Here is a 57,671-nt window from a genome sequence, read left to right as displayed (position 1 = left end):
GGCGCGGGCCGCCGCCCAGCCCAGCCCGCCGTCGTAGACGACGACCTCACGGTCCCGGCTCACCCCGGCCCGCCGCATCGCCGCACCGAACGCGGCGATGTCCGGCAGCGGATGACGGCCCCGCTCCCCCGGTGCCCCGGCGAGCTCGGTGTCCAGGTCCACATAGACGGCGCCGGGCAGGTGCCCGGCCTCGTACTCCGGGCGGCCGGAGGGCCGGCCGTGCTGCCAGCGGATGTCCAAGAGGGTCGGCGGCCGGTCTCCGGCCACTGCGCTCACGAGTTGGTCTGCGGTGATGATGGCGTCCATGACCGCCATTCTGGCGTAGTCGGCATTGCGCCGAATGGCCCTCTGGCCAGACCGCGCAAAGCTGATCGATACTGGACGCCCCTGACGCCGAAACGGATGCGCGGCGCGAAATCGGGCATTCTCCTGCGGGAACCCGGGGAATCCGGCGCGGCCGGGGGGTACGTCACCACAGGTGGTGCAAGCATCTGGTCGGGCCCCGTCCCATCCAGAGCGCCACCGACCGGCGCGGGCGCGCGGCCACCACGATGGTCCGAGGAGAGAGTGACGATGACCGAGGTATGGGGGTCCCCCCAGCAGAGCAAGGGGGAGGCTCGGCACACCCCAGGCACCCCTTGCTGGACAAGCCTCCTGGTGCACGATCTGGAGGCTATCCAGGACTTCTACAGTGGTCTGTTCGGCTGGAGCTACTACAGCCCCGGGCCACGCCAACTGGGCCCGTACGTCCGTGCGACGATCGACGGCCGCGACGTGGCCGGGATCGGCGAACTGCTGCCCGACCGCCGGCTGTCGACCACCTGGACGACCTATCTCGCGAGCGACGACGCGGACGCGACCGGGGAGTGGATCCGCTGTTCCGGCGGCACGGTGGGCGTGGGCCCGCTGACCGCGGAGGACGCGGGGCGGCTGGTGCTCGCCTCCGACCCGGCGGGCGCGCCCTTCGGCGTCTGGCAGGGCCAGGAGCTGGTGGGCCCCGCGCTGGTGGGCGTGCCGGGCACACCGGTCTGGCATGAGCTGATCACCTATGAGACCGGCGCCGTGGTGAAGTTCTACCAGGCCCTGTTCGGCTACGAGACGGTGTCGGCCGACCCGTTGGACACCGACTACCTCACCCTGCTCGTGGACGGCCGTCCGGTCGCCGCGATCCACGGCGTGGGGGCGGCGCTGCCCCGCCGCCGGGGCCCGCACTGGATGACGTACTTCGAGGTGGCGGACACCGATGCCGCCGCCCGGCGGGCGAGCGAGCTCGGCGGCCGGGTGCTGCTGCCGCCTCGGGAGGGGCGGACCGGCCGGGTGGCCACGGTCGCGGACCCGGAGGGGGCCGTCTTCACACTCCTACGGACGACGCGTTAGCGGTCGCGTCCACGGGGTCCACCGGCAGGACGTCGGGCGACAGGGCCGCGGCGCGGGCCGCGGCGGCCGTCAGCCGACGGCGGTGGTGACGGCGGCACAGCACCTCGTAAGCCACCACGGCCTCCGGCTGGTTGACGTCGCCCACGACCACCTGCGCGCCCTCGACGACCATCTGTCCGCCGACCGTACGGGCGTTGTGGGTGGCGCGCGCGCCGCACCAGCAGAGCGCCTCGACCTGGAGGACCTCTATCCGGTCGGCGAGTTCGACCAGGCGCTGGGAGCCGGGAAAGAGCCGGGTGCGGAAGTCGGTGGTGATGCCGAAGGCGAAGACGTCGAGTTCGAGGTCGTCGACGATGCGGGCCAGTTGGTCGACCTGCTCCGGGGCGAGGAACTGCGCCTCGTCGGCGATGACGTAGTCCGCGCGGCCGCCGGCGGAGATATGGCCGACGATGTGCGCGTAGAAGTCGAAGCCCTCGCCCGCCTCGACGGAGTCGGTGACCAGACCGAGCCGGGAGGAGAGTTTCCCCTCACCCGCGCGGTCGTTCCTCGTGTAGATCATCCCTTGGAGTCCGCGGGTCGAGCGGTTGTGCTCGATCTGCAGAGCGAGGGTGCTCTTTCCGCAGTCCATGGTTCCGGAGAAGAACACCAGCTCGGGCATGGGAAAGCCAATGCCTTTCATTTTGTCTCGGTCGTCGGCGGGCGGTGCGGCGGGGCGGGCTCGGGGGCGTACGGCTCTCAGGTGCGTACGGCTCAGGTGCGCACTTCGAGGAGCGGCACGAGCTGCTCGACGGGCGTCATGGAACCGTGCAGACCGACCATCGCGGATTCGTTCGGCTCGGTCTCGGAGGCGACGATCGCGATGTCGTCGCGGGCCGCGGCGACGACATCGCCGATCCGGGCGTACACCCGGTCGTCGACGCCCTCCCCGGGCGGTCCGAACCAGCCGGCCTCGATGGTCTCGTCGCGGCCCGCCACCCACATCTGCTCGCCGAGCACCTCGCGCCACACCGCGAGCACATCGTTGGCGGCACCGGGCACGGCGTACACATGGCGGGCCCGGGCCTCGCCGCCGAGCAGGGCGACCCCGGCGCGCAGCTCCCAGTCCTCGTCGAAGTCGATGCGCGACTCCGGGTCGAAGGGGATGTCGATCATGCCGTGGTCGGCGGTGACGTACAGCGCCGAGCGGGGCGGCAGCTGCTCGGCGAGTCGCTGGGCGAGCCGGTCCACGTACATCAACTGGCCGCGCCACTCGTCGGAGTCGACACCGAAGCGATGGCCCTTGCCGTCGACCTCGCTGTAGTAGGTGTAGACGAGCGAGCGGTCGGCGGCGGCGAGCCGGTCGGCCGCGAGGTCCATCCGGTCCTCGCCGGAGAGCCGGCCGTGGAAGGTGCCGCCGCTCAGCGCGATCTTCGTCAGTGGGGTGTGCTGGAAGTCGGGCGCGGAGACCTGGCAGGTGTGCACCCCGGCGGCGTCCGCGAGTTGGAAGACGGTCGGGTACGGCTGCCACACGTGCGGGTCGGTCCACGGCCGCCAGCGCAGCTGGTTCATCAGCTGCCCGGTGGCGGGGTCGGCGACGGTGTAGCCCGGCAGACCGTGGGCGCCGGGCGGCAGACCGGTGCCCACCGAGGCCAGCGAGGTGGCCGTGGTCGACGGGAAGCCCGCGGTCATGGGCTCGCCGGTGCCGTTCATGGACGTGCCGAGCAAGGAGTGCAGGAACGGCGCCTCCGCCGGGTGGGCGCGCAGCAGCTCCCAGCCGAGACCGTCGATGAGGAAGACGCAGACCCGGTCGGCGGACGCGAGGTCCATGCCGGCGGGGAGGCCGGGGACGCCCATGCCGGACGCGATGGTGGGCAGCAGGTCGGCGAGCGAGCCGCTGCCGTAGCGCGGGAGCGGGGCGGAGCGGGGGTCGAGCGGGGCGGGCTCGTGCCAGGCGGAGCCCGCCGTCGTCAGGTGTGTCATCAGCGGGCGGTGGCCGCGGTCGCCTCGGAGAGCGCCTGGGCGAAGGCCAGGGTCTGGCGGACGGTGTCCGGACCGTCGCCCGCCTCGCTGACGCGCAGGCTCAGGTCGTCGGCGGTCGACGAGCCGGTGTAGCCGTGGTCGGCGTCGCAGTTGGGGTCGCCGCAGGCGGCGGGCTCCAGGTCGATCCGGGAGACCGCGCCCCAGCCGATGGTGAGGACGACCTCGCGCGGCAGGGTGCCGGGGGTGTACGACTCGGGGTTGGCGACGACGCGGCTGAGCACGACCGAGGAGATCCGGCCGATCTTCACGGACTCGGTCGAGGTGGTGGCGTACGGGGACGGCGACGTGGCGTCGGCGGCCTGCTCGTCGGTGTGGCTGACGATGAAGCGCGTGCCGGTCAGGACGAGGACCGTGACGTGGCGGCGGACCTCGTTCGAATCGAAGGTCGTCTCCTGGTGGACCAGGTACGAAACGATCGGCTCCCCGCCCACGGCGGCCTCCACCGCCTCGGCCACGAGGGCCGGGTAGTAGCCGCTGCGCTCGATCGCCGCGCGCAGCCCCTGGGTCGTCGTACCGGTCTTCGCCATACGCCCATCCTACGGGGCGTCCGCGGCCTCTCCGCCGCCGATGCCCGCCCGGGCGCACCACCGCTGCGCGGCGGTGTCCTCAAACTCCCCCAGCTATCGCTGGGAGGTGCCCCCAGCGGGCTTGAGGTGGCTGAGCTCAGCCACAACCAGCCCGTCCGGCGTTTGAGGACGCGCCCGCAGGGCGCTCGCCGCCGCAGGCGGCCCAAAGATCCGCCGGACAGGCCCTAGTACGCCGGCAGGCTGCGCGGGCCGAGATCCGTGCGGGCCGGGGGCGGGGCGAGGCGTAGGGACGCGCCGAGCACGTGGACGCCGTGCGGGGCGACGATCACGGGCTCCAGGTCGGCGCCCACGACCTCGGGGTGGTCGTCCACCAGGCGCGAGACGCGCAGCAGCAGTTCCTCGAGGGCTCCGGTGTCCACAGGGGCGGAGCCGCGCCAGCCGAAGAGCAGCGGCGCGGTGCGGATCGAGCGGATCAGTTCGGCGACGTCCCGGTCGGTCGCCGGGACGAGGCGGTGGGCCGTGTCGCCGAGCAGCAGGGACGGCGCCCCCGCCAGCCCGAAGGAGAGCACCGCGCCGGCCGCCGGGTCGATCGCGGCCCGTACGACCGTGTCGACGCCGCGCGGGGCCATCGACTGCACCACCAGCCGGGTCTCCTCGGGCTTGCCGAGCAGCTCGGTCAACTCCGCGTAGGCCCTGCGCAGTTCTCCTTCGCCGCCCAGGTCGAGCCGGACGCCACCGAGGTCGGCGCGGTGGCGCAGGTGCGGGGCGGTGGGCTTGAGGGCCACGGGGAACCCGAGCCGGTGTGCCGCGCGGACGGCGCCGTCGGGGTCGGGCGCGGCCAGGGCGGGCAGCACGGCGATCCCGTACCGGGCGAGCAGCCGCTGGGTGTCGGCGGCGGACAGGGTGACGGCCCGGGCGCCGCCGGGCGGCGAGGAGGCCGCGCCGTGGGCGGTCAGCAGCACGTCGATGTCGGCGGCCGCCCCGGCCTCGTCGATGTCGTCGTACTCGGGCACCCGGCCGGGCTCCGCGAGCTGCCGCCGCCAGCGCGCGTAACGCGCGGCCTCGGCCAGCGCCCGTACGGCGCGCTCGGCCGCGGGGTAGGCGGGTATCCGCACGGCGGGCGCGCTGCCGGCGGCGCCGGGCGACCGCTGCGGGTCGCCGGCGGGCACCGTCGGCTCGGCCGCCAGCGCCTCGGCGAGGCCCTCGATCTCCAGGTGGACGACGGTGACGGGCTTGGCGGCCGGGCAGTCGGCCACCGCTTCGCGCAGGGCGGTCGCGAGGTCGGCGGCGGAGGCGTCGCCCACCCAGGGGATCGCGGTGACCACCACCGCGTCGCTCCCGCCGTCCGCCAGGGCCTCGGCGAGGGCCGCCCGGAAATCGGCGGGCCCCGCGGCCGTGGTGAGGTCGCGCGGGGGCAGCGGGCGCAGGCCCTCCGTGAGACAGGCGTCATAGGTGAGGAGGGCGAGCGACTCGGAATTGCCGAGGATGGCCACGCGCGGACCCGCGGGCAGCGGCTGGGAGGCGAGGAGCAATCCGGCGTCGGCGAGCTCGGTGACCGTGTCGACGCGTATCACGCCCGCCTGCCGCAGCAGGTCGGAGACGGTGGCGTCGGGGATGCGGGTGGTGGGGACGGCGTGCCCGGTGGGGGCCGCGCCGCCGTGGCGGGCGCCCTTCACGACGACGACCGGCTTACGGGCCGCGGTGCGCTTGGCGAGGCGGGTGAACTTCCGGGGATTGCCGATCGATTCCAGATACATGAGGGCGACGTCGGTGTCCGGGTCGTCGTGCCAGTACTGGAGGAAGTCGTTGCCGGAGACGTCGGCGCGGTTTCCCGCGGAGACGAAGGTCGAGACGCCGACCAGTCCGGCGGCGCGCCGGTGCAGCCCGGAGAGCAGGGCGATGCCGATCGCGCCGGACTGGCTGAACAGCCCGAGCCGCCCGGCCGCGGGCAGCTCGGGCGACAGGGAGGCGTTGAGCCGGACGCCCTCGGCGGTGTTGATGAGGCCGAAGGCGTTGGGGCCGACGATGCGCATGCCGTACGAGCGGGCCTGGCGGACCAGTTCGCGCTGGCGGGCGCGGCCGTCGGGGCCGCTCTCGGCGTATCCGGCGGAGAGGACGACAAGGCCCTGCACGCCGTGCTCGCCGCACTCGGCGACGACGGACGGCACCGCGGCGGCGGGCACGGCGACGACGGCGAGGTCGACGGGGTCGGTGATGTCGAGGACCGAGCGGTGGGCGGGAACGCCCTCGGGTTCGAGGACGGAAAGCCCCTCGGGAAAGGCCTGGTTGACCGCGTGCGCGCGTCCCGTGAAGCCGCCCGCCAGGACATTGCGCAGGACGGTGCGGCCCATGCCGCCCGCCTCGCGGCCCGTGCCGATGACGGCGACGGAGCCGGGGGCGAGGAGGCGCTGGACGGAGCGGGCCTCGGCGCGCTGCTCGCGGGCCCGCTGGACGGCGAGCGACCGGTCGGTGGGCTCGAGGTCCAGCTCCAGGCGGACGACGCCGTCCTCGAAGCTGCGCTTCTGGGTGTAGCCCGCGTCCGTGAACACCTTGATCATCTTGGTGTTGGCGGGCAGCACCTCGGCGGCGAAGCGCCGGATGGCGCGCTCGCGGGCGACGGCCGCGATGTGTTCGAGCAGCGCGGAGGCGACACCACGGCCCTGGTGGGCGTCCTGGACGAGGAAGGCGACCTCGGCCTCGTCGGCGGGAGCGGTGGCGGGCATGCCCCGGGCGTCGATGCGGTCGTAGCGGACGGTGGCGATGAACTCGCCCCCGACGGTGGCGGCCAGGCCCACCCGGTCGACGTAGTCGTGGTGGGTGAATCGGTGCACGTCCCGGTCGGAGAGCCGGGGGTAGGGGGCGAAGAAGCGGTAGTACTTCGACTCGTCCGAGACCTGTTCGTAGAAGCTGACCAGGCGGCCCGCGTCGTCGGCGGTGATGGGGCGGACCTGGGCGGTGCCGCCGTCGCGCAGCACGACGTCGGCTTCCCAGTGGGTCGGGTACGCGTGCTCGGACGGCGTCTGCATGGGGCCAGCGTACGGCCGGGGACCGACAACGGTCCCGGCTCACCCCCGGTGGCGCGGGCAGGGTGGGGCCGTTGTCGCCCGGGAGGCGTCGGGGCGTCGTGCGGGAGGCGTCCGGGCGATGTCGGGGGTGTCGTGCGAGGTGTCGGTGCGAGGTGTCGTGGGGAGCACCACACCGGAGCACCGCCGCCCCCGTGAGACACTGGTCTAGACAACCAATAGCGACTTGAAGGGCAACACCATGGTTGAGCGCCGCGTCAACGTCGGCTGGGCCGAGGGCCTGCACGCCCGCCCCGCGTCGATCTTCGTCCGTGCGGCGACGGCCGCCGGCGTCCCCGTGACGATCGCCAAGGCCGACGGCAGCCCCGTCAACGCCGCGTCGATGCTGGCCGTGCTGGGCCTGGGCGCCCAGGGCGGCGAGGAGATCGTCCTCGCCACCGAGGCGGAAGGTGCCGAGGCCGCGCTCGACCGTCTGGCCAAGCTGGTCGCCGAGGGGCTCGAGGAGCTTCCGGAGACCGTCTGATGCACCGCGCTTCGCGCGCGGCGGGGCCGCGGCGGCCGATCGGGGTCGTCGCGGCCCCGCTCTTTTGTTGTGCGGCCCCGTTTGTTCTGCGCGGGCACATGAGGCCGTTTCGCGCGGGCACATGAGGCCTGAATTCGCACCGGGAATACCGGCCCCTCACCCCTCGACGGCGCGTTGAAATAGCGCATCCTTGTTAAGAGCGAGCGCTCACCGTGTTTACGGATTGTTTCGGATTTCGCATTCGCCCGGCCCGACCCACGTGCACCGCACGCCGCAGCCGGTATTCACCCGGCGGCCGGCCGGCCCGCGCCTCGGCCAGCGCCCGGGCCCGCTCGGCGTCGCCCCGGGCGACGGCGTCGACGAGAGCCCCGTGGGCGTCCCAGATCTCGACGGGCCGCAGCGGGGTCTCCGGTGCGTAGACCCAGGCGATCTTGAGTCGTAGCTGGGTGAGCAGGGCGGCGAGGCTGGGGCTGCCGGAGGCCTGGGCGAGCGTCTCGTCGAACCAGTCGCCGAGGGGGCACAGTTCCGCCGTACGACCGCCCCGGGCGCGCTCCCGCCCCAGCCTGACCAGCCCGCGCAGCACCTTCAGATGGGCCTCCGTGCGGCGCTGCGCGGCACGTGCGGCGCCGAGCGGCTCCAGCAGGGCGCGGACGTCGAGCAGATCGGCGGCCTCCCGCTCGGTGGGTTCGGCGACACAGGCCCCGGCGTGCCGACGGGTGGTCACGAACCCCTCGGAGGCGAGGGTGCGCAGGGCCTCGCGCACCGGCACCCGGGAGACGCCGTAACGGCGGGCCAGTAACTCCTCGATGAGCCGACTGCCGGGCGGGTGGGCCCCGGAGACGATGTCGTCGCGGATCGCCGCGCAGACGGCGTGCGCGGAAATGCGGCTGCCTTCTCGCACTGCGTCGCCATTGCCGGTCACGTGGGGCCCCGCATCAGTGAACCTCCGCCTTAATCCCCGCGAAACGCGGCTGATTGACGTCTGTTCGGCGACTCTATTGCAATGCCGTGCGATTTCCGATGGGAGCCGGGAATCCATGGCTATTTTTTGGCCAACGCGCCGGTGGATACTCCCGGTCGACGCGCCCGGCCAACACGAAGGCCCCGGCGGGAGCCGGGGCCTTCGTCAAGCGATGTGCGCGGGACTTCCGTCCCGGACGCGTCGATCAGACGCTGACGCCGTGCGCGCGCAGGTAGGCGACGGGGTCGATGTCGGAGCCGTAGTCGGCACCCGTACGGGCCTCGAAGTGCAGGTGCGGGCCGGTGACGTTGCCCGTGGAGCCGGAGATGCCGATCTGCTGCCCCGCGGTGACCGTCTGACCGGCGCTGACGCTGATCGAGGAGAGGTGGCCGTACTGCGTGTAGGTGCCGTCGTTGTGCTTGATGACGACGTTGTTGCCGTACGCGCCGCCCCAGCCGGCCTCGACGACGGTGCCGGCGCCCACGGACTGCACCGTGGTGCCCTCGGCGGCGTGGAAGTCGACGCCGGTGTGGCTGCCGGAGGACCACAGGCCGCTGGAGGCCTTGTACGAGGTGGAGACGTAACTGCCGTCGATCGGGGAGACGTAGGCGTTGAGGCGCTTGCGCTCCTCGTCGCGGGCGACGCGCTCCTTCTCGGCACGCTCGGCCTCGGCCTTGCGCTTGGCCTCGTCCGCACGCTGCTTGGCGTCCGCGGCCTTCTGCTTCGCGTCGGCCTCCGCCTTCAGCCGCGCCTCGGCCTCGTAGGCGGCACTCTGCTGGGTGTCGGCCTGGGCGTCGATCCGGTCGGCGGTCTCGTCACCCATGACGACGGCCTGGGTGAGGCCCGTGTCCTGGACGCGCGGGGCGTCGTCGGTGGCGGCGAGCGCGGGAGCGGCGAAGCCCGCGACCACACCGGTGGCGGTGAGCGTGGCGATGCCCGCCACGTTCGCGCTGACGCGGACGGCGCGGCTCGGACGACGATGCTTGCCGGTGGCACCTATGAACGCCATGGGTGTGTGGCCATTCCTTTCCTTCCTTCTCGCCTACCGGGTTAGCTGACGGGTTCGGAGCAGGAAGGTCTCCTACGGTTCCCTCCGGAAAGGGACCCGATTCACCCCAGGGACTGTGGGTCCCCGGCTCCCCTGGCTCGCGCCATTGGGGACTCGGCGATGACTGACCGGTGCCGCGGATGCGACTCACATCTGACGGTCAGCCGGACTGACGCTAATCGGGGTGCGTTTCGATCGACAAACAGAACTGAGGTTTTGTGGCGTACACCACACGCCAGACATGCAACCTCTCCTTCAAAACGGACATAAGGGAGGCACGCGAGTCCCGTTGACCTCGCGTGCCTCCCTTATGCGCTTATCTACGGACCAGTTGGCCGCACCACGCGGACGCCGCCGGGTGCCGTCGACCGCGAACCGGCCACGAACCGGCCACGACTGTCCGCGACCGGTCGCTGCTCCGACGTGCCGTCAGCCCTGGACGACCGTCACCGCTCCGATGCCCAGCGCCTTGACCGGCTCCAGGATCTCCGCGGCGTCACCGACGAGGACCGTCACGAGGCGGTCGGCCGGGAACGCGCTCACGACGGCCGCGGTGGCCTCCACGGTCCCCGTCTCCGCGAGGCGCTCGTACAGCCGCGCCTGGAAGTCATCCGGGAGGTACTGCTCGACCTGGTCGGCGAGCGTGCCCGCGACGGCGGCGGCCGTCTCGTACTTGAGCGGGGCGACGCCCACGAGGTTCTGCACGGCGACGTCGCGCTCGGCGTCGGTCAGCCCCTCGGCGGCCAGGGTGCGCAGCACGGTCCACAGGTCGGCCAGCGCCGGGCCGGTGGACGCGGTGTCCACGGAGCCGCTGATGGCGAGCATCGCGGCGCCGGTGCCGTCGGGCGCCGAGCGGAGCACCTGGCCGAAGGAGCGCACGCCGTAGGTGTAGCCCTTCTCCTCGCGCAGGACGCGGTCCAGGCGGGAGGTGAGGGTGCCACCGAGGCAGTACGTGCCGAGCACCTGGGCGGGCCAGACGCGGTCGTGCCGGTCGCCGCCGATCCGGCCGATGAGGAGCTGGGTCTGCACCGCGCCGGGGCGGTCGACGATCACGACGCGGCCGGAGTCGTCCGCGGTGATCGGCGGTACGGGCCGAGGTTCGGCGGCGGAGCCGGTCCACGCGCCGAGGGACTCGGCCAGCGCCTTGTCGAGGTCGACGTCGGTGAAGTCGCCGACGACCACGGCGGTCGCCGTGGCGGGGCGGACGTGCGCCTCGTAGAAGGCGCGGACGGCGGCGGCGTCGATGCGCTCGACGGTCTCCTCGGTGCCCTGGCGGGGGCGGGACATCCGGGACTCCACGGGGAAGAGCTCCTTGGAGAGCGCCACGGCGGCCCGGCGGGCCGGGTTGGCCAGCTCGTGCGGGATCTCGTCCAGCCGGTTGCGGACGAGGCGCTCGACCTCGCCGTCGGGGAACGCGGGGGCGCGCAGGGCGTCGGCGAGCAGGCCGAGCGCCTTGTGCAGCCGGGAGGCCGGGACCTCCAGGGAGACCCGGACGCCGGGGTGGTCGGCGTGCGCGTCGAGGGTGGCCCCGCAGCGCTCCAGCTCGGCCGTGAACTCCTCGGCGGTGTGCTTGTCGGTGCCCTCGGTCAGGGCGCGCGCCATGATCGTGGCGACACCGTCGAGCCCCTGCGGCTCGGCGTCCAGGGGGGCCGCGAGGTTGATCTCGACGGCGACGACCTGCTGGCCGGGGCGGTGGCAGCGCAGCACGGTGAGGCCGTTGGACAGCTCACCGCGCTCGGGGGCCGGGAAGGCCCACGGGGTGGCCTCGCCGGGCTGCGGCCGGGGGTGGAACTCCATCGAAGGGCCTGCGGTCTGCGTGCTGCTCGCGGGTGCGGCGTCGCTCACTGGGCCGTCTCGCTTTCCGTTGCGTTTCCTGCGTTCTCGTCGGCCTCGGGGGCGGTCGGCTCGTACACCAGCACGGCGCGGTTGTCGGGGCGCAGCCGGGCCGCGGCGACCTCCCGCACCTCCTCGGCGGTGATGTCCAGGACCCGGTCGACCGCGCTGAGGGCGAGCTGCGGGTCACCGAACAGGACCGCGTAGCGGCACAGTTCGTCCGCGCGGCCGCTGACCGTGGCGAGCCGGTCCAGCCACTCGCGCTCCAGCTGGGCCTGGGCGCGCTCCATCTCCTCCGGGGTCGGCCCCTCGGCGGCGAAGCGGGCCAGCTCCTCGTCGACGGCGGACTCGATGTCGGGGACCTCGACGCCGCCGGACGTCTTGACGTCCAGCCAGCCGAGCGAGGGGGCGCCGGCGAGCCGCAGCAGGCCGAAGCCGGCGGCGACGGCGGTGCGGTCGTGGCGGACCAGGCGGTTGTGGAGCCGGGAGGACTCGCCGCCGCCGAGGACGGTGAGGGCGAGGTCGGCGGCGTCGGCCTCACGGGTGCCGTCGTGCGGCAGACGGTAGGCGGCCATCAGGGCGCGGGAGGGGACCTCCTCGCGCACGACCTCGCGCAGCTGCTCGCCGATGACGTCGGGAAGGCTGCCGTCGCGCGGCGGCTGCTTGCCGTCGTGGGCGGGGATGGAGCCGAAGTACTTCTCGATCCAGGCGAGCGTCTGCTCGGTGTCGATGTCGCCGACGACCGACAGGACGGCGTTGCCCGGCGCGTAGTACGTGCGGAAGAAGGCGCGCGCGTCCTCCAGGGAGGCGGCGTCCAGGTCGGCCATCGAGCCGATCGGGGTGTGGTGGTACGGGTGGCCGTCGGGGTAGGCCATGGCCGTCAGCTTCTCGAACGCGGTGCCGTAGGGCACGTTGTCGTAGCGCTGGCGGCGCTCGTTCTTGACGACGTCGCGCTGGTTCTCCATCGACTCCTCGTCGAGGGCGGTCAGCAGCGACCCCATCCGGTCGGCCTCGAGCCACAGGGCCAGCTCCACCTGGTGGGCCGGCATGGTCTCGAAATAATTGGTGCGCTCGAAGCTGGTGGTGCCATTGAGCGAGCCGCCCGCGCCCTGCACCAGCTCGAAGTGGCCGTTGCCCTTGACCTGCGCCGAGCCCTGGAACATGAGGTGCTCGAAGAGGTGGGCGAGGCCGGTGCGGCCCTTGACTTCGTGGCGCGAGCCGACGTCGTACCAGAGGCAGACCGCGGCGACCGGGGTCAGATGGTCCTCGGAGAGCACCACCCGCAGGCCGTTGGCCAGGCGGTGCTCGGTCGCTGTCAGGCCGCCGGTACCGGCCTGTTGCGTGGCCGTGTGACCCATGGGCATGTACGTCCCTTCGATCGCTGGAAAAATCCCGCGCCGCCTCACGGCGTCCGCCGCGGCGACTAGCGTGATGAACAGTTCTGTCACTGTATGCAAGCGCGCTGACATCTGGCGAAGTTCCCGTCACGGTGCGCTCTTACGGACGGGTCGCGGTCGGCGTTGTCAGTGGCGCGGTCCACAATGGTCGGCGTCAGACCCCCCACCTCGGCAATCGATCGAAGGAGCCGCAGCCGCGATGGCCCGCCGCAGCACGAAGACCCCGCCGCCGGACGACTTCGAGGAGCGCATCCTCGACATCGACGTCGTCGACGAGATGCAGGGCTCCTTCCTCGAGTACGCCTACTCGGTCATCTACTCGCGCGCTCTGCCCGATGCCCGGGACGGGCTCAAGCCCGTCCAGCGCCGCATCCTGTTCCAGATGAACGACATGGGGCTGCGCCCCGAGCGTTCGTATGTGAAGTGCGCCCGCGTCGTCGGCGAGGTGATGGGAAAGCTCCACCCGCACGGCGACGCGTCCATCTACGACGCCCTGGTCCGCATGGCACAGCCGTTCTCCATGCGGGTGCCGCTGGTCGACGGGCACGGCAACTTCGGTTCGCTGGGCAACGACGACCCGCCCGCCGCGATGCGGTACACCGAGGCCCGCATGGCGGCGACGACGTCGCTGATGACGGAGTCGATCGACGAGGACACCGTCGACTTCACGCCGAATTACGACGGCAGCGAGCAGGAGCCGGTGGCCCTCCCGGCCGCCTATCCGAACCTGCTGGTCAACGGCGCGACCGGCATCGCGGTCGGCATGGCGACGAACATGCCGCCGCACAATCTGGGCGAGGTCGTCGCCGCCGCCCGGCACCTGATCAAGCACCCGGGCGCCGACCTCGACACCCTGATGCGGTTCGTCCCGGGTCCGGACCTGCCCACGGGCGGCCGGATCGTCGGGCTGAGCGGCATCCGGGACGCCTACGAGACCGGCCGCGGCACCTTCAAGATCCGTGCGACCGTCGCCGTGGAGAATGTGACGGCCCGCCGCAAGGGCATCGTCGTGACCGAACTCCCCTTCACGGTGGGTCCGGAAAAGGTGATCGCCAAGATCAAGGACCTGGTCGGTTCGAAGAAGCTCCAGGGCATCGCCGACGTCAAGGACCTCACCGACCGCTCCCACGGTCTGCGCCTGGTCATCGAGGTGAAGAACGGCTTCAACCCGGAGGCCGTCCTCGAGCAGCTCTACAAGCTGACGCCGATGGAGGAGTCCTTCGGCATCAACAACGTCGCGCTGGTGGACGGCCAGCCGTTGACGCTGGGCCTCAAGGAGCTGCTGGAGGTCTATGTCGACCACCGCTTCGAGGTCGTGCGCCGTCGCAGCGAGTTCCGGCGCGGCAAGCGGCAGGACCGGCTGCACCTGGTCGAGGGCCTGCTGGTGGCCCTCATCGACATCGACGAGGTCATCCGAATCATTCGATCGAGTGAGAACGCGGCGCAGGCCAAGGAGTCACTCGTCGCGCGCTTCTCGCTCTCCGAGGTGCAGACCCAGTACATCCTCGACACCCCGCTGCGCCGTCTGACGAAGTTCGACCGCGTCGAGCTGGAGTCGGAGCGCGACCGGCTCACCACCGAGATCGAGGAGCTGACCCGGATCCTGGAGTCCGACGCCGAGCTGCGCAAGCTCGTCTCGGGCGAACTGGCGGACGTGGCGAAGAAGTTCGGCACCGACCGCCGCACGGTGCTGCTGCAGTCGGCGGGCTCGCCGGTCTCCGCGGTGCCGCTGGAGGTCGCGGACGACCCGTGCCGGGTCCTGCTGTCCTCGACCGGGCTGCTGGCCCGCACGGCCAGCGCCGAGCCGTTCGCGCACGAGAGCGACCACGGCGAGGTCAAGCGCGTCAAGCACGATGTGATCGTCTCGGCGGTCCCGGCCACCGCGCGGGCGGACGTGGGCGCGGTCACCTCGGCCGGGCGGCTGCTGCGGCTGCCTGTGATCGATCTGCCGCAGCTCCCGGAGACGGCGTCGGCACCGAATCTGTCGGGCGGCGCACCGGTCTCGGAGTTCCTGTCGCTGGAGGACGGCGAGCGGATCGTCTGCCTCACCACCTTGGACGAGTCCTCACCGGGGCTCGCGATCGGCACGGAGCAGGGCGTCGTCAAGCGCGTGGTCCCGGACTATCCGGCCAACAAGGACGAGCTGGAGGTCATCGGCCTCAAGGACGGTGACCGCGTCGTCGGCGCGGTGGAGCTGCGTACCGGCGAGGAGGACCTGGTCTTCATCACGGACGACGCCCAGTTGCTGCGCTATCCGGCCGGGCAGGTCCGGCCGCAGGGCCGGCCCGCGGGCGGCATGGCGGGGATCAAGCTCTCCGACGGGGCGAAGGTGATCTCCTTCACGGCCATCGACCCGGCGGGCGACGCCGTGGTGTTCACGGTGGCGGGTGCGCGCGGCACGCTGCTCGGCGCCTCGGAGACGACGGCGAAGATGACGCCGTTCGACCAGTACCCCCGCAAGGGGCGGGCCACGGGCGGCGTGCGCTGCCAGCGGTTCCTCAAGGGCGAGGACTGCCTGGTGCTGGCCTGGGCGGGCGCGTCGCCGGCCCGCGCCGCGAACGCGGCGGGAGCCCCCGCCGAGCTGCCGGACCTCGACCCGCGCCGCGACGGCTCCGGCGTGCCGCTGGTGAAGCCGGTGGCCGTCGTGGCGGGGCCGGTGTAGCGGCCGGTTCAGCCCTGCGCGTACCGCAGGACGCCCCACATGCCGTGCTCGTCGGCGGTGGCGGCGTCCTGCGGACCGGTCTCCCGGCAGGTCTCCAGCTCGCGCCGCAACGCCTCGGCATCGATGCCCGAGCCGATCAGCACCAACTGGGTGAGGCGCTGCGCGCCGCGCGCCCAGGGCGCCGGGTAGAAGCGCAGGAAGCGGCCGACGGCGTGCACGGCGTAGCGGTTGCGGGGGTCGGCCGCCCCGAAGTGGACGTAGCCCTTGATCCGGTAGAGCCCGTCGGGCCGGTTGTCGAGGAACGCCATGAGCCGGCGTGGGTTCATGGGTTCCTCGGCGGTGAAGGAGGCGCTGTCGTACGCGGCGTGCAGATGTGCCGCGTGGCGGTGACGGCCGTGGCAGTCGTGCCCGTCGTGGCAGTCGTGCGCGTGGTCCTCGCCGTCGGTGTCGTCACCGCCGTCGTAGAGGTCCTCGAAGGAGAGCTGGCCGATCGTCTCGGTCTTGGGCTTCCGGTCGAAGAACAGCTCCGGATCGACCCTGCCGTGCGAGGCGGGGATCACGGCTGTGCCGTCGCACAGTCCGCCGAGCGTCTCCCGCACCCGGCCCAGCTCCGCCTCGGACACCCGGTCGGCCTTGTTCAGCACGACGAGGTCGGCGAGGGCGACGTGCCGGTCGATCTCGGGATGCCGGTCCCTGGTGGCGTCGAACTCCGCCGCGTCGACGACCTCGACCAGCCCACCGTAGACGATGTGCGGGTTCTCGCTGGCGAGGATCATCCGGACCAGTTCCTGCGGCTCGGCCAGTCCGCTCGCCTCGATGACGATGACGTCCAGCCGGGCCGAGGGCCGGGTGAGCTTCTCCAGGAAGACGTCCAGCTCGCTCGCGTCGACGGCGCAGCACAGGCAGCCGTTGCCGAGGGAGACGGTGGAGTCGACCTGCCCGGCGATCGCCATGGCGTCGATCTCGATGGAGCCGAAGTCGTTGACGATCGCGCCGATCCGGGTGCCGCCGCTGTGCCGCAGCAGATGGTTGAGCAGGGTGGTCTTCCCGGAGCCCAGGAAGCCCGCGAGGACGACCACCGGGATCTGGGGCCCTGCGGGCCGGGCGGGACCACCGGATTCGGGGGACCCGATCGGGTGATCCATGCCGGCGTCGGCCGTGCTCTCGTCGTGGTCGGTGTTCTCGTCGTGGTCCGGGGCGTTCGCCGTGCTGTCCGTACTGGCCGTGCTGTTCAAGGGGGTGGCGCCTCCATCACGCGTAGGGAGCGGCGGTGTCCGGCTCCCGCGCCGGGCGACTGGTCCGTACGCGGTCCGGGCACCGTTCACCCGCCCCAGGATATGAGCGTGCGGGACGGTACGGGCGAGCCGGTCCGGCAGGCCCGTCCCCACCGGCCCTGGCGGCCCGCGGAGCCCTGTCCCGGCCGTGCGCGCGGGACGTCCCGGTGGTCGTATCGCGTCACCATGGGCGGGCCGTCGCGCAACCCCACACCGGGTCAGGTTAGGCTTACCTTTGTGAGCACGTGCGCTACCGCATCCCGCCTCCTGACCGAGCCGCTGGCCGGCACCGCCGCCACGGCGCCGACGTGGCTGCTGGTCGAGCAGCCCGGCCCGTGGGGCACGGACGCCCTCACCTCCAGCCACCTCGACCCCGTCGTCGGCCGGGCGCTCGGCGCCGCCGCCGAGGGCACCGGCGTGCGGATCGCGCTGATCCGCCGCCCCGGGCGCCACGCCGACTGCCACGAGGTGACCACCCAGCGGGTCTTCGTCGCCCACACCGCGCCGGGCCGCTCCTGGATCCGCACGACCGGCGTGATGGACCCCGCGCGGCTGACGGACCTGGACTTCGCCGCCCTCGGGGCGGGTGAGCACGGCGGGCTGTGGAAGCCCTACGCCGGGGACCCCCTCGCGCTGGTGTGCACCAACGGCAAGCGCGACCGCTGCTGCGCCCTGCTCGGCCGCCCCCTCGCCGCCGAGCTGACCGCGTCGGGCGGGCTGGAGGTCTGGGAGGTCACCCACATCGGCGGGCACCGGTTCGCGCCGACCCTCTTCGTCCTGCCCTACGGCTACGCGTACGGCCGGGCGACCGCGCACGGCGTCAAGAACGCCCTCGCGGCGGCCCGGGACGGCCGGATCGCGATCGAGGACTGCCGGGGCCGTTCGACCTGGGGACGCCCCGCCCAGGCGGCCGACCTGGCGGTGCGGGAGCTGACCGGCGAGGAGGGCGCGGACGCGCTGGACGTGGTGCGGACCGAGGGCGCCGCACCGCTGTGGTTCGTGACCGTCGCCCACACCGACGGCCGCGCCTGGCGGGTCACCGTCGAGCAGGGCGCCGCCGAGCCGCCGCGGCCGGAGAGCTGCGGCAGGGCGCTCGCCAGCCCGGCCCGGATGGACGTGCTGTCGATCGACCGGCTGTCCTCGTCCGACGCCGCGCTGTCCCCCGCGGCCCGTGCGGGCTCGCCGCGGACGCTGTCCGTCAGCCGGCCTTCCTGACGAACTCGGTGGTGTAGGTCTTCTCCAGGTCCACCGAGGCGTTCTTCAGACCGGGGTCGAAGGCCTTGAGGACCGTGTGGACGGTCCTCGGCCCGTCGGCGGGCATCACACCGTCCTTGGTGAACATCGGCAGCGTGCTCTCGATCGCGCGGACGTAGAGGTCCTTGCCGCCCTTGGCGTAGTCGGCGGGCATCTTGTCGGCGATCTCCTCGGGCGTGTGCGCGGCCATCCACCTGAGCGTCTTGACCATGGCGTTGGCGAGCTTCTGGACGGTCTCCTTGTGGCCCTCCACCCAACTGGTGTTCATGTAGAGGCTCGACGCGGGGTAGAGCCCGCCGAGCGCGGCCCGGGACCCCTCGGGGGTGCGCATGTCGACGAGAACCTTGCCGAGGCCCTTGGCGAGGACCTGCGCGACGGTCGGTTCGGTGGTCATGCCGCCGTCGATCGAGCCCCGTTGGAGCGCGGAGACGAACGTCTGGCCCGCGCCGACGGCCACCGGGGTGAACTCACTGACCTTCACCCCGTTCTTCACAGCCAGGTATTTCGTCAGGAAGTCGGTGGAGGAGCCGAGCCCGGTGACCCCGAGCTTGCGGCCCTTGAAGTCCCTGGGCGAGGTGACGTGGGCCGCGGCCTTCGTCGAGACGATCTCCACCTCCCCCGGCGTCCGGGCCAGTTGGACCACCGACTGCACCCGCTTGCCCTTGGCCTGGAGGTCGAGAGTGTGGTCGTAGAAGCCGACCACGCCCTGGACATCGCCGGAGACGAGCGCGGTGGTGGCCTGCACGCCCGCGGGCTCGCTCAGGAGCTTGACGGTCACTCCCTCGTCGTGGAAGTAGCCCAGGCGCTGGGTGAGCACCGCCGGCAGGTAGACGACCTTGTCCAGGCCGCCGACCATGATCTTCACGGTGTCGCCCTTGACCGCTTCGCTGCCCCCGCCCGCCTTGTCCGACGACGATTCGTCGGCACAGCCGGCCAGGGCGAGACACAGCGCCCCCGCGACAGCCGTCGCGGAGACTTTGGTGAGCTTGCCGAACGTACGCATCATCTGGTCCTTATGTCAGGAGTGACGGTCGTGGTGGGGGGACTCGGCGGGGAAGCCGTGGGGGGGACTGGAGAGCACTGGAGAGCAGGGGAAAGCCAGGGGAAACGGGTGGGGTGCAAAATCAGCGTTCGCCGCCCGGCGCGGCGGGCTTCCAGCGGAAGAGCCGCTTCTCGGCCAAGGTCAGCAGCCCCTCCGCGAGGAGCGCGACCACGGCGAGGATCACCATGGCCGCGTACACCCCGGCCGCGTTGAAGGTCCCCTGCGAGGCGGCGACGAGCAGTCCGAGCCCCTTGGTGGCGCCGATGTACTCGCCGACGATCGCGCCGATCAGCGCGAAGCCGAAGCTGATGTGCAGGCTGGTGAAAATCCAGGAGGTGGCGGAGGGGACGACGACCTGCCAGGTCACCCGGCGGTTGCTCGCGCCCAGGATCCGGGCGTTGGCGACGAGGTGGCGGTCCACCTCGCGCGCGCCCTGGAAGGCGTTGAAGAAGACGGGGAAGAACACCAGCACCACGGCCGAGGCGACCTTGGAGGCGGGGCCGAGGCCGAACCAGATCAGGAAGACCGGCGCGAGGACGATGCGCGGCAGGGCGTTGAGCACCTTGATGTACGGGCCGAGGACGTCGGCGAGGAACGGGACGCGGCCGAGCGTGATGCCGAGGACCACCCCGCAGGTCACGCCGATGACCCAGCCGAGGAGGGCCTCGTAGAGCGTGTAGCCGATCTGTTCGCCGAGCGAGCCCTGTGCGGTGCCGTGCGCCGCCCACTGCGCGATCTGGTCCCCGATCCTCGACGGCATGGAGAAGTTGAACGGGTCGATCACCTCGGTGCGGGCCAGCAGCTCCCAGGCGCCCAGCACGGCGGCGAGCAGCAGGGCCCGCGTGCCCTGGACCAGCAGGCCACGACGGCGGGCGGCACGTTCCCGGGCGCGCGGGCGCCCTCCCGCTCGGCGGTCCTCGGTCGCGGCGGCGGTGCGGGGGTCAGGCGGCACGGTTCCCCCGCTCGCGGGTGATGCGGACCTCTTCGCCGAGCGAGGACCAGATCTCGCGGTGGATCTCGACGAACCGCGCCTCCAGACGCACGGATTCGACCTCGCGGGGGCGGGGCAGGTTCACCGGGAAGACCGCCTTGACGGTGGCCGGGCCGGCGGTCATGACCACGACCCGGTCGGCCAGGGCGATCGCCTCCTCCAGGTCGTGGGTGACGAAGACGACGGAGGCGGGCGGCGTGGTCCGCCGCGGGACGGCCGAGCCGCCCCACAGCCGAAGCAGTTCGTCCGACACCAGGGCCCGGGTCTGGACGTCGAGGGCGGAGAACGGCTCGTCCATGAGCAGAATGCCGGGATCGCCGACGAAGGTCTGGGCGAGGGCGACGCGCTTGCGCTGACCGCCGGAGAGCTGGTGCGGATAGCGGTCCTCGAAAGCGGTGAGGCCCACGCGGGCGAGCCAGTCGCGGGCCCGTTCCCGCGCCCGCGCCTTCGCTACGCCGCGAAATCGCGGTCCGGCCATCACATTGGACAGGACCGTCCGCCAGGGGAAGACCGCGTCCTGCTGGAAGACGAAGCCGACCTCGGGCCGGGTCCCGATCACCGGCTCGCCGGCGATCAGCACGTCCCCGTCGGTCGGCTCCTCCAGCCCGCTGATCAGGGTGAGGGCGGTGGACTTGCCGCATCCGGTCGGTCCCACGACCGCCACGAACTCGCCCTGCGCGACGACGAGGTCGAGATCGCGTACGGCCGGGTGCGCGCCGCCCGACGGGGTGCGGAACACCTTGCTCACACCCCGCAGCTCGATCGCCGGGGCATCGCCCGGGCTGCCGCTGTCCATCCGTCCGCCTCCGCCGTCGGCTCCTCCTTCCCGCGGTCACGGGCGGGGCCGGCACGGGCTGGAGGGTAGGTGTGGCGTGCGACACAGGGGAGGCTTATGAGCACTCTGGGACTTGAGAGCACAAACCCTGTTCTGCTCATTTTGCTCGCGCTACGCAACGAATGCGACACGGGGGCTGGGCCGGGGGGCGGGGTCCCGCTACGTTCGACGCGGCCGCCGGTTCAGACCGCTGAAGCCGCAATGCCGTGCTCCGCTTCGGGGCGACGAACACGAAAGGTACAGACATGCGCCCCCGGTGGCCCCGCCGCGTCTTCGCCCAGGTCCTCTTCGTCCAACTGCTGCTCACCACCGGCGTCACCACGCTCGCCGCGGGCCTCTTCCTCGCCCCGCTCGGCTCCCAGCTGGACGACCAGGCCGAGCACCGGGCGCTGGCCATCGCACAGACCACCGCCGCCCAGCCCGGCCTCGCCCGCGATCTGCTGGCCCATCGGCCGGCCCCCGGCGGTCCGGTGCAGGCCGGGGCCGAGCGCGTCCGGCGGGCCACCGGCGCGAGCTACGTCGTGGTGGTCGACAACCGGGGCATCCGCTACTCCCACACCACCCCCTCGGAGATCGGCCGGCACGTCAGCACCGATCCGGGGCCGGCCCTGACCGGGCGGGAGTGGACGGGCATCGAGCGCGGCACCCTCGGCCGCTCCGCGCGCGGCAAGGTGCCGCTGCGCGACCAGAGGGGCGACATCGTCGGCGCCGTCTCCGTGGGCATCGCCTACGGCAGCGTGCGCGCGCTGCTGCTGGACGCCGTGCCCGGTGTGCTGATGTACGCGGGCGCCGCGCTCGGCGTGGGCGCGCTGGCCGCCTGCGCCGTCTCCTGGCGGCTGCGCAAGCGCACACGCGGCATCGAGCTCTCCGAGATATCCGCCCTGCTCGACGAGCGCGAGGCCATGCTGCACGGCATCCGCGAAGGAGTGCTCGCCCTCGACCGGCGCGGCCGGGTGCGGCTGGTCAACGACGAGGCGCAGCGCCTGCTCGGGCTCGGTCCGGAGGCCACCGGACGCCCGCTCGACGACGTCCTGCCGCCCGGCCGGACCACCGATGTGCTGGCCGGCCGGGTCGCGGGTGCGGACCTGCTCGCCGTCCGGGACGGCCGGGTCCTGGTCGCCAACCGGATGGACACGGCCGACGGCGGCGCGGTGGTGACGCTGCGCGACCGCACCGAGCTGGAGCTCCTCGGCCGGGAGCTGGACGGCATCCGGGGACTGACCGAGGCGCTGCGCGCCCAGGACCACGAGCACGCCAACCAGCTGCACACCATCGTCGGACTGCTGGAACTGGGCCTGTACGAGCAGGCCGTGGCGTTCGTCGCGGAGGTCAGCGGCGCACACCGGGCCACGGCCGAACAGGTCACCGAGCGGGTGCGCGAGCCGATGGTCAGCGCCCTGCTGGTGGGCAAGAGCGCGGTCGCGGCGGAGCGGGGGGTGGCGCTGCGGGTGAGCGAGGCGACGCACCTGCCCCACCGCGTGGTGGATTCACGGGACCTGGTCACCGTGCTCGGCAATCTCGTGGACAACGCCCTGGACGCCGCCGGGACCGTGCGCGGCGGCACGACCGACGGGCGGCCCGAGGCCGAGCCCTTCGTGGAGGTGGAACTGCGGGCGGAGGGCTCCACGGTCGTTCTTCGGGTCTCGGACAACGGCCCGGGCGTCCCCGAAGGGGCCGCGGAGCTGGTCTTCACCGACGGCTGGTCCACCAAGGAGCCCCCCGCGCACCGCCGCCGCGGCCTCGGCCTCTCGCTCGTACGGCGGCTGGCCGAGCGGTACGGCGGCTCGGCGCGGGTGGGCGAACGGGACGGCGGCGGGGCGGTGTTCACGGTGGAGCTGCCGGAGGCGTTGCGGGAACTCAAGGGAGCGAAGCGGTGAGCACAGTGACCGCGGCGACGGGGACACACGGACGAGAAGAGCGAAGGGGTGAACCAGTGATCGAAGTCCTGGTCGTGGACGACGACTTCCGTGTCGCCGAGATCAACGCCGCGTATGTCGCGCGCGTTCCCGGCTTCCATGTCGTGGCCAAGGCCCATAACGCGGCACAGGCCCTGGCCATGCTGGAGAGCGGTGGCATCGACCTTGTGCTGCTGGACCACTATCTGCCGGACGAGACGGGGCTCTCGCTGGTCCGCCGGATGCGGCAACACGGCCACCTCACCGATGTGATCATGGTGACCGCCGCCCGCGACATCGCGACCGTGCAGACGGCGATGCGCTACGGCGCCCTGCAGTACCTGGTCAAGCCGTTCGCCTTCCCGGCCCTGCGGGTGAAGCTGGAGGCGTACGCACAGCTGCGCCGGACCCTCGACGACGCCGAGGAGGCGGGGCAGGACCAGGTCGACCGGATCTTCGGCACGCTGCGCACCGCCGCGACCGCCGCTCCCCTGCCCAAGGGCCAGTCCGCGCCGACCGCCGAGCTGATCCGCCGGGTGCTCTCGGCCGCGGCGTGCCCCCTGTCGGCGCACGAGGTCGCGGAGCGCTCGGGGCTCAGCCGCTCGACGGCACAGCGCTATCTCAAACGGCTGGAGGAGTCCGGCAGGCTCAGTCTCACCCTCCGGTACGGCGAGACGGGCCGCCCGGAGCACCGTTACGCGTGGGCGGCCCGCTGACCCTCTGCCTGCCCGACGCGCGCTCAGGCCGCCCCGGCGCCCGTCAGTGAGCGCACCTCGGCCTCGGCGTGGCCCGCCTCGTCGGCGGGCTCGGGAGAGGAGAGGGTGCCGAGCCAGCCGGCCAGGAAACCGAGCGGCACGGACACCAGGCCCGGGTTCTCCAGCGGGAACAGGGCGAAGTCGAGCCCGGGGAAGACCGCCCCCGGGCCGCCGGAGACGACCGGGGAGAGCACGACGAGCGCCAGGGCGGGGACCAGGCCCCCGTAGACGGACCAGACGGCGCCGCGCGTGGTGAACCGCCGCCAGAAGAGCGAATAGAGCAGCACCGGAAGGTTTGCGGAGGCGGCCACGGCAAAGGCCAGACCCACCAGGAACGCCACGTTGAGGTTCTGGGCGAGCAGCCCGAGGCCGATGGCGACCGCGCCGGTGACGACCGCCGCGACACGTGCGACCGCGACCTCGCCGCGCGCCTTGCGGCCCGTCCGGCGGCTGAGCGTGGCGTAGAGGTCGTGGGCGACGGACGCGGAGGAGGCGAGGGTGACCCCGGCGACGACCGCGAGGATGGTGGCGAAGGCGACGGCCGCGACGATGGCGAAGAGGATCGTTCCGCCGGTGGAGCCCGCACCGCCGCCGAGGTCGAGGGCGAGCAGCGGTACGGCCGTGTTCCCGGACGGGCCGGCGGCGCGCACGGCGTCGGTGCCGAGTACGGCCGCGGCTCCGAAGCCGAGGACGATCGTCATCAGATAGAAGCCGCCGATGAGGCCGATCGACCAGACGACCGACCGGCGGGCGGCGCGGGCCGTCGGCACGGTGGCGAAGCGGGAGAGGATGTGCGGGAGCCCGGCGGTGCCGAGGACCAGGGCGAGGCCGAGGCTGATGAAGTCCAGTCGCGCCGTCCAGTCACCGCCGTATTTCAAACCCGGCGCGAGGAAGTTCCTGCCGTGACCGCTGCGGTCGGCGGCTGTGGTGAGCAGGGCCGAGAGGTCGCCGTGGAAGCGGATCAGCACGAGCGTGGTCAGCGCGATCGTGCCGCCCATCAGCAGGACGGCCTTGACGATCTGGATCCAGGTGGTGGCCCGCATGCCGCCGAGGGTGACGTAGAGGACCATCAGGGCACCGACGCCGATGACCGTCCAGGTGCGGGCCCGGCCGCCCGGGCCGCCCAGCAGCAGCGCCATCAGGCTGCCGGCCCCGACCATCTGGGCGACCAGGTAGACGACCGAGACGGTGACGGAGGCGATGCCCGCGGCCGTCCTGACCCGCGGTTCGCCCATCCGGGCGGCCAGGACGTCGGCGAGGGTGAACCGGCCGCAGTTGCGGACGAGTTCGGCGACGAGGAACAGCACGACGAGCCAGGCGACGAGAAAGCCGACGCAGTAGAGCATGCCGTCGTAGCCGTAGAGGGCGATGAGCCCGGAGATCCCGAGGAAGGAGGCGGCGGACATGTAGTCACCGGCGATGGCGAAACCGTTCTCCATGGGGGAGAACATCCGCCCGCCCGCGTAGAACTCCTCGGGTGAGCCCCGCCGGACCCGCCCGGCCCAGGCGCTGATGGCGAGGGTGACCGCGACGACGACGCTGAACAGGACCAACGCCAGGCCCTGATGCGTGCCGGTCAACGTGTTTCCCCCCGGGTCGGCGGGACCCGGCCGCCCGCCCGCGCCGGGCCCTGCCGGGTCTCCAGCGCGACCGCCCAGCGCAGCTCCAGGGCCGCCGGGTCGCGGCGCAGCCGGGCGTGCCGGGCGTAGGCCCAGGTGAGGAGGAAGGTGGTGGCGAACTGGCCGAGCCCGAGGAGCATCGCGACGTTGAGCGCGCCGGCCACGGGCCGGGCCATCAGCCCCGGGGCGGTGATCGCCAACACCAGGTAACCGAGGTACCAGCCGAGGAAGGCGACGGTCACGGGGAAGGCGAACCCGCGGTAGCGGTCGCGCACTTCACGGAAGGCGGCGCTGCGCTGGACCTCCCGGTAGACGCCCGAGGGGTCGCGGGCGTCATGGGGCGCGGGCGGCTCGCCCGAACCTCGCGGCCCATGCGACGCGCACGGCGTGGGGTCACCCTTCAGGCGAACCGTTCCGGCATCGCTTTCGTCGTCGTTCTCCACCGAACTCTCCTTGGTCGCCGCCCTCGTTGGCCGGGGCCCAAGAATGGTCAGAACAGGGAGATCCGGATCCCCTCAATACCCGGACGTTCACCCCATCAGGTGATGGAGACACCACGTGACGCGCCTCCGGCCGGAGAAAGGATCTCCGGCCGGAGGCGCGGGGGCTCACGTGCTGCCTGGGCCAGGCCTGGATCAGACCTGGGTCAGGCGTCGATGCGCGAGCGGTCCAGGGTGGCGGCGGAGTTGGTGATGAACTCCTTGCGCGGCGCGACCTCATTGCCCATCAGCAGGTCGAAGGCGCGCTCGGCCGCCTCCAGGTCGCTGATGTTGATCCGGCGCAGGGTGCGGTGGCGCGGGTCCATCGTGGTCTCCGCGAGCTGGTCGGCGTCCATCTCACCGAGTCCCTTGTAGCGCTGGATGCCGTCCTTGTACGGCACCTTCTTGCGGTCCAGGTCCATCAGCGTCTGGCGCAGCTCGCTGTCGGAGTAGGTGTAGATGTACTTGTCCTGCCCCTTCTTGGGGCGGGTCAGCTCGATCCGGTGCAGCGGGGGAACGGCCGAGAAGACCCGGCCCTCCTCGACCATCGGCCGCATGTAGCGCTGGAAGAGCGTGAGCAGCAGACAGCGGATGTGCGCGCCGTCGACATCGGCGTCGGCAAGGAAGATGACCTTCCCGTACCGCGCGGCGTCGATGTCGAAGGTCCGGCCGGACCCGGCTCCTATCACCTGGATGATCGCGCCGCACTCGGCGTTCTTGAGCATGTCGGAGACCGACGACTTCTGGACATTGAGGATCTTGCCGCGGATCGGCAGCAAGGCCTGGAATTCGGAGTTCCGGGCCAGCTTGGCCGTGCCCAGCGCCGAGTCGCCCTCGACGATGAACAGCTCGCTGCGCCCGACGTCGTCACTGCGGCAGTCGGCGAGCTTGGCCGGCAGCGAGGAGGACTCCAAGGCGGTCTTCCGCCGCTGGGCCTCCTTGTGCTGCCGGGCCGCGATGCGGGTGCGGGCCGCGGCGACGATCTTCTCCAGGACGGCGCGCGCCTGCTGCTTGGCATCGCGCTTGGTGGAGGCCAGGAACGCCTTGAGCTCCTTGGCGACCACGTTCGCCACGATCCGCGAGGCGGCCGAGGTCCCCAGGACCTCCTTGGTCTGCCCCTCGAACTGCGGCTCGGCCAACCGGACGGTCACGACCGCAGTGAGCCCCTCCATGGCGTCGTCCTTGACGACGTCGTCCTCGGCGACCCGCAGCAGCTTCGACGAGCGCAGGACCTCGTTGACGGTCTTGGCGATCGAGCGCTCGAATCCGGCCACATGCGTGCCGCCCTTGGGGGTGGCGATGATGTTGACGAAGGACTTCACGTTCGACTCGTAGCCGGTGCCCCAGCGCAGGGCGATGTCCACCCCGAGCTCACGGGTGACCTCGGTGGGGGTCATGTGGCCGCGGTCGTCGAGGACCGGCACGGTCTCCTTGAAGGTGCCCTGCCCGGTCAGCCGGAGCACGTCGCAGACGGCCTTGTCCTGCGCGAGGTACTCGCAGAACTCGCTGATGCCCCCGTCGTAGCGGAAGGTCTCCTCGGTGGCGGTCTCGCTCTCGATCCCCCGCTCGTCGCGGACGACGATGGTCAGCCCCGGCACGAGGAACGCGGTCTGCCGGGCCCGCCCGTAGAGGTTCTCCAGGGAGAGCTTGGCGTCCTTGAGGAAGATCTGGCGGTCGGCCCAGTAGCGGACCCGGGTGCCGGTGCGGGTCTTGGGGACCTTCTTGCCCTTGAGGAGGCCGTTGGCCGGGTCGAAGGGCGCGTCCGGACCGGACTCGGTGAAGATGCCGGGGACGCCGCGCCGGAAGCTGATCGCGTGCGTTCTGCTGTTGCGGTCGACCTCGACGTCCAGGCGGGCGGAGAGCGCGTTGACGACGGACGCGCCGACGCCGTGCAGACCGCCGGAGGCCGCGTACGAGCCGCCGCCGAACTTTCCGCCGGCGTGCAGCTTGGTCATCACGACCTCGACGCCGGACAGCCCGGTCTTGGGCTCGACGTCCACGGGGATGCCACGGCCGTTGTCCCGGACCTCCACCGAGCCGTCCTCGTGGAGGATCACCTCGATGCGGTCGCAGTATCCGCCGAGCGCCTCATCGACGGAGTTGTCGATGATTTCCCAGAGGCAGTGCATCAAACCGCGACTGTCGGTGGAGCCGATATACATTCCGGGGCGCTTGCGGACGGCTTCGAGACCCTCGAGGACGAGCAGGTGCCGCGCGGTGTAGTTGGATCCGTCCCGGTCTGCCCCGGTCAGCAACGCAGTGGACGGCACGGACGTTTCGGCGGTCACGCGGTTCGCTCCTCGCTGAATTTCTGTACTGGCCCGGGTACGGGCACAGTGGTGGCTCGGTCGCCGTTCAGAGGGTACCGAGGCCTGGTAGAGCCTTTGTGCCGCCACCCACGGGAGCGCCCATGCTAGTCCAGCTTCGCTCAAGCGTTCGATACCCCGATGGAGTGACGTGCACATCACGTTCCCTTGGAGGCATGAACCATTTAGGCTCCGGGCACGTCCTCAAGAACAACCCGGCAAGCCGGCCGGGCGGACGAAAGACCCCCAGCGACGTGAAACCGTAAGCCCACGCAATACGGCTCATTCGCCGCCAACCGTCAAGATCCGGCCCACTCGGAAGGAACTTTCGAGGAAAAGCCACGAGCGGGAACGTTTTCGGCCTGGTTGGATGTTGACCCTGGTACGACAGCTCGTCGAGCTAGAGAAGAGGCGACGTGACTACTGTTCTGACCCCCGCGAGCCCGCTGACGGCCGCTGACCGCTGCGACCGGTGCGGCGCTCAGGCTTACCTGCGCGTCGTTCTCATGAGCGGCGGTGAACTGCTCTTCTGCGCTCACCATGGGCGCAAGTTCGAGCCAGAACTCAAGAAGATCGCCGCGGAGATACAGGACGAGACGGAGCGGCTCACCGCTGCCCCGGCGTCCGCGTCCGATGAGGACCGCTGAGTCCGCAGCGGATAGCTGACACATCGCATCCCACGACGAGCGAGGTCCGGCCATCCAGGGCCGGGCAGCCGCGGGCGGCCACCCCCACGGGGGAGGCCGCCCGCTCTCGTGCGTCCGGGCACCCTTCGCGCACCCGTCTTCGCCAGCGGACGGCAAGGCCCCAGGGGGCTCACTGCGGCCCCCGTTCGAGCGCACCCGCACCCTGCGGCGCGACCTCACCCGCAGGCCGCGAGGGCGGCGGTGGGGCGGCTTGCGGGGCGGTCCTCGGCGGAAGCTGCGGGCCGGTCTGCGCGGGCGCCGGCCCGACGCCCTCCGCAGCGGGTGCCGGCTGAGTCTGCGACGGCACCTGCTGGACGGGCTGCGACGCCACCGGCGGGAGGACGGGCGTCACCACCGGCGGCACGGTCGTCGACGCGTCCTGGGGGGCGGTCCCGCCCTTGTGGGCCGCCACCAGCGGCGCGACCGCCGACATCCGCGTGTACACCCCGGGGCGCCCCGGCTGGGCGCACCCGCTCCCCCAGGACACCAGCCCGACCAGCTTCCCCCTGGCCACGAGCGGCCCGCCACTGTCGCCCTGACAGGCGTCCCGCCCGCCTTCCGGCCGCCCCGCGCACAGCATCGAAGCCCGCCGGTACGCGCCCTCCGGGCCGCCCGGGTACGCCTGCTCGCAAAAAACGTCGTCCAGGACGAACACCCCGGCCGCGCGCAACGTCTGCGCGTACGTGCCGTTGCCCAGCATGTCGCCCCAGCCGTACACCTTGGCCGGCGTGCCGGGCCGATAGGCCTGGTCACCGGCCTGCGCCAGAGTGATCGGAGAATTCGCCGGCGCCTGTTCCGCCAGAGTGAGTACGGCGACGTCCCCGGCGTTGGTCGCCGCGTCGAACGCGGGATTGACCCAGGTGTCCCGCAGCGCCACCTCGGCGCCGCTCCCACCGCGCAGATCGCCGCGCCCCACGATGACCCGGAGGTCCTTCGCCTCGCCCACGTCGACGCCGAGCACCTCGTGGCTGAGGCAGTGCGCCGCGGTGACGACCGTCGTACGGCTCACCAGGACCCCGCCGCAGAACTGCCCCGACCTCGCGGCACCGAACCGCTCGCGGCTCGCCAGAGCGACCGCCCAGGGCGCCTCGGAGGCGTTGACGGGCTGCCCGCCGATGACCAGCCGGTCCGCGACGGCCGGACCGGGGGCCGCCAGCAGCAGCGCGACCGCGCCGGCGAGCGGGTAGCTCAGTGCACGCATACAGTCTCTCTCCTGACCCTGCGGAGTTAGTCGCATACCCAGGGTCAAGCCGAATGGCATTCGACGCATCCGGAAGAAAGACCGGTCGGCAGGAAAGCGCGGCGGTCCGGGCAGTCGAAATGCCGCGAGGCCCGGCCCCCTTCCGGGGGTACCGGGCCTCGCGGCATTCGTTCCGCATTCCCCCCGGCGCCCACGAAGGGGCCGGGCGGAGGGGGACGGATTAGTCCAGGTAGTCGCGCAGGACCTGCGAACGCGACGGGTGACGCAGCTTGGACATCGTCTTCGACTCGATCTGACGGATGCGCTCACGCGTCACCCCGTAGACCTTGCCGATCTCGTCGAGCGTCTTCGGCTGGCCGTCCGTGAGGCCGAAGCGCATGGAGACCACGCCCGCCTCGCGCTCGCTGAGCGTGTCCAGGACGGAGTGCAGCTGCTCCTGGAGCAGCGTGAAGCTGACCGCGTCGGCCGGCACGACCGCCTCGGAGTCCTCGATGAGGTCACCGAACTCACTGTCGCCGTCCTCACCCAGGGGGGTGTGGAGGGAGATCGGCTCACGGCCGTACTTCTGGACCTCGATGACCTTCTCGGGGGTCATGTCGAGCTCCTTGGCCAGCTCCTCCGGGGTGGGCTCGCGGCCCAGGTCCTGGAGCATCTGGCGCTGGACACGCGCGAGCTTGTTGATGACCTCGACCATGTGCACCGGGATACGGATGGTGCGGGCCTGGTCGGCCATCGCGCGCGTGATCGCCTGGCGGATCCACCAGGTCGCGTAGGTCGAGAACTTGTAACCCTTGGTGTAGTCGAACTTCTCGACCGCACGGATCAGACCGAGGTTGCCCTCCTGGATGAGGTCCAGGAAGAGCATGCCGCGGCCGGTGTAGCGCTTGGCCAGCGAGACCACCAGGCGGAGGTTGGCCTCCAGGAGGTGGTTCTTGGCGCGGCGGCCGTCCTCGGCGATGATCTCGAGCTCGCGCTTGAGCTTCGGCGCGAGCTTGTCGGAGTTCGCCAGCTTGTCCTCGGCGAACAGGCCGGCCTCGATGCGCTTGGCGAGCTCGACCTCCTGCTCGGCGTTGAGGAGGGGGACCTTGCCGATCTGCTTGAGGTAGTCCTTGACCGGGTCGGCCGTGGCACCGGCCACCGCGACCTGCTGCGCGGGGGCGTCGTCCTCGTCGTCGTCGGAGAGGACGAAGCCCTTGTTCTCGCCGGTCTCGTCCTCTTCGTCACCCTTGCCCGGGGTGGGGGTCTCCTCGACGATCTCGTCGTCGAGGAGCTCGTCGGCGTCCTTCTTGGAGGCGGTCTTCTTGGCCGCCGTCTTCTTGGCGGTGGCCTTCTTGGCCACCGTCTTCTTGGCCGTCGCCTTCTTGGCGGCGGTCTTCTTGGCGGGCGCGCCCATGGCCTCGTCACCCTCGTCGTCGCCGTACGCGCCACCCTGGGCGGACGTGACGGACGCGGAGGACGTGGACCTGGCCGTGACCGTCTTGGACGAGACGGCCTTGGTGGCGGTGCGCTTCGCCGGGCTCTTCGCTGCGACGCTCTTGCGGGTGCGCTTGGGCGCCTCTGCGGCACTGACCATCAGCGTCACACCCTCCTCGTCGAGGACCTGGTTGAGGCTGCGCAGAACATTCTTCCACTGGGTTGGCGGAATCTGGTCAGCCTCGAAGGCCCGACGCACGTCGTCGCCGGCGATCTGCCCCTCGGCCTTTCCCTGCTCGATGAGCGCCATCAGAGACTCGGATTCGGCGATCTCCGGCGGGAGCGTACGGGATGTGCTGGCCGACACGAACAACCTCTCGGAACGATGGAAACGGCTTCCGGCCCCGTCCGTAGCGGACCGGAGCCGACGACCGTCGGCAAGGATGAACCGACGGCGCGGGCGGGAGTGCAGAGCAACACAGCGCCTCGATCGAGGCCCGTATTCCCTCCGCGTCTGCCACCTCTTTAGTCATCGCGCTTCGCCGGACAGCGTTACGCCCAATCCTCGTGGCCCGAGTCACACCCCATACCGGAGCGAATAACCACTTAGTTGGGCAGATCACCCGGTTCCGTCGCGTCCCGTCCCGGGGCCGGACCCGCGCCGGCCCTCCGCGAGGCCGTCCACCCGGGTCGCACGCACGGTCGTACGCGCGAGCCGGCACCGCGGCCCCGCGCGTACGGATCCGGCCGTACGACCCAGCCCGTACGGCCCCGTCCGTACGGCCCCGGTCCCGCGATCAGTGCTCGCGCGGGGCGGGCACCACGCGCTCGACGTCGGGGTGGGTGACGAGCAGCTGGCGCATCGCGGCCTCCGCCCCGGCGGCGTCTCCCGCACCCACGGCGTCGACGATCCGCAGATGCTGGCCGACTCCGGTCTCGCTGGGGCGGTCGCAGCCGCTGACCGGGGCGCCCGAGACGTGCAGCGCGGCGGAGACGATGCCCGAGAGGTGCTCGAGCATGCGGTTGCCCGCGACCTGGAGAAGGAGGGAGTGGAACTCGGCGTCGGCGCGGGAGAAGGTGAGGGAGTCACCCTGGGCCAGCGCGTGGCCCATGATCTCGGCCATGTCGGCGAGGCGCTGCTGGACGTCCTCGCGCCCGTGTCCGGCCGCCAGCCGGGCGGCGAGCGGCTCGATGGTCCAGCGCAGCTCGCACAGCTCTCGGCGCTGGTCTTCCCGCTGGGGCCCGAAGGCCCGCCATTCGATGATGTCCGGGTCGAGGAGGTTCCAGTCGCTGACGGGGCGGACGCGGGTGCCGACGTTGGGCCGGGCACTGACCAGGCCCTTCGCTTCGAGGACGCGCAGGGACTCGCGGACGACGGTCCGGGAGACCTCGAAGCGCTGCCCGATCTCCTCCGGGACGAGCGGGCGGTCGGCGCCCAGGTCGCCGGAGACGATCATCTGGCCCAGCTGTTGGACGAGCTGGCCGTGCAGCCCTCGGCCACGGCTGCCGGCCGCGCGGCGGCCGGCCCGGCTCAGCTCCGCGTCGCCGTCCCAGGCGGACGACGCCCCGCGGTCGACCCCGGGGGCCTCCGCGTAGGAGTAACGGTCAAGCTCGCCCGATCCTGCGAGGCCGGAGTCGGCGGGGCGAGCCGCGGTCATCATGGTGTGCGCAAGGGTACTCACGCATCCTTTGTCGGCGACACGTTGAGAGCCCTTGAGGTCTTTGGTGAAAAGCACACGAAAGGGTGATCGCGCATTACCTCACAATTGACGCTCAATCGGACGGAATCGGGCGCCCTTCCCGGGAGGGCGAGTGCGGAGCGTGACGACAATTCTGCCGAGGCCGGGACGTGGGCACCCGGCATGATTACGGGGCGTGATCCCTCTGTGAAGGCGAGGGGCGGCGCGTCGGCCGGGGTGGCGGAGCGAGGCCTTTACCACGCGCGCCCGGTGCGGCAACTCGAGCGGGCCGACTGCCTCGGGAGCCGCTGACGCTCCCCGGTGGGCGACCGGCTGCGGCCGTCTCCCACGGCCTCGGCCACCTTCCAGCCGGAGCCGATCGGCCCGGGACCTGCCCCACCGCCCGCCGCTCACCGGGGCCTGCCGCGGAACACGGTGAGCACGTACGCCCCGAGGAGCGCCGCGAGGGACAGGGCCAGCGCCCAGCCGACGGGCTGGGACATCAGCCGCAGGGCGGCGGAGAGCGCCTGGTCCACCCCCGACGGCCACTGCACCAGGGCCGTCGAACGCAACCGCTCCGGGAGACCCATCAGGGAACGGGCCGTCGGGTGGGTGAGCACCCCGCCCAGGACGGGCATCACGAGGGTGGGCACCGCGAGCACCGCCACCAGCCCGAGGGCGGTGGACCGGAACACCCCCGCGGCCAGCAGGCCGGCCCACGCGCAGCCGAGGGTGAGCCCGGCCCAGCCGACGAGCGTGAGGGCCCAGTCGGCGGGGAGGACGGCGGCGGGGTCACCGAAGAGCACCCTCAGGACGGCCGCGTCGAGGCCGAGGGAGGCGAAGGCGAGCAGCAGGGCGGCCGTCGCCGTGACCACGAGCTTGGCGGCGAGCAGCCCGAGGCGGCGGGGGACGGTCCCCTGGTCCGGCGCCAGCGCCGGGTAGCGGAACTCCTGACCGAAGGCGAGAGCCCCGAGCAGCCCCGCGCCGAAGGCGGCCGGGGGCAGCGGCAGCACGGTCGGCCAGCCGGTGAGCAGGCGCAGCGCCGGGGTGTCGCTGGTGCGGGCGAGCAGCACGGAGGCCACGAGCGAGGCCGCGAGGGCGACGGCGCCGGTGATCCAGCCGGTCCGTACGCCCGTGGCACGGCGCAGTTCGTAGAGCAGCGGCCAGACCGGGCCGGGGGCGGGCAGCCTGGGCTGGAGGCGGGCCTGGGAGCGGGAGGTCGGCACGGGCTGGAGCGCGGGGCCTGTACCGGCGGCGGGTTCCGCGGCCCGGGTCGCGCCGGGGGCCGCTTCCGGCTCGCCGGGGGCCGCTGGATCCGTGGTGTCGGAGCGGCGGCCGTCGGCACGGTGCAGGGGGGACACGGGGCCGGTGTCCCCGGTCTCGTCGGCCAGGCGGTGCACGAGGATGCCGTGGCGGTATGCGGTCTCGCCGACGGCGGCGCAGCTGCTGCCGTAGACGTTGATCCGGCTGCCGCCCTCGTGCGTCACCTCCACGGGGGGTCCGTCGGGGGACGCGCGCACCACGTCGGCTTCGACCGTGAGGACGTGGGCGAGGCGGCTCGCGAACGGCGAGTGGACGGCGACGCGGGGGCGCAGCCGGGTACGGGCGAAAGCCGCGGCCTCCTGGTCGGCGACGAGCCGGCCCCGCTCGACGGTGACGACCCGGTCGCCGATGCGGGCCGCCTCCCTGGGGTCGCAGGAGGTGACGAGGACGGCGCCACCCTGGGCGGCGTAGCCGCGCAGCATGCCGTGCAGCCACGCCGCCTCCCGCGGTGAGAGGCCTTCGGCGGGTTCGTCGAGCAGCAGGGTGTGCGGGTCGCCGAGGAGCGCCGCGGCGAGGCCGAGACGGCGGTCCATGCCGAGGGAGAAGTCGCCGAGGCGCTGGTCGGCGAGGCCGCTGAGCCCGACGACCTCGAGGACGTCGTCGGCGCGCTCCGCGGGGACCCCGGCGACGGCGCTGAGCATCCGCAGATGACCGCGGGCGGTGCGGGCGGGGTGCCCGGGGACGTCGCCGAGCAGTACGCCGATCTCGCGGGTGGGGTGGGCGACCCGGTCGAGCGTGCGGCCGCGGAACAGTGCGACCCCGCGCCCGGGGTCGAGCCGCAGCATGAGCCGCAGCGCGCTGGTCTTGCCCGCCCCGGGCTCGCCGAGCAGAACGGTGACCCGGCCGGGGCGGGCCTCGAACGTGAGGTCGTCGACGGCGGGAGGGTGGTTGCGGCGGGGGGCGCTGGTCAGCCCGATGGCCTGGATCATGGCTTCTCCCGCAGGGCGTGAGACGGCTCGGCGCGGACACCCTGGGCTGCGGGGCGCGCGGAACGCTGGGACGTACCGCAGCACGGTAACCCGATATGCCCGATTTGCTACACACTGTGGGTATTTCTGGGCAACCGTGTCCCGCCCGGAGCCGACGCTACGAGCGCGACGCATCCCGCGACGGCGCGCGGCGGCGGGCAGGGTGGGGACGGCCCTGCCGGGGGGCTGGGGGCTGCCACGGACGGACGTGGAGTGCCGCCGTGCGCGCCCGGTCGGGTCCGGGCTTCGCCTACGCCTCGGGGCGCAGCATCGGCGGGTTCAGCAACGTGGCCCCGCCCGCCCGGAAGAGCTGCGCGGGGCGGCCGCCCTGACGCGTCGTCGTCCCGCCGGTGGGCACCAGGAAGCCGGGGGTGCCGGTGACCTTGCGATGGAAGTTCCGCGGGTCCAGGGCGACGCCCCACACCGCCTCGTACACCCGGCGCAGCTCGCCGACGGTGAATTCCTGCGGGCAGAAGGCGGTGGCCAGCGAGGAGTACTCGATCTTGGAGCGGGCCCGCTCGACACCGTCGGCGAGGATGCGGGCGTGATCGAAGGCGAGCGGCGCGGTCAGCTCCCCGTCGCGGCCGTAACCGTCCTCCTGGTCCAGCAGGTCTCCCACGGGCGCCCACCGCACGCTGCGCGCGTCGCCTCCGGCGCGCGGGGCGGGCAGATCCGGCGCGAGGGCGAGGTGCGCCACGCTGACGACCCGCATACGGGGGTCGCGCTTGGGGTCGCCGTAGGTGGCGAGCTGTTCGAGGTGCGCCGCGTTCACGGGGGCGGGCCCGGCCGGGTCGTGGGCATGCAGCCCGGTCTCCTCGGCCAGCTCACGGGCCGCCGCGGTCGCCAGGTCCTCGTCCCCCCTGACGAACCCGCCCGGCAGCGCCCAGCGCCCCTGGAAGGGAGGCTCACCTCGACGGACGGCCAGCGCGCACAGCGCGTGGCGCCGCACGGTGAGCACGACCAGGTCGACGGTGACTGCGAAGGGCGGAAAGGCCGACGGGTCGTAGGGCATGACGCGATCATAGTCGTCTGCTTGACGATAAACAGGGTCTTGTTCACTGCTCACCAACGCCCCTTCGGACGGCCTGGCCCGCACCCGTGCTCACACCCCCAGTTGAAGACCGTCGGCGGCTTCCTCGACCATGCCGAGACCGAGCCTGCTGATCCTCACGGCGAACGGCTGGTCGGCGACCCGCAGGCCGGTGAACCGCAGGGCGCCCAGCGGTGCGGTCCGTGGCGGGCGAACGGCCACGCTTCCCGCGGGCACGTCGGGGCGCACCCCGGCCAGGGTCGTCAGCAGCTGGACGGCACCCGCCGCCGCAACAGCGGCGGGGCGGCAGGCCGCCGGATGCGGCAGCGGCACGCTGCCGGTGGACCGCTGCTCCCCCGCGTACATCTCCGGCAGCCGGTATCCGAAGGCCTCGGCGGCGTCGAGGGTGCCCCGCAACAACCCTCCGGCTTCCTTCTCGTAATCGGCGGCGGCCAGCCCGGCCACGGCCACGGCCGTCTCGTGGACCCGCACGGCCCCGCTGCGGTGCCCGAAGGGGTTGTGGCCCTGTTCCTTCGCCCCGAGGCTGCGCAGCCCCCAGCCCGAGTCGAGCGCCGGTCCGCCGAGCAGTCTGGCCAGTTGCTCGGTCTGCACCTTGTCGAGCAGCCCCGGGGCGTACTCGCCCGCCCCGAGCAGACCCGTGTCGAGCAGATGCGCGGCCGCGCACCCCAGCTGCGGTATCCGCCGGCCGTCCGGTGTCCGGGCGGCGACGGGCCGCCCGCCGCCGGGGTCCTCGGCCCAGAAGTCGTCCCGGAAGCGGCGCCGCAGCTCGCCCGCCCAGTCCCGCCAGCGCTCCGCGCCGGGACGGCCGTACGCCTCCAGGAGATCCGCGCCGAGCAGTGCGGCACGGTGGGCGTGCGCCTGCACCTCACAGCGGTACGGCCCGCCCGGCACCGGATCCGCGAGGTAGTGGCCCTCACCCACCGCCGTCCGCAGCCACTCCAGGCACCGCTCGGCGGCCGGGAGCAGAGCCTCGGTCTCCCGCTCGGCCAGTCCCCATCGCCGGGCCTCGGCGAGGACCACGGGGAACAGCAAGGTCGCCTCCACGCCCGTGCACCCGGGCGGCAGGTGCGCTCCCGCGTGCCGTAGCGCCCCGGGGATGCGACCGCCGTCACCGTGCGGCCCCGGCAGTTGCGCGCGGGCCAGGGTCCGCAGCGTCCCCGCGGCGAGGCGCACTCCCAGGGGCAGGGTCATCCGGGCCGCCCACAGCGCCTCGGCGGGAGCGAGGTGACCGCAGCGCCAGGGGACGCCCGCGGCGAGGTGGACATCGGCGGGCTGCCCCGGATCGCGGACCAGCAGCGCACGGAGATCGTCGAGGCTGGCCTCCAACAGGGCCGCCGCCCGCGGGTCGTCCCCTTCGGCCGCCGCCTCGCCCCAGGGCGCGGCGCCGCCGCGGCCCCGGGGTACCGCCGCCCCGGCCGGTCGACCCCGTCCGGGCGGCTCCAGCCTGACGCGGAGCTCGATGCTCCGAGTGCCGCCGGGCGGCAGCTCCAACTCCCAGCACAGCAGGCCGGCCGAGGCGAGGGAGTCCCCGGGCGCCGGGTCGGCGGTGACCATCACCTGGGTCCCCGCCGCCGACCAGCGCAGCCCGCAGGCGTGGACCGCGGCGGGAACCTCGGGGCCGGCCAGGCCGGAGGCGATCGCACCGAGCTCGGCGAGGTCGGTGCCCAGTGACACTTCGACGCCCAGCTTCAAGGCCCGCACGGCCGTGCTGCGCAGAGTGATCCGCTCGGTTCCCTCGGCGTCCCGCAGCCGCTCGACGGTGACGGCCGGGTCGGGACCCGAATCGGCGACGGTGCGCACCGTGCCCACGAAGCGGGCCCGGTCGGCGGCGAGCATCCGGCCCTGCACGGGCACCGGTTCCGCTCCGGCGACCCGCACCCGGCAGCGCGCCAGCAGCCGCCGCCCCGCGCGGTAGAAACCGTGGAGTCCGTGGCCGGTCAGCTGTCCGTCCTCACCGGAGATCGCGAGAGCGGGCAGCGCCACACAGATCAGGGCGTCGTGCACGGGCTGCGGCCCGTGAGCCCGCCCCGCGCGCGGGGTGGGGGTCGGGCGGCGTGTCGAGGCGGGACTCGGGGTCGGGCCAGGGGTCGGGCTCGGGGTCAAGGTCGGATGACCATGGGGGACATTGCCGTGCATGTTTCTGCGCTCCCTGTGGACGTCGCGACCGGCGGCGACGGACGGCTGCGGGGCCACCCAGGTGAACGGCGCGGGGGCCACGTAGGTCACGGGGCCCCCGCCCCACACCCTGATCACTGTCGGCCACGAGCCCCTCGGGGCCCGTTCCGCCGTCGCGCCCGCGCCTTGCCGGCGGGCCCGTTCGCTCCGCAGGGACCGGCCGGGCGAACACTGCCGGCGTTCCTGAGGGCCTCAGCCGCCCGGTTGACCGATCCGGCCTCGGCCGCGCCGGCGAGGGGCGGGCGCCGGCGCCGCCTGACCCGGGGCGCCGGCTCTGCGCCCCGGGCGTCACCCTCGGCGTCCGCGCTCCGGGCCCGGTCCGCTTCGGCGTGCGCGGCGGCGTGCACGGCACGGTCGGCGCGCTCGCGGCGCAAGCAGCGGCGCAGCGGCTCGGGGTCCATTCCCTCGTTGCAGGCGCGCTGCAGGAGCTGGGCGAAGAGATAGTCGGGGTCGGCCGCCAAGGCACGGCTCAAGGCGACCCGGGCCTCCGGCTGGTCGCCGGTGGACCAGGCGACCCAGCCGGCAAGGGTGAGGGGCGCGGCCGCGTGCTCGACGTACGAGGACACACAGCGCCGGGCGAGGGCACGCCAGAGGCGCAGCACCGTGGGTGCGAGGGGGCCCTCCATCCATTCCGCCGCCCGGTCGCGGGTGGCGCGGTCCTGGAGCCCGAGGATGATCGCGGCGGCTTCGTCGTGGGCGAGGAGGGCGTCGTCCTGGGCGTCCGCCTCCGGCCGCCGGGCGTGCGGCGGAGCGGCGTGGAGTCGGTCCAGCACCAGCCGCGCCAGGCCCATCGTCTCCTCGCGCACGGTCTCGCAGTCCGTTCCGCGGAGGATGCGGGGCACGAGGTCGACGGCCGCGGCGTCCAGCGCCCGCTCCTGTTCCTCGGCCGGGGGGCCGGTGAGCGGTGCCAGCCGGGCTTCCATCTGGCGCAGGGATCCGCGCACCTGGATGCCGGCGTAGGCGGCGGCCGCCGCCATGACCGATGTGCCGGGCGCGGCCAGCGGCGTGCCCTCCGGCGGACAGCAACGGGTGTCGGGGCAGCAGTAGGACCAGAAGCGGCCGTCGGAGATGCACAACGCCTCGTACACGGGCACTTCCAGACCTCCGCACGCGAGGCGCAGGCACTGGGCGAGCGGGCGCAACCGCTCCATCACGTCGCGCGCGGTCTCCCCGGGCCCGGGGTCCTGGCAGAGGAAGAGGACGATGCCGTCGGGCCGGGCGCCGCGCTTGCTGCTGCCCGCGATGAGGGTCTCGGCGAGCTGGGTGCTGACTTCCGGCCATTCCTCGCGGGTCCGCGGGATGCCGAGCCTGAGCCGGCCGCCGAAGCGGCCGCGCTCGCCGTGCAGCGCGACCATGACGACGCTGTCGTCCGGGAAGAAGCCGAGGAGGTACGGCAGGGCATCGGCCAGTTCGGCCGGGCTGCGGAGGCTGATCTGCTCCTCCGCCGGCGCGGTGGGGGCGCCGGACGGCGTGGCGGAGGCGGCGGACGACGTGGACGGGCGGGCTGATTCATCGCGCTTGGTCATGGCCCGAGAGTCCCGCGGACTTGTCAAGGTTCGCCAGGCCTGTGGATAACTCCCGCATATTGTCCTACTAATCCCTGTGGATAGTGCTTTCAGAATGTCGAGGCCTCCGCTGGGGCTTCCTCAGCGTTTTCCACAGGCCCTCGGTCCCGTTCGCGCATTGTCAGTGGGCTCGTGTTGCATGGGGGCATGAGCAACGAAGATCTCCGCGTCTCGGCCGACACCGTCCTGGCCCGCCTCGTCGGCGACACCACGGGCACGGCGAAGCTCCGTGAGGATCAGTGGCGCGCGATCGAGGCGCTGGTCGCGGAGCATCGGCGCGCGCTCGTGGTGCAGCGCACCGGCTGGGGAAAGTCGGCCGTCTACTTCGTCGCCACCGCCCTGCTGCGCGAGCGCGGCAGCGGCCCGACGGTCATCGTCTCGCCGCTGCTCGCCCTGATGCGCAACCAGGTGGAAGCCGCCGCGCGGGCCGGGATCCGCGCGCGCACGATCAACTCCGCCAACGTCGAGGAATGGGACACCGTCCAGGCCGAGATCGCCGCGGGCGAGGTCGACGTGCTCCTGGTGAGCCCCGAGCGGCTCAACAATCCGGACTTCCGCGATCAGGTGCTGCCCAAGCTCGCCGCCGCCACAGGCCTGCTCGTCGTCGACGAGGCCCACTGCATCTCCGACTGGGGCCACGACTTCCGGCCCGACTACCGCCGACTGCGCACCATGCTGGCCGACCTGCCCCCGGGCGTGCCCGTCCTCGCGACGACCGCCACCGCCAACGCCCGGGTCACCGCCGATGTCGCCGAGCAGTTGGGGACGGGCGAGGGCGCCGCTCAAACGCTCGTGCTGCGCGGCCCGCTGGACCGGGAGAGCCTGAGCCTCGGCGTCCTGCGGCTCCCCGACGCCGCCCACCGGCTGGCCTGGCTCGCCGACCACCTCGACGAGCTGCCGGGCTCCGGCATCATCTACACCCTCACGGTCGCCGCCGCCGAGGAGGTGACGGCGTTTCTGCGCCGACGCGGGCACACGGTCTCCTCCTACACCGGCAAGACGGAGAACGCCGACCGGCAGCAGGCGGAAGAGGACCTGCTCGCCAACCGGGTCAAGGCGCTCGTCGCCACCTCCGCCCTGGGCATGGGCTTCGACAAGCCCGACCTCGGTTTCGTGGTCCACCTGGGCTCGCCGTCCTCCCCCATCGCCTACTACCAGCAGGTGGGCCGCGCCGGCCGCGGCGTCAAGCACGCCGAAGTCCTGCTGCTTCCGGGCCGTGAGGACGAGGCGATCTGGAAGTACTTCGCCTCGCTCGCCTTCCCTCCGGAGGATCAGGTGCGCCGCACGCTGGACGTGCTCGCCGCCTCCGACCGGCCCGTATCCCTTCCCGCCCTGGAGCCGCAGGTCGAGCTGCGGCGCTCACGCCTGGAGACCATGCTCAAGGTCCTCGACGTGGACGGCGCCGTGCACCGCGTCAAGGGAGGCTGGACCGCGACCGGCCGGCCGTGGACCTACGACGGCGAGCGGTACGCGTGGGTCGCGCGACAGCGCGAGACGGAGCAGCAGGCGATGCGGGACTACGCCACCACGACCGAGTGCCGGATGGAGTTCCTGCGCCGCCAGTTGGACGACGAGCAGGCGGCCCCCTGCGGGCGTTGCGACAACTGCGTGGGCGCGAGGTTCACGGCCGAGGTCTCCAGCGTGGCTCTGGACGCGTCGCGCGGTGAACTGGGGCGCCCCGGTGTGGAGGTCGAGCCGCGGCGGATGTGGCCGACGGGCATGGCCGCCGTGGGCGTGGATCTCAAGGGCCGTATTCCGGCGGGCGAGCAGGCCGCTGCCGGGCGGGCGCTCGGGCGGCTCTCCGACATCGGCTGGGGCAATCGGCTGCGACCGCTGCTCGCACCGCAGACGCCGGACAGTCGGATTCCGGACGATGTGGCGGACGCGGTGGTCACCGTGCTGGCCGACTGGGCGAAGGGGCCCGGCGGTTGGGCGCCCGGCGCCCCGGACGCCCCTTCCCGTCCGGTGGGCGTCGTCACCCTCGCCTCCCGCACCCGCCCCCAGCTGATCGGGTCCCTCGGCCACCACATCGCCACGATCGGCCGGATGCCCCTGCTGGGCTCCGTCGAGTACCGGGACGCGGCGACGGACACCCGGCTGCCGCGCACCAACAGCGCGCAGCGCCTGCGGGCGCTCGACGGGGCGCTGACCGTGCCTCCCGCACTCGCCCAAGCGCTCGCGTCGGCGGACGGGCCGGTGCTCCTCGTCGACGACATGGCCGACACCGGCTGGACCCTCGCCGTGGCCGCGAGGCTGCTGCGCCGGTCCGGCGCCAAGGAGGTGTTCCCACTGGTCCTGGCGGTTCAGGGGTGAACCGCCGCCGTCCGTGCGGCAAGCGGCGGGAATATAGGCGACGGACCGCCGGATAACGGTCACTGACGCCAATTGATCGTTGCCGGGTCACTGGTACGGCCGCGAGAATTGGGATCGGCTCCCCGCTCCCGCGTCCACGGCATCGCCGAGGACGGCCGTCGTGGTGCGCGCCCGTGCCTGACGCCCCACCGAGCCGTGGGCGCGCAGACGAAGGGAGAATCGTGGCCTTCGGTATCGTCGCACCGTCGTCCGCCGATTCCGCTTCCCGGTTGGCCCGGCTGCTCGAGCCCGCCGAGTGGGCCGCTGCCGGGATCCCGCTGCTGCGTAATCCGCGTGAAGTCGTCAACGGGCTGTACACCCGCCACGCGCCGACACCGTCGACGGCCGTCATCGCCGTCCTGGATCCGGACGGGCGGCTCGCGGCCAGCGCTTCCCTTGTCCGGCGGCCGGCCGTGGTCGACGGATGGGAGCTCCGCAACGCCCTCCTCACCCAGCTGCGCCAGGTGATCCCGCATGATCTGCGCCGCAGGACTCCGATCCGTACAGCCGTGTTGCTCTACTGCCGTGAGGGCAGGGGCCATTGGACCGAGGAGGACGGCGCGTGGATGTGGGGCCTGCGCGACGCGTGCACCCTGCACGGGCTGCGTTGCGGCGCGTACATCACCCTGACGCGCGACGGGTGGCGGATCCTCGGGGAAGGCCGCGCCGGGCGTCAACCGCGCTCTCCCGCGCACACGACGTCACGCCTGAGCTCCGGCGGCGGAGCACCCGAAGCACACCGCCACACGGCGGCTCGCTGAACGGCACAGGCTCGCGCGGCAGGGTCGGCCCGGTCCACCCGGTGCGCCCACCTCGCCGCGCCCGCTTCGCCGCGACCACGGATCCGTCGGCCGGATCCGTCGGCCACCGGCGCCTCCTCGACGGGGCGGGTGGCCGACGGGGTCGAAGGCTAGACGCCCGTGGAGAGAAGGGCGTTGACCCGCTGAGGGTCACCGCAGACGATCAGCAACGCACCGGCGCGAGCCATCGCCGCGGGCAGCGCGCCGGTCACCGTGGCGTCCGTGCCGCCGTTGACAGCGACGACCACGACCGGGCGGGTCGTGGCACGGGCCGCGTCGGCACCCGCGTAGAAGACATCGTCTCCGGCGTCGTGCTGCGCCCAGTACGACGCCTCGCCGAAGGACAGCTCGTGCGCCGCCCAGGGGTGCGGGTCGCCGGTGGTGAGCACCAGGATCTCACCGGGCGCGCGACCGGTGTCGAGCAGCAGGTCGACGGCTTCGTCCGCCGCGGCCAGGGCGCCCTGCGCGGTGGCGGGGATCAGCTGGATCTGCGGGGTGGCCGCCGGGGCGGGCCGCGGAGCCCGCGCCGGTATCGAGGCGGCGGCCGGGGCGTCCACCGTCTCGCGCGGGCTGCGCGGGGCGGGCACCGGTCCGCGGTTCGAGCCGGGGTTTCCGGGTCGCGCCGGGACCGGGCGGGGGCCGGGGCCAGGGACGGGTCGGGGGGTCTGCGTGGTCCGGCCGGCGGTCGGAACTGCGCGGGGACCCGGGACACTCTCGTGAATCTGAGGCTCCTCGGGGATGAGAGGCATGAGTTGATGTTTATCAAACGCCGGTGCGGGTCGCATCGGCGGGTGGCCGCAGGGGCCGCTCAGAAGTCGAAGCCGATCTGGCCTCCGGCCTCCAAGGCGACAGTTTCGGGGCTGATGCGGGGCCGTTTGAGGTGCTGCCACCGCGGCAGCGCGTCCAAGTAGGCCCAGGACATCCGGTGGTACGGAGTCGGGCCCAGCTCCTCCAGAGCGGCCCGGTGCACCGGCGAGGGGTATCCGGCGTTGTCTCCGAAAGCGAAGTCCGCGTGGACGGCGCCCAGTTCGGCCATCATCGCGTCGCGCCGGACCTTGGCGATCACGGAAGCGGCGGCGACGACCACACAGGACTGGTCGCCCTTGATGACCGTACGGACCTTCCAGGGGTCGCCGAGGTAGTCGTGCTTGCCGTCGAGGATCACCGCGTCGGGCCGCACCGGCAGCGCGTCCAGGGCGCGGCACGCGGCCAGTCGCAGCGCCGCCGTCATCCCCAGCTCGTCGATCTCCTGAGGGGAGGCGTCACCGAGGGCGTGGGCGGTCACCCAGCTCTCCAGCTGCTGGGCGAGCGCGGTGCGCCGCTTTGGCGTCAGGAGCTTGGAGTCGGTGAGGCCGTCCGGCGGCCGACGCAGACCCGTGACGGCCGCGCAGACGGTGACCGGACCGGCCCAGGCGCCCCGGCCGACCTCGTCGACACCGGCGACGATCTTGGCTCCGGTCGTGGCGCGGAGCGAGCGCTCGACGCTGTGGGTAGGCGGTTCGTACGGCATGACGCTGTAAGCGTACGCCCCGGGGGCGGCACGCGGTGCGCCGCCCCCACTACCGCCCGTCAGCTCAGCGCGCGGCGGCCGGCAGCCAGTCGGGCAGGTCCTCGGTCTGTCGCAGCCAGTCGGCGGGCGGGGCGCCGCGCACCCCGGCCGCGACCACGCCGCCGGCGATCGCGCAGGTGGTGTCCACATCGCCGCCGGCCTGCGCCGTGGTCCAGAACACTTCCTCGAAGGAGTCGAGATGGCGGGCCGCCGCCCACAGCGCGAAGGGCACCGTGTCATGGGCGCTGGTGCGCCGGCCGCAGCCGAGGACGGCCGCGACGGTGGTCGCGTCCCCGTAGTCGAGCATGTCGCGGGCGCGGCGCAGCCCCGCGTGCACGGCGCTGCGGGGCACCAGTGCGATCACGCCGTCCAGCAGGGCGCCCGGGTCGACGGCGCCCGCCGGGTCGGCGGCGATCGCCGCGGCGGCGGCCACGGCCATGCTCCCGGCGACCGCCTCGCGGTGCTGGTGGGTGGTGTAGGCCGAGATCTCGGCCTGGTGCGTGGCCTGCTCGGGATCGTCCGCGTACCAGGCGCCCAGCGGGGCGATCCGCATGGCCGCGCCGTTGCCCCAGGAGCCCTGGCCCTGGAACAGCGCGGCGGCCAGCTCACGCCAGTCGCCGCCCTCCCTGATCAGCCGCAGCATCCGGCCCACCGCCGGACCGTAGCCGCGGTCGAAGTCGTGGTGCTGGGCGAAGGAGCGCGCGAGGGCGTCCTGGTCGATGCGGCCGTGCTCGGCGAGGACCGCCAGCACGGAGCAGGCCATCTCGGTGTCGTCGGTCCACTGCCAGGGGGCGGGCGGCAGCTCGCGACGCTTGAGGGACGGATAGTTGTCGGGGACGAAGAACTGGGAGCCGAGGGCGTCGCCCACGGCCAGCCCTCGCAGGCTCCCCAGGGCTCGGTGGAATCGGTCAGCGGTCATCGCAGCGAACTCTAACCGGTGAAGCCGTACGATTCGGGGGTGCACCAGCGCTCGAACGGCCGGTCCAGGTGATACCGGCCGTCGGGTCCGAGCAGCAGGGCGCGGCTCTCGGCGTTGCCCGGGTTGGACAGGCATTCGAACTCGGCGACGGTCCAGTGCAGCCAGCGCATGCAGAACAGCCTCATGGTCAGGCCGTGCGTGACGATCAGGACGTTCGGCGGGTGCGCCGGGTCCTCGAAACTGCGCCACAGGCTCTCCAGGAAGGCACCCACCCGGTCGTAGACGTCCGCGCCCGACTCGCCCTGGGCGAAGCGGTAGAAGAAGTGCCCGTAGGCGTCGCGGTAGACCTTCTGCTTACGTACGTCCTCGCGCTCCTGCCAGTTTCCCCAGTCCTGCTCGCGCAGCCGCGGCTCCTCGCGGACCCGGACGAGGCGCGGATCGAGCCCGAGGGCCTGGAAGGTCTGGTGGGTGCGCCGGTAGGGGGAGACATAGGCGGAGACCTGCTCGTCGCCGAAGAGCTCACGCAACCGCACCCCGGCTTCCTCGGCCTGCTTGCGGCCCCTCTCGGTCAGGCTCAGAGCATGATCGGGTTCCCGTTCGTAGACGGTGTCGTCGACATTTCCTTCCGACTCTCCGTGTCGGATGAGAACGATGCGCCGGGGCCGTGACATGCCGCCACCCTAGATCGAGTACCGCCCACCCGCCTCGCCCGCTCCCGGCACCGGCCGGAGACCCGGCGCCCACAGCCCCGGGCCAAGGCCACGCGGGGGGGGCGAACCGGCCCCGGAGCGTCCGGGGCCGGGCTGTCACACCGTCCAGGACGGTTCTATCGCGACGATGTCGCCCGCGATGGCCGCCACGTCCGCCTCGGTCTGCGCCCGCAGGGCGAGCCGCTCCACCCGCTCGGTGCGGTACTTGCCGTGCTCGGCCTCGGAGTTCCACATCGACAGCACCAGGAATTCCTGGCCGGGCGCCTCGCCGAACACGCCGCGCAGCATTCCCGGCGATCCGGCCATCGCCGGATTCCACACCTTCTCCTGCATGTGCGTGAAGTGCTCCACCCGGTCCGCACGGATCCGGCAGTGGGCGAACCGCACCACGTCCGCGTCGAAGAACTGGGGCCGGAAGCCCACCTTCACGTCGAAGCGGTGCTCGAACAGCCGGACCTGGATGTCCTTGTACGTGCCGGCCTGGGAGGCCGCCAGTCTGTCGTGCGAGCGCGCCATGAACGAGTCGTAGAAGGCGCGGCTCTCCCAGAAGCCGAAGAGGTGCGCCACATGCGGACGCCCACGGCTCCAGCCGCCGCCCTGCCCCCGGAACCCGGGCTCACCGAGCAACCCCGCCCATTTTCGCTGCCCCCGCTCGAACCCGCGGCGGTCCACCACGGTGCAGCGAATCCACTTGACCAGCACCGCGCCATCGTACGGCCCAGGCCGTGGCACGTATCACGTACCGGAGGAGTACACCCGCGCGAGGGTCTCGGCATCCGCCGGGCTGAGCTCGATCCGGAACTCCCGCGAGAGCACATCCGGCAACTCCTCCACCCCGATCTCGCACGTGTCACGCGAGCCGTCGGCGCGCGCGCTCGTCAGGACCGTGCCGACCAGATTCCGCCGGTGATCGGACTCCGTCTGCTGCACTACGGGCCGGGAGACGAAGGGTGAGCGAGGGTGCGTCGAGATGTAGTGGTTCATGACGGCGTAGTCGACGGGGAACCGCTCCTCCGGGCCGAACGCGTAGAGGTCGAACCAACCCTCCGGGTGAAGCGTGCGAAGGGCGCGTACGTCCTTCTGTTCACGCTCGATTCCAAACGTCCAGTCTCCCTGGCGCTCGCGTATCCCGTCCCGGAACGCCAGCGGCTCCAGCAGCCCCTCGCCGCCGAAGCCCACGTCGCACAGCCACTGCTCGCCGTCGGCCTCGACCTTGAGCGCCATATGGGTGACGGCGCGCCGGCTGTCGCTGCCCATCCGGACCCGTGCCCCGAGCCCGGTGAAGGAGAAGCCGACACGGTCCAGAGCGGCGGCCAGCAGCAGGTTCTGCTCGTAGCAGTAGCCCCCGCGGTGGCGCGTCACCATCTTGTCCTGCAGCGCCGGGACGTCGAGCAGGATGGGGCGGCCGAGCAGGATTTCCAGGTTCTCGAAGGGGAAGGCGGCCACGTGCCCGCGGTGCACCGCCCGGAGCGTCGCCAGGTCCGCCCGCGGGGTGCCGGTGAATCCGATGCGCGCCAGATAGGCATCGAGATCCAGCTCGTCGCCGCCCCACAAAGACTCGCCCATACCGCCGCTCACTCCCCTGCCTGGTCGTCCCGCCAGTATTCATGATCGAAAATGACCGTCGATGATCGGCCCGGGGCGTTGTCGACAACAGCACGCCGAAGGGGAGCCGGCACCGGGCCGGCTCCCCTTCGGTTCAGGCGATGATCAGCTGCAGCCGCTGGTCGAGCCGCAGCCCTCGCAGAGGTAGCAGCTGCCCGCGCGGCGCATCTTCGTGCCACAGGAGAAGCACAGCGGCGCGTCCGCGTTCAGGCCGAGCTGCATCTCCACCAGCTCGGTGGAGTTGTGGACCTGCTTCGGGGCCGGGACGACGGCCGCCGGCTGCGCCGGGGCCTCCGCCTTCGGGGCCTCGATGTGCCGCGGCGCGGACTGCGCCAGGCCCTCGACGTCGACATCGTCGTCGGACGGCTCGTAGGAGCCGGTGTCCAGGTGACGCTGGCGCTCCTCGGCGGAGTGGATGCCCAGCGCCGAGCGCGTCTCGAAGGGCAGGAAGTCCAGCGCCAGGCGACGGAAGATGTAGTCGACGATCGACTGCGCCATCCGCACGTCCGGGTCGTCCGTCATGCCGGCCGGCTCGAAGCGCATGTTCGTGAACTTCGAGACGTACGTCTCCAGCGGAACGCCGTACTGCAGACCGACCGAGACGGCGATCGAGAAGGCGTCCATCATGCCCGCGAGGGTCGAACCCTGCTTGGACATCTTGAGGAAGACCTCACCGAGACCGTCGTCCGGGTAGGAGTTGGCGGTCATGTAGCCCTCGGCGCCACCCACGGTGAAGGAGGTGGTGATGCCCGGACGTCCCTTGGGGAGCCGCTTGCGGACCGGGCGGTACTCGACGACCTTCTCCGCGACGGGGGCGACGACGGCCTCGGGAGCCTTCGCCTCCTCCTTCTTCTTGGCGGAGAGCGGCTGGCCGACCTTGCAGTTGTCGCGGTAGATCGCGAGCGCCTTCAGACCGAGCTTCCAGCCCTCGAAGTAGACCTCCTCGACCTCTTCGACGGTCGCCGACTCCGGCAGGTTCACGGTCTTGGAGATCGCGCCCGACAGGAACGGCTGCGCGGCGGCCATCATGCGCACGTGGCCCATGGCGGAGATCGCGCGCTCGCCCATGGCGCAGTCGAAGACCTCGTAGTGCTCGGCCCGCAGGCCCGGGGCGTCGATCACATTGCCGTGCTCGGCGATGTGGGCGACGATCGCCTCGACCTGCTCCGGCTGGTAGCCGAGTCGCTTGAGCGCCTTGGGGACCGTGTTGTTCACGATCTGCATCGAGCCGCCGCCGACGAGCTTCTTGAACTTGACCAGGGCCAGGTCCGGCTCGACGCCCGTGGTGTCGCAGTCCATCATCAGGCCGATGGTGCCGGTGGGAGCGAGCACCGAGGCCTGGGCGTTGCGGAAGCCGTTCTTCTCGCCGAGGCGGATGACGTCCTGCCACGCCTCGGTCGCCGCGGCCCAGACCGGCGTGTCCAGGTCGTCCACGCGCTTGGCGACGCCGTTGGCGTCCGCGTGCTGCTTCATGACGCGCTGGTGGGCGTCCGCGTTGCGGGCGTAGCCGTCGTACGGGCCGACGACGGCGGCCAGCTCGGCGGAGCGCCGGTAGGAGGTGCCGGTCATCAGCGAGGTGATGGCACCGGCGAGCGCGCGGCCGCCGTCGCTGTCGTACGCGTGGCCGGTGGCCATCAGCAGGGCGCCGAGGTTGGCGTAGCCGATGCCCAGCTGGCGGAAGGCGCGGGTCGTCTCGCCGATCTTCTCGGTCGGGAAGTCGGCGAAGCAGATGGAGATGTCCATCGCCGTGATGACCAGCTCGACGACCTTGGCGAAGCGCTCGGCGTCGAACGACTGGTTGCCCTGGTCGTCGTCGCGCAGGAACTTCATGAGGTTGAGCGAGGCGAGGTTGCACGAGGAGTTGTCCAGGTGCATGTACTCGCTGCACGGGTTGGACGCGGTGATCCGGCCCGACTCCGGCGAGGTGTGCCAGTGGTTGATCGTGTCGTCGTACTGGATGCCCGGGTCGGCGCAGGCCCAGGCCGCCTCCGCCATCTTGCGGAAGAGGCCCTTGGCGTCGATCTCCTCGATGACCTCACCGGTCATCCGGCCGCGCAGACCGAACTTCGAGCCGGCCTCGACGGCCTTCATGAACTCGTCGTTCACCCGGACGGAGTTGTTGGCGTTCTGGTACTGGACGGACGTGATGTCGTCGCCGCCCAGGTCCATGTCGAAGCCGGCGTCGCGCAGGGCGCGGACCTTCTCCTCTTCCTTCACCTTGGTCTCGATGAAGGCCTCGACGTCCGGGTGGTCGACATCGAGGACGACCATCTTGGCCGCGCGACGGGTGGCGCCGCCCGACTTGATGGTGCCGGCGGAGGCGTCGGCGCCACGCATGAAGGAGACCGGGCCGGAGGCGTTGCCGCCGGAGGAGAGCAGCTCCTTGGAGGAGCGGATGCGGGAGAGGTTCAGGCCGGCGCCGGAGCCGCCCTTGAAGATCATCCCTTCTTCCTTGTACCAGTCGAGGATCGACTCCATGGAGTCGTCGACGGAGAGGATGAAGCAGGCGGAGACCTGCTGCGGCTGGGCGGTGCCGACGTTGAACCAGACCGGGGAGTTGAAGCTGAAGACCTGGTGCAGCAGGGCGTAGGTCAGCTCGTGGTCGAAGATCTCGGCGTCCGCCGGGGAGGCGAAGTAACCGTGCTCCTCGCCGGCCTTGCGGTAGGTGCGCACCACTCGGTCGATGAGCTGCTTGAGGCTCGACTCGCGGTCCGGGGAACCGACCGCGCCGCGGAAGTACTTGCTCGTGACAATGTTGACCGCGTTCACCGACCAGGAGTCGGGGAACTCGACGCCACGCTGCTCGAAGTTGATCGAGCCGTCGCGCCAGTTGGTCATGACGACGTCACGACGCTCCCAGACCACCTCGTCGTAGGGGTGGACGCCGGGAGTGGTGTGAATGCGCTCGATGCGCAGACCCTTGGCACCCTTGTTTCCCTTGGAGCGGGAACCTCGTGCCGGGCCGCTCGTCGTCTCTGTCATGCCGCCTCCCTCTACGGGCAAAACGCCCTAATGCGCCCAATTCTTCCGTGGCGCGGTGTGTGTCTTCCACCCGTGCGCGCGGGGCGCGCCGGGCTGATCCTGTGTGGTCGCCGCTGCTAGTCGGCGGCCGCGGCGGGCGCGGGAACGTCGACGTCCGCGCCGCGGCCGACGGTGTCGGTCGCGGGCCGCTGCTCGCGGAGCTCCGCGACGGCGGCCTCGAAGTCCTCCAGCGAGTCGAAGGCCTGGTACACGGACGCGAACCGCAGATACGCGACCAGGTCGAGATCCTTGAGCGGACCGAGTATGGCGAGGCCGACGTCATGCGTGGAGAGCTCGGCGCTGCCCGTGGCGCGCACCGCCTCTTCGACCCGCTGGCCGAGCTGGGCCAGGGCGTCCTCGGTGACCGGGCGCCCCTGGCACGCCTTGCGCACGCCGGAAATGACCTTGTTGCGACTGAAGGGCTCGGTGACCCCACTCCGCTTGATCACCATGAGTGACGCGGTCTCCACGGTCGTGAAGCGACGGGAGCAGTCGGGGCACTGGCGGCGCCTGCGGATCGAACAACCGTCATCGGTGGTCCGACTGTCGACGACCCGGCTGTCGGGGTGCCTGCAGAAGGGGCAGTGCATGGCTCTCCACCCTCCTTCACCCTCGAGGAACCTCGAAAAAAGCTGTACACGATCTTCGGCTTCGACGGGCCCCGTACGGGCCTCGCGAAGCAGCCCCCAGCATAGGCGATGGCGGCGACCGGAATTCACCAGGGCCACCTGCGGACCACTACTGGTGGGTGGCCGTCGCCCATCAAACCACTAGATCTGGTGCCCGGCGGGCAAGCACGCCGAGCGCGTGTCGCACCGCCGAGGACCGGCGCCGACACCGTCGGACGGGGCCCGGGGCGCGCTGGAGCGGCCCCGGACGGGCCCCCACGGGCCCATGAATGGCACACTGGCGTCGGCGCACGGAACCGGCACCGGACGCCCCGGATCCATTCCGGGCGCCGCGCGGCAGGGTCGGCGATCGACGCCACTTTGGGGCGTGTTGCCCGGTCCGGCGGTCCGCGCGCCATCCGTTGGAGTTCGCACCGAAGGCTACCGCAATGGGCGAATTGATCTCCGCCCGTACACCTTCCCGCCTGATCACGTCAGGTAATCTCCGATATTTCACTCGAACGTGTGTTTGGCGCAACCTTTCGAAAGCAACTACCGTTGTCCAGCTAGGGAGAACATCTCGAGAGGGGCCGACGTGACCACCACCGCAGACAGCGCCACCATCACCGCCCAGGACCGCTCCCAGAGCCGACTCGACCAGGCACACCCGATGAATGACGCAGCCATGAACGCCGAGGGGCAGAAGCCGGCCCGCTCACTCCCGGGACGCCCACCAGGAATCCGGGCCGACAGCTCCGGACTCACCGACCGGCAACGCCGCGTGATCGAGGTCATCCGGGACTCGGTCCAGCGCCGCGGTTACCCACCGTCCATGCGAGAGATCGGCCAGGCGGTGGGGCTCTCCAGCACCTCGTCCGTGGCCCATCAGCTGATGGCTCTGGAGCGCAAGGGATTCCTGCGACGGGATCCGCACCGCCCCCGGGCCTACGAGGTGCGCGGCTCCGACCAGCCGAGCTCCCAGCCGACCGACACGACCGGCAAGCCCGCCGCGTCGTACGTCCCCCTGGTCGGCCGGATCGCCGCCGGCGGCCCGATCCTCGCCGAGGAGTCCGTCGAGGACGTCTTCCCCCTCCCCCGCCAACTGGTGGGCGACGGCGAGCTGTTCGTGCTCAAGGTGGTCGGCGATTCCATGATCGAAGCCGCCATCTGTGACGGCGACTGGGTCACGGTGCGTCGTCAGCCCGTCGCGGAGAACGGCGATATCGTGGCCGCGATGCTCGACGGCGAGGCGACCGTCAAGCGCTTCAAGCGCGAGGACGGCCATGTGTGGCTGCTGCCGCACAACGCCGCCTACCAGCCCATTCCCGGTGACGAGGCCACCATCCTCGGCAAGGTCGTGGCGGTGCTGCGGCGGGTGTGAGTCCGCGAAGACCGGGCCCCGGAACCACTGCGCCGGTTCCGGGGCCCTGCTGTGTGCGCTCGCGCCCCGACGTCTCGGCCGACGCTACTTCTCGCCCGCCTTCGCCGCGGCGTCGATGGCCGCCAGTGAGCGGCGCGCCTGGTTACGGTCCGTGGTGTACCAGAAGTCGGGCATCGTGGCGCGCAGGAAGCTGCCGTAGCGAGCCGTCGCCAGCCGCGGATCGAGCACCGCGACCACGCCACGATCACCCGACGCCCGTACGAGCCGGCCGGCCCCCTGTGCCATCAGCAGCGCCGCGTGCGTCGCCGCGACGGCCATGAAGCCATTGCCGCCCGCCTCCTCCACGGCCTTCTGCCGGGCGCTCATCAGCGGGTCGTCGGGGCGGGGGAAGGGCACCCGGTCCATGACGACGAGCTGGCAGTTCACCCCCGGCACATCGACGCCCTGCCACAGGGACAGCGTGCCGAACAGGCACGTACGGGCATCGGCGGCGAAGGTCCGGATCAGCTCTCCCAGCGTCTCCTCGCCCTGGAGCAGGATCGGCAGGTCGAGCCGGCCCCGCAGCGCCTCGGCCGCGGCCTGCGCGGCCCGCATGGAGGAGAACAGCCCGAGCGTCCGGCCGCCCGCGGCCTCCATCAGCTCGGCCAGCTCGTCCAGCATGTCGCTCCGGCTGCCTTCCCTGCCGGGCTGGGACAGGTGCTTGGCGACGTAGAGGATGCCCTGCTTGGGATAGTCGAACGGGGAGCCGACGTCCACGCCCTTCCACTGAGGGAGGTCGTCGCCCTCGATGCCCTCGGGGGCGAGGCCCAGGGAGGCACCGACGCCGTTGAAGTCGCCGCCGATCTTGAGCGTCGCCGAGGTCAGCACCACGGAACGCTCGCTGAAGAGCTTCTCGCGCAGCAGACCGGAGACCGACAGCGGCGCGACGCGCAGGGACGCGCCGAAGCGGTCGTGACGCTCGTACCAGACGACGTCGTACACGGACCCTTCCACGATGCGCTCGGCCACCGCGTGGACGCTCTCCACCGCCGCGAGGGCCTGCTTGCGGACCGCGTCCTCGTCCTGGACGGATCTGTCGCGGGTGTCACCGATCGCCGAGATCACCGTGCGGGAGGCGTCACGCAGCGCCATGAGTGCGTAGCCGAGGTCCTCCGGGATCTCCTCCAGTCGCCCGGGCAGAGCCAGCTCCATCAGCCGCTCGAAACTCTCGGCAGCGGTCTGCAGCGCGTCGGCGGCCTTCTCGTCGACGAGCTTGGCGGCCCGGCGCACGGCGCGGTTGACCTGGCCGGGAGTGAGCTCGCCGGTTGCCACGCCGGTGACCCGGGAGACCAGCTCATGGGCCTCGTCGACGATCAGCACCTCGTGGCCGGGGAGCACCGGGGCGCCCTCGATCGCGTCGATGGCGAGCAGGGCGTGGTTGGTGACCACGACATCGGCGAGCTTGGCGCGCTCGCGGGCCGCCTCGGCGAAGCACTCCGCGCCGTACGCGCACTTCGAGGCTCCGAGGCACTCGCGGGAGGTGACCGAGACCTGGGACCACGCGCGGTCCGAGACACCGGGCGTCAGATCGTCCCGGTCGCCGGTCTCGGTCTCGTCCGACCAGGCGCGCAGCCGCAGCAGGTCCTTGCCGAGCTTGCTGGAGGGCGCCGCCGCCTCGAAGGGGTCAAAAAGCCCCTCCTCCTCTTCCTGCGGCACCCCCTCGTGGAGCCGGTGCAGGCACAGGTAATTCGACCGGCCCTTGAGCATGGCGAACTGCGGACGGCGGCGCAGCAGCGGGTGCAGGGCGTCGACGGTCCGCGGAAGATCACGCTCGACGAGCTGACGTTGGAGCGCGAGCGTCGCGGTCGCGACGACGACCCGCTCGCCGTGGGCGAGGGCAGGCACCAGATAGCCCAGGGACTTTCCGGTGCCGGTGCCGGCCTGCACGAGCAGATGGGCGTTGTCGTCGATGGCTTCCGCGATGGCTTCGGCCATGGTGACCTGGCCGGGGCGCTCACTGCCTCCGACGGCGGTGACGGCGGCGTGCAGCAGGTCGGTGAGGGAGGAGGAGGCAGTCATAGCTCTTCCAGCCTAAGGGGCGGCACTGACATCGCCGTCCTCACGGAGTGCGGAAGGGAGGGGAACCCCACACGGCACGGCACGACCCGGCGCCCGGTTCACAGGACGTCGCGCAGGGAGCGGTCGCGGATCATCAGGGCCACGCGCTTGTCGGGCAGGTCGACTTCACCGGTCAGCCGGAAGCCCGCGCCGAGGAAGGCGGCGGCGCAGGGGGTGTTGCGGAGGTCGGGCTCGGCGACGACCCGGCCGCAGGACGGCCGGTGGTCCAGGACCAGGTCGGCGACGGTGCGCAGCAGGGTGGTGCCGAGGCCCCGGCCCCGGTCGGAGACCTTGCCGATGAGCAGATGCAGCCCCGTGTCATGCGGCCGGGCCGGGTAATAGCGGGCGAGGGGATCGAGGTCGGCGCGGTAGACCTCCCAGTAGCTCATGGGCACCCCGTCGAGCACGCCGAGGCAGGGCACGCTGCGTCCGTCGCCGTCGAGCTGGGCGCGGAGGTGGTCCGCGCTCGCGCTGTCGGGCCCGGCCAAGCCCCAGAAGGCCGCGACGGCCGGGTCGTTCATCCAACGGGCGACGAGTCGCAGGTCGCGCTCGATCCGGACCGGTACGAGCTGGAAGGCGCCGACGGGGGTGTCGACCGGGCCCCAGCCGGCGAGGCCGTCCAGCAGGTCGGGGGCACGGGAGGCGGGCGCCTCGGGGCGGTCGTAGGCGATGAGTTCGACCAGTTCGTCGGAAAGACGCAGGTCGAGGGTGTCGGGGCCCGGGTCCGCGTCGGTGTCGGCGTCAATGGGTGGCACAGCGTCGCACTCCTCCTGGATGCCCCCGTGGATAGGACCCCCCTGAGCCCCGTCAATCCCCTGGGTCTCATGAACCCCATGGCCCTCATGACCCCCATGGCCCTCATAGATCTCGGTAGCCCCACTGTCCTCCGGGCTCCCGGTGCCCTCGGAGATCCTCCGTATCTCGACCGCCGAGGAGGCCCGCTGAGCCCCGTTCACCCCCGGGCCGGGGCGCTCGCCGCTCATCCGGCGGAGGTGACAAGGGGGTTGGTGAAGTTGACGTAGACCGATTGCGTGTCGACCGGGCCGACGAGTTCGTCGAGCCCGTGCAGCCTGGTCAGCAGGTTCGCCTTGCAGCTGAGGGTGGGGGCCTCGAGCAGATGGGCCGCCAGGGGGGAGGGGTGAAGGGCGCGGCCCTCGCCCGTCGTCCTGGCGGCCTCCTTGAGGAAGCGGCGGAGCGCTGCCAGGAGGATCCGCTCGTCGGCCAGGCGCTGTGCGCCGAACGCGCCGATCAGACCCAGGATGTTGTTGATGCCGAGGTAGTAGGCGAACCGTTCGTCGGCGATGCCGTCGTCCACGAAGGTCTCGCTCTCCGCACCGATCCCGGGGAGCCGGCGCTCGAGCGCGGGACGGTGGGACTCCCGGAAGTAGTAGCCCTGGTTGTCGCGGAATCGCCCGCCGACCGGCCAGCCGTCCCGGTCCAGCAGGACAAGGGTGTTCTGCTGATGCGCCTCCAGGGCGATGCCCGCCTCGCTGTCCAACCAGAGCACGGGCCGTACGACCGCCTCCAGATAGCGCAGGAACCACTCGGCGGAGACCGCCCCGGCGGGCCGGCCGGTGCGCAGGGTGAGCCCCGCGACGATCTCGGCGAGCCGGGAGCCCATGGCCAATCGCCCGTCCTGCCCGGCGCGGTCCGGCCAGGGGCGCGGGGAGAGGAGGCCGGCCAGGCACACGGCGTCGTCGCCGGGGCCGAAGGGGTTGTGCCGGATGACGGCGTCGAGGCCGGGCAGCGGTGTGCCGTCGGGCGCGTCGACCGCGAGCCAGGCCGGGTCGCGGACGATGTCGAAGCCGAGGCCGCCCGGGCAGGCCGCCCGCCATCGCTCGGCGAGGCCGCTGCGCAGCAGGCGGTGCACCTCGACCCCGCGGTGCAGTTCCTTGCGGAGGTTTTCACGACGGCTGTTGGTGATGCGCACCCCGAGGGAGAGCTTCAGCATCGCGAGCGCACCGGAGCGGTAGACCGTCCGTACGGAGGAGGTCGGGGACCAGGGCTCGCCGCAAGGGCCGAGGTCGTGGAGCAGCCCGGCGTCGAACAGCCGGGCCACATCGGGACGGTTGCGGAGGTCGTGTGCCTGCCAGGGGTGCAGCGGCAGGGGCGCTGTGTCCGTGGGGAGCCGCAGGCGGGGACCGGCGAGCCGGGTGGCCAGCGCGGCGGCCTCCACGGCCCGGCCGCGCTCGGTCCACGCGGAGTCGGTGGCCAGCACGGAGCGGTGGACGGCCAGCCAGTGCAGGGGGAAGGCTCCCCGCGTCTCCGGGGAGTAGAGCGGCGATTCGGCGTCGGAGAAGCCTTCGCGGCTCTTGGGCGCGGGGTGCAGGGGGTGCCCGAGGACGAGGGCCTGCTCGCCGTAGAGGAAGAGGTCTCCTCCGTCCGGGTCGGCGGGCCGGGCGCGCCGGTCCGCGAGGAACGCGGCGGTGCGGCGTGCGGAGTCGGCGACCCGTCCGACGAGATCGCCGCTGTCCCCGGTGGACGGCCCGCCCTCGCGCGCGGCACGGTAGGCGACCTCGCGGCCGAGGAGGGCGGCGAGCGTGACGGCGTCGACGGGCGGGGCGTCGGCGGGGGCGTCCGCCGACACGGGCGGCCCGAAGCGGTGCCAGCCGGTGGCGGACCAGTGGACGACGGGCACGAGGAGGGTGGTACCGCTCGCGGGGAGCGACAGGTGCAGGGTGGGACCGTCGGGGCGGGTGGCGTCGGTCTCGCGCACCCAGCAGCGGAGCAGGTTCTCCACGGTGGCGG

General features: G+C 72.3%; 43 protein-coding genes, 1 pseudogene and 1 riboswitch (2 of these 45 cut by a window edge). Of the genes and pseudogenes, 10 read left to right on the top strand and 34 right to left on the bottom strand.

The window, feature by feature from the left end:
- On the bottom strand, positions 1–306 hold the start of the coding sequence (locus tag ACZ53N_RS00460) for a sulfurtransferase (protein WP_469138778.1). It extends 534 nt beyond the left edge of the window; 306 of the gene's 840 nt are visible here — the first part of the coding sequence; it begins with the start codon at positions 304–306; the stop codon falls past the left edge of the window.
- A gap of 267 nt (positions 307–573) precedes the next feature.
- Between ACZ53N_RS00460 and ACZ53N_RS00455 the strand changes: the two genes are divergently transcribed.
- The gene (locus ACZ53N_RS00455; RefSeq protein WP_469138777.1) at positions 574–1,377 is read left to right on the top strand and encodes a VOC family protein; all 804 of its coding nucleotides are present in this window, start codon (positions 574–576) and stop codon (positions 1,375–1,377) included.
- Here ACZ53N_RS00455 and ACZ53N_RS00450 read toward each other — a convergent pair.
- The 4 genes from ACZ53N_RS00450 to ACZ53N_RS00435 all read right to left on the bottom strand — a co-directional run bounded on the left by ACZ53N_RS00450 (position 1,352) and on the right by ACZ53N_RS00435 (position 6,949).
- Positions 1,352–2,035 carry a thymidine kinase gene (locus ACZ53N_RS00450; RefSeq protein ID WP_469138776.1) on the bottom strand — a complete coding sequence of 228 codons (684 nt, stop codon included), beginning with the start codon at positions 2,033–2,035 and terminating at the stop codon, positions 1,352–1,354. The genes ACZ53N_RS00455 and ACZ53N_RS00450 overlap by 26 nt on opposite strands.
- A 92-nt stretch (positions 2,036–2,127) precedes the next feature.
- Positions 2,128–3,336 carry an alkaline phosphatase family protein gene (locus tag ACZ53N_RS00445; RefSeq protein ID WP_469138775.1) on the bottom strand — a complete coding sequence of 403 codons (1,209 nt, stop codon included), beginning with the start codon at positions 3,334–3,336 and terminating at the stop codon, positions 2,128–2,130.
- Complete coding sequence (locus ACZ53N_RS00440) at positions 3,336–3,923, bottom strand: DUF5998 family protein (RefSeq protein ID WP_356453713.1); 588 nt, start codon at positions 3,921–3,923, stop codon at positions 3,336–3,338. Before ACZ53N_RS00440 ends, ACZ53N_RS00445 begins: the two co-directional genes overlap by 1 nt.
- Positions 3,924–4,147: 224 nt before the next feature.
- Positions 4,148–6,949 (bottom strand): bifunctional acetate--CoA ligase family protein/GNAT family N-acetyltransferase, encoded by a 2,802-nt coding sequence (locus tag ACZ53N_RS00435; protein ID WP_469138774.1) that lies wholly within the window; start codon positions 6,947–6,949, stop codon positions 4,148–4,150.
- 238 nt (positions 6,950–7,187) lie between these two features.
- Between ACZ53N_RS00435 and ACZ53N_RS00430 the strand changes: the two genes are divergently transcribed.
- Positions 7,188–7,469, top strand: a complete 282-nt coding sequence (locus ACZ53N_RS00430; protein WP_130881794.1) for an HPr family phosphocarrier protein — start codon at positions 7,188–7,190, stop codon at positions 7,467–7,469.
- Between the two features lie 193 nt (positions 7,470–7,662).
- Here ACZ53N_RS00430 and ACZ53N_RS00425 read toward each other — a convergent pair whose 3' ends face one another.
- From ACZ53N_RS00425 to ACZ53N_RS00410, 4 genes are all read right to left on the bottom strand, one after another.
- On the bottom strand, positions 7,663–8,370 hold the full coding sequence (locus ACZ53N_RS00425) for a GntR family transcriptional regulator (protein ID WP_469138773.1): 708 nt from the start codon (positions 8,368–8,370) through the stop codon (positions 7,663–7,665).
- 265 nt (positions 8,371–8,635) lie between these two features.
- The gene (locus ACZ53N_RS00420) at positions 8,636–9,439 is read right to left on the bottom strand and encodes a M23 family metallopeptidase (RefSeq protein ID WP_469138772.1); all 804 of its coding nucleotides are present in this window, start codon (positions 9,437–9,439) and stop codon (positions 8,636–8,638) included.
- Positions 9,440–9,454: 15 nt separating this feature from the next.
- Positions 9,455–9,608, bottom strand: a riboswitch (cyclic di-AMP (ydaO/yuaA leader).
- Between the two features lie 299 nt (positions 9,609–9,907).
- A complete protein-coding gene (locus ACZ53N_RS00415; protein ID WP_469139022.1) occupies positions 9,908–11,275 on the bottom strand; it encodes a M16 family metallopeptidase in 1,368 nt (455 codons plus the stop codon).
- Between the two features lie 44 nt (positions 11,276–11,319).
- Positions 11,320–12,675, bottom strand: a complete 1,356-nt coding sequence (locus tag ACZ53N_RS00410) for a M16 family metallopeptidase (RefSeq protein ID WP_390154555.1) — start codon at positions 12,673–12,675, stop codon at positions 11,320–11,322.
- Between the two features lie 232 nt (positions 12,676–12,907).
- On the opposite strand from ACZ53N_RS00410, the gene ACZ53N_RS00405 reads away from it, so the two are divergent.
- The gene (locus ACZ53N_RS00405) at positions 12,908–15,370 is read left to right on the top strand and encodes a DNA gyrase/topoisomerase IV subunit A (RefSeq protein WP_469138771.1); all 2,463 of its coding nucleotides are present in this window, start codon (positions 12,908–12,910) and stop codon (positions 15,368–15,370) included.
- Between the two features lie 8 nt (positions 15,371–15,378).
- Here the strand turns inward: ACZ53N_RS00405 and ACZ53N_RS00400 are convergent, their stop codons facing one another.
- A complete protein-coding gene (locus ACZ53N_RS00400) occupies positions 15,379–16,515 on the bottom strand; it encodes a CobW family GTP-binding protein (RefSeq protein ID WP_469139021.1) in 1,137 nt (378 codons plus the stop codon).
- A 366-nt stretch (positions 16,516–16,881) separates the two neighbouring features.
- On the opposite strand from ACZ53N_RS00400, the gene ACZ53N_RS00395 reads away from it, so the two are divergent.
- A complete protein-coding gene (locus tag ACZ53N_RS00395) occupies positions 16,882–17,859 on the top strand; it encodes a sucrase ferredoxin (protein WP_469138770.1) in 978 nt (325 codons plus the stop codon).
- On the opposite strand, the gene ACZ53N_RS00390 is transcribed toward ACZ53N_RS00395, so the two are convergent.
- From ACZ53N_RS00390 to ACZ53N_RS00380, 3 genes are all read right to left on the bottom strand, one after another.
- Entirely contained in the window at positions 17,843–18,901 is a 1,059-nt protein-coding gene (locus tag ACZ53N_RS00390; protein WP_469139020.1) for an ABC transporter substrate-binding protein, read from the bottom strand. The two genes, ACZ53N_RS00395 and ACZ53N_RS00390, sit on opposite strands and share 17 nt — an antisense overlap.
- A gap of 121 nt (positions 18,902–19,022) precedes the next feature.
- A complete protein-coding gene (locus ACZ53N_RS00385; protein ID WP_469138769.1) occupies positions 19,023–19,892 on the bottom strand; it encodes an ABC transporter permease in 870 nt (289 codons plus the stop codon).
- A complete protein-coding gene (locus ACZ53N_RS00380; protein WP_469138768.1) occupies positions 19,882–20,727 on the bottom strand; it encodes an ABC transporter ATP-binding protein in 846 nt (281 codons plus the stop codon). The genes ACZ53N_RS00385 and ACZ53N_RS00380 overlap by 11 nt, the downstream gene beginning before the upstream one ends.
- Positions 20,728–21,011: 284 nt before the next feature.
- Between ACZ53N_RS00380 and ACZ53N_RS00375 the strand changes: the two genes are divergently transcribed.
- Positions 21,012–22,643, top strand: coding sequence for a sensor histidine kinase (locus ACZ53N_RS00375; RefSeq protein ID WP_469138767.1), 1,632 nt, complete (start codon positions 21,012–21,014; stop codon positions 22,641–22,643).
- Positions 22,644–22,699: 56 nt separating this feature from the next.
- Positions 22,700–23,377: a response regulator gene (locus ACZ53N_RS00370; RefSeq protein ID WP_469138766.1), complete on the top strand. Its 678-nt coding sequence runs from the start codon at positions 22,700–22,702 to the stop codon at positions 23,375–23,377.
- 23 nt (positions 23,378–23,400) lie between these two features.
- On the opposite strand, the gene ACZ53N_RS00365 is transcribed toward ACZ53N_RS00370, so the two are convergent.
- The 3 genes from ACZ53N_RS00365 to ACZ53N_RS00355 form a co-directional block, all read right to left on the bottom strand.
- Positions 23,401–24,996 carry a solute symporter family protein gene (locus tag ACZ53N_RS00365; protein ID WP_469138765.1) on the bottom strand — a complete coding sequence of 532 codons (1,596 nt, stop codon included), beginning with the start codon at positions 24,994–24,996 and terminating at the stop codon, positions 23,401–23,403.
- Entirely contained in the window at positions 24,993–25,478 is a 486-nt protein-coding gene (locus tag ACZ53N_RS00360) for a DUF485 domain-containing protein (protein WP_469138764.1), read from the bottom strand. The genes ACZ53N_RS00365 and ACZ53N_RS00360 overlap by 4 nt, the downstream gene beginning before the upstream one ends.
- Before the next feature lie 203 nt (positions 25,479–25,681).
- Positions 25,682–27,802, bottom strand: a complete 2,121-nt coding sequence (locus ACZ53N_RS00355) for a DNA gyrase/topoisomerase IV subunit B (protein ID WP_469138763.1) — start codon at positions 27,800–27,802, stop codon at positions 25,682–25,684.
- A gap of 434 nt (positions 27,803–28,236) precedes the next feature.
- On the opposite strand from ACZ53N_RS00355, the gene ACZ53N_RS00350 reads away from it, so the two are divergent.
- Positions 28,237–28,467, top strand: a complete 231-nt coding sequence (locus ACZ53N_RS00350) for a DUF7455 domain-containing protein (protein WP_130881806.1) — start codon at positions 28,237–28,239, stop codon at positions 28,465–28,467.
- A 439-nt stretch (positions 28,468–28,906) separates the two neighbouring features.
- Here ACZ53N_RS00350 and ACZ53N_RS00345 read toward each other — a convergent pair.
- The 7 genes and pseudogenes from ACZ53N_RS00345 to ACZ53N_RS00315 all read right to left on the bottom strand — a co-directional run.
- Positions 28,907–29,707 (bottom strand): annotated as a pseudogene (locus ACZ53N_RS00345) (S1 family serine peptidase); the annotation flags it as partial.
- A gap of 220 nt (positions 29,708–29,927) precedes the next feature.
- Complete coding sequence (locus ACZ53N_RS00340) at positions 29,928–31,487, bottom strand: RNA polymerase sigma factor (protein WP_356453356.1); 1,560 nt, start codon at positions 31,485–31,487, stop codon at positions 29,928–29,930.
- Between the two features lie 430 nt (positions 31,488–31,917).
- Entirely contained in the window at positions 31,918–32,856 is a 939-nt protein-coding gene (locus ACZ53N_RS00335; protein ID WP_365207776.1) for a FadR/GntR family transcriptional regulator, read from the bottom strand.
- A gap of 353 nt (positions 32,857–33,209) precedes the next feature.
- Positions 33,210–35,051, bottom strand: a complete 1,842-nt coding sequence (locus tag ACZ53N_RS00330) for an ABC transporter ATP-binding protein (protein WP_469138762.1) — start codon at positions 35,049–35,051, stop codon at positions 33,210–33,212.
- Between the two features lie 289 nt (positions 35,052–35,340).
- The gene (locus ACZ53N_RS00325) at positions 35,341–36,102 is read right to left on the bottom strand and encodes an NUDIX hydrolase (protein WP_469138761.1); all 762 of its coding nucleotides are present in this window, start codon (positions 36,100–36,102) and stop codon (positions 35,341–35,343) included.
- Between the two features lie 90 nt (positions 36,103–36,192).
- Positions 36,193–38,145 carry a glycogen debranching N-terminal domain-containing protein gene (locus tag ACZ53N_RS00320; RefSeq protein WP_469138760.1) on the bottom strand — a complete coding sequence of 651 codons (1,953 nt, stop codon included), beginning with the start codon at positions 38,143–38,145 and terminating at the stop codon, positions 36,193–36,195.
- A 245-nt stretch (positions 38,146–38,390) separates the two neighbouring features.
- Positions 38,391–39,842 carry a DUF4192 domain-containing protein gene (locus ACZ53N_RS00315; RefSeq protein WP_469138759.1) on the bottom strand — a complete coding sequence of 484 codons (1,452 nt, stop codon included), beginning with the start codon at positions 39,840–39,842 and terminating at the stop codon, positions 38,391–38,393.
- Between the two features lie 186 nt (positions 39,843–40,028).
- On the opposite strand from ACZ53N_RS00315, the gene ACZ53N_RS00310 reads away from it, so the two are divergent.
- On the top strand, positions 40,029–42,194 hold the full coding sequence (locus ACZ53N_RS00310; protein ID WP_469138758.1) for a RecQ family ATP-dependent DNA helicase: 2,166 nt from the start codon (positions 40,029–40,031) through the stop codon (positions 42,192–42,194).
- A gap of 221 nt (positions 42,195–42,415) precedes the next feature.
- Complete coding sequence (locus tag ACZ53N_RS00305; RefSeq protein ID WP_469138757.1) at positions 42,416–42,994, top strand: hypothetical protein; 579 nt, start codon at positions 42,416–42,418, stop codon at positions 42,992–42,994.
- Between the two features lie 149 nt (positions 42,995–43,143).
- Here the strand turns inward: ACZ53N_RS00305 and ACZ53N_RS00300 are convergent, their stop codons facing one another.
- The 8 genes from ACZ53N_RS00300 to nrdR form a co-directional block, all read right to left on the bottom strand.
- Complete coding sequence (locus ACZ53N_RS00300; RefSeq protein WP_469138756.1) at positions 43,144–43,782, bottom strand: hypothetical protein; 639 nt, start codon at positions 43,780–43,782, stop codon at positions 43,144–43,146.
- A 59-nt stretch (positions 43,783–43,841) separates the two neighbouring features.
- On the bottom strand, positions 43,842–44,543 hold the full coding sequence (locus ACZ53N_RS00295) for a ribonuclease HII (RefSeq protein WP_469138755.1): 702 nt from the start codon (positions 44,541–44,543) through the stop codon (positions 43,842–43,844).
- A 64-nt stretch (positions 44,544–44,607) separates the two neighbouring features.
- Entirely contained in the window at positions 44,608–45,501 is an 894-nt protein-coding gene (locus tag ACZ53N_RS00290) for an ADP-ribosylglycohydrolase family protein (RefSeq protein WP_469138754.1), read from the bottom strand.
- Positions 45,502–45,512: 11 nt separating this feature from the next.
- Positions 45,513–46,172 (bottom strand): histidine phosphatase family protein, encoded by a 660-nt coding sequence (locus ACZ53N_RS00285; protein ID WP_469138753.1) that lies wholly within the window; start codon positions 46,170–46,172, stop codon positions 45,513–45,515.
- 135 nt (positions 46,173–46,307) lie between these two features.
- Positions 46,308–46,913 (bottom strand): YdbC family protein, encoded by a 606-nt coding sequence (locus ACZ53N_RS00280; RefSeq protein WP_469138752.1) that lies wholly within the window; start codon positions 46,911–46,913, stop codon positions 46,308–46,310.
- A 33-nt stretch (positions 46,914–46,946) separates the two neighbouring features.
- On the bottom strand, positions 46,947–47,777 hold the full coding sequence (locus ACZ53N_RS00275; protein WP_469138751.1) for an arylamine N-acetyltransferase family protein: 831 nt from the start codon (positions 47,775–47,777) through the stop codon (positions 46,947–46,949).
- A 144-nt stretch (positions 47,778–47,921) separates the two neighbouring features.
- Positions 47,922–50,798: a vitamin B12-dependent ribonucleotide reductase gene (locus tag ACZ53N_RS00270; RefSeq protein WP_469138750.1), complete on the bottom strand. Its 2,877-nt coding sequence runs from the start codon at positions 50,796–50,798 to the stop codon at positions 47,922–47,924.
- Between the two features lie 116 nt (positions 50,799–50,914).
- Entirely contained in the window at positions 50,915–51,427 is a 513-nt protein-coding gene (gene nrdR / locus ACZ53N_RS00265) for a transcriptional regulator NrdR (protein ID WP_469138749.1), read from the bottom strand.
- A 613-nt stretch (positions 51,428–52,040) separates the two neighbouring features.
- On the opposite strand from nrdR, the gene lexA reads away from it, so the two are divergent.
- A complete protein-coding gene (gene lexA, locus ACZ53N_RS00260; RefSeq protein WP_130881823.1) occupies positions 52,041–52,826 on the top strand; it encodes a transcriptional repressor LexA in 786 nt (261 codons plus the stop codon).
- An 84-nt stretch (positions 52,827–52,910) separates the two neighbouring features.
- Here lexA and ACZ53N_RS00255 read toward each other — a convergent pair whose 3' ends face one another.
- From ACZ53N_RS00255 to ACZ53N_RS00245, 3 genes are all read right to left on the bottom strand, one after another.
- Positions 52,911–54,884: an ATP-dependent DNA helicase gene (locus tag ACZ53N_RS00255; RefSeq protein WP_469138748.1), complete on the bottom strand. Its 1,974-nt coding sequence runs from the start codon at positions 54,882–54,884 to the stop codon at positions 52,911–52,913.
- A gap of 98 nt (positions 54,885–54,982) precedes the next feature.
- Positions 54,983–55,678, bottom strand: a complete 696-nt coding sequence (locus ACZ53N_RS00250; protein ID WP_469138747.1) for a GNAT family N-acetyltransferase — start codon at positions 55,676–55,678, stop codon at positions 54,983–54,985.
- Positions 55,679–55,902: 224 nt separating this feature from the next.
- Positions 55,903–57,671, bottom strand: partial view of an IucA/IucC family protein gene (locus tag ACZ53N_RS00245; protein ID WP_469138746.1) — the 3' portion only. 181 nt of this gene lie beyond the right edge of the window; the window shows 1,769 of its 1,950 coding nt (coding positions 182–1,950); its start codon lies off the right edge, out of view — the gene reads right to left on this strand; it ends in the stop codon at positions 55,903–55,905.

The organism is Streptomyces sp. NPDC033229 (assembly GCF_055576875.1).
Note: the sequence above shows the minus strand (reverse complement) of the source record. Positions and strands in the feature narration are given on the sequence as shown.

Excerpts from the sequence above, each read along its gene's own strand:
- ACZ53N_RS00455 (WP_469138777.1), top strand. The coding sequence starts at position 574 with ATGACCGAGGTATGGGGGTCCCCCCAGCAGAGCAAGGGGGAGGCTCGG.
- ACZ53N_RS00450 (WP_469138776.1), bottom strand. The coding sequence starts at position 2,035 with ATGCCCGAGCTGGTGTTCTTCTCCGGAACCATGGACTGCGGAAAGAGC.
- ACZ53N_RS00445 (WP_469138775.1), bottom strand. The coding sequence starts at position 3,336 with ATGACACACCTGACGACGGCGGGCTCCGCCTGGCACGAGCCCGCCCCG.
- ACZ53N_RS00440 (WP_356453713.1), bottom strand. The coding sequence starts at position 3,923 with ATGGCGAAGACCGGTACGACGACCCAGGGGCTGCGCGCGGCGATCGAG.
- ACZ53N_RS00435 (WP_469138774.1), bottom strand. The coding sequence starts at position 6,949 with ATGCAGACGCCGTCCGAGCACGCGTACCCGACCCACTGGGAAGCCGAC.
- ACZ53N_RS00430 (WP_130881794.1), top strand. The coding sequence starts at position 7,188 with ATGGTTGAGCGCCGCGTCAACGTCGGCTGGGCCGAGGGCCTGCACGCC.
- ACZ53N_RS00420 (WP_469138772.1), bottom strand. The coding sequence starts at position 9,439 with ATGGCGTTCATAGGTGCCACCGGCAAGCATCGTCGTCCGAGCCGCGCC.
- ACZ53N_RS00415 (WP_469139022.1), bottom strand. The coding sequence starts at position 11,275 with ATGGAGTTCCACCCCCGGCCGCAGCCCGGCGAGGCCACCCCGTGGGCC.
- ACZ53N_RS00410 (WP_390154555.1), bottom strand. The coding sequence starts at position 12,675 with ATGCCCATGGGTCACACGGCCACGCAACAGGCCGGTACCGGCGGCCTG.
- ACZ53N_RS00405 (WP_469138771.1), top strand. The coding sequence starts at position 12,908 with ATGGCCCGCCGCAGCACGAAGACCCCGCCGCCGGACGACTTCGAGGAG.
- ACZ53N_RS00400 (WP_469139021.1), bottom strand. The coding sequence starts at position 16,515 with ATGGATCACCCGATCGGGTCCCCCGAATCCGGTGGTCCCGCCCGGCCC.
- ACZ53N_RS00390 (WP_469139020.1), bottom strand. The coding sequence starts at position 18,901 with ATGCGTACGTTCGGCAAGCTCACCAAAGTCTCCGCGACGGCTGTCGCG.
- ACZ53N_RS00380 (WP_469138768.1), bottom strand. The coding sequence starts at position 20,727 with ATGGACAGCGGCAGCCCGGGCGATGCCCCGGCGATCGAGCTGCGGGGT.
- ACZ53N_RS00375 (WP_469138767.1), top strand. The coding sequence starts at position 21,012 with ATGCGCCCCCGGTGGCCCCGCCGCGTCTTCGCCCAGGTCCTCTTCGTC.
- ACZ53N_RS00330 (WP_469138762.1), bottom strand. The coding sequence starts at position 35,051 with ATGATCCAGGCCATCGGGCTGACCAGCGCCCCCCGCCGCAACCACCCT.
- ACZ53N_RS00325 (WP_469138761.1), bottom strand. The coding sequence starts at position 36,102 with ATGCCCTACGACCCGTCGGCCTTTCCGCCCTTCGCAGTCACCGTCGAC.
- ACZ53N_RS00315 (WP_469138759.1), bottom strand. The coding sequence starts at position 39,842 with ATGACCAAGCGCGATGAATCAGCCCGCCCGTCCACGTCGTCCGCCGCC.
- ACZ53N_RS00310 (WP_469138758.1), top strand. The coding sequence starts at position 40,029 with ATGAGCAACGAAGATCTCCGCGTCTCGGCCGACACCGTCCTGGCCCGC.
- ACZ53N_RS00300 (WP_469138756.1), bottom strand. The coding sequence starts at position 43,782 with ATGCCTCTCATCCCCGAGGAGCCTCAGATTCACGAGAGTGTCCCGGGT.
- ACZ53N_RS00295 (WP_469138755.1), bottom strand. The coding sequence starts at position 44,543 with ATGCCGTACGAACCGCCTACCCACAGCGTCGAGCGCTCGCTCCGCGCC.
- ACZ53N_RS00290 (WP_469138754.1), bottom strand. The coding sequence starts at position 45,501 with ATGACCGCTGACCGATTCCACCGAGCCCTGGGGAGCCTGCGAGGGCTG.
- ACZ53N_RS00285 (WP_469138753.1), bottom strand. The coding sequence starts at position 46,172 with ATGTCACGGCCCCGGCGCATCGTTCTCATCCGACACGGAGAGTCGGAA.
- ACZ53N_RS00275 (WP_469138751.1), bottom strand. The coding sequence starts at position 47,777 with ATGGGCGAGTCTTTGTGGGGCGGCGACGAGCTGGATCTCGATGCCTAT.
- ACZ53N_RS00270 (WP_469138750.1), bottom strand. The coding sequence starts at position 50,798 with ATGACAGAGACGACGAGCGGCCCGGCACGAGGTTCCCGCTCCAAGGGA.
- nrdR (WP_469138749.1), bottom strand. The coding sequence starts at position 51,427 with ATGCACTGCCCCTTCTGCAGGCACCCCGACAGCCGGGTCGTCGACAGT.
- ACZ53N_RS00255 (WP_469138748.1), bottom strand. The coding sequence starts at position 54,884 with ATGACTGCCTCCTCCTCCCTCACCGACCTGCTGCACGCCGCCGTCACC.